General features: G+C 62.2%; 37 protein-coding genes and 1 pseudogene. 18 read left to right on the forward strand and 20 right to left on the reverse strand.

All coding sequences use genetic code 11. The annotated features are described in order from the left end of the window. A partial coding sequence (locus tag WS95_RS36065) for a hypothetical protein (RefSeq protein WP_059827651.1) occupies nt 1-1,034 on the forward strand: 1,034 nt, incomplete at its 5' end. Between the two features lie 5 nt (nt 1,035-1,039). Here WS95_RS36065 and WS95_RS36070 read toward each other — a convergent pair. The 3 genes and pseudogenes from WS95_RS36070 to WS95_RS36155 form a co-directional block, all read right to left on the reverse strand. Next, nucleotides 1,040-1,729, reverse strand: a pseudogene (locus WS95_RS36070) (ESPR-type extended signal peptide-containing protein); the annotation flags it as partial. Nucleotides 1,730-2,787: 1,058 nt separating this feature from the next. Next, nucleotides 2,788-3,468 carry a response regulator transcription factor gene (locus WS95_RS32455; RefSeq protein ID WP_063890187.1) on the reverse strand — a complete coding sequence of 227 codons (681 nt, stop codon included), beginning with the start codon at nt 3,466-3,468 and terminating at the stop codon, nt 2,788-2,790. A 525-nt stretch (nt 3,469-3,993) separates the two neighbouring features. Continuing rightward, nucleotides 3,994-4,293, reverse strand: coding sequence for an H-NS histone family protein (locus tag WS95_RS36155; protein WP_082747029.1), 300 nt, complete (start codon nt 4,291-4,293; stop codon nt 3,994-3,996). 530 nt (nt 4,294-4,823) lie between these two features. Between WS95_RS36155 and WS95_RS30075 the strand changes: the two genes are divergently transcribed. Beyond that, nucleotides 4,824-5,747, forward strand: a complete 924-nt coding sequence (locus WS95_RS30075) for a LysR family transcriptional regulator (protein ID WP_059827652.1) — start codon at nt 4,824-4,826, stop codon at nt 5,745-5,747. A gap of 365 nt (nt 5,748-6,112) precedes the next feature. Here WS95_RS30075 and WS95_RS30080 read toward each other — a convergent pair whose 3' ends face one another. The 5 genes from WS95_RS30080 to WS95_RS30100 all read right to left on the reverse strand — a co-directional run bounded on the left by WS95_RS30080 (nt 6,113) and on the right by WS95_RS30100 (nt 14,805). Then, nucleotides 6,113-7,537 carry a carboxylesterase family protein gene (locus tag WS95_RS30080; RefSeq protein ID WP_156444609.1) on the reverse strand — a complete coding sequence of 475 codons (1,425 nt, stop codon included), beginning with the start codon at nt 7,535-7,537 and terminating at the stop codon, nt 6,113-6,115. 363 nt (nt 7,538-7,900) lie between these two features. After that, nucleotides 7,901-12,709, reverse strand: a complete 4,809-nt coding sequence (locus tag WS95_RS30085) for an ATP-dependent helicase (protein ID WP_059827653.1) — start codon at nt 12,707-12,709, stop codon at nt 7,901-7,903. 7 nt (nt 12,710-12,716) lie between these two features. Beyond that, on the reverse strand, nt 12,717-13,067 hold the full coding sequence (locus WS95_RS30090) for a TfoX/Sxy family protein (protein ID WP_059827654.1): 351 nt from the start codon (nt 13,065-13,067) through the stop codon (nt 12,717-12,719). 57 nt (nt 13,068-13,124) lie between these two features. Then, nucleotides 13,125-13,871: an MmcQ/YjbR family DNA-binding protein gene (locus tag WS95_RS30095; protein WP_059827656.1), complete on the reverse strand. Its 747-nt coding sequence runs from the start codon at nt 13,869-13,871 to the stop codon at nt 13,125-13,127. A gap of 31 nt (nt 13,872-13,902) precedes the next feature. After that, complete coding sequence (locus WS95_RS30100) at nt 13,903-14,805, reverse strand: alpha/beta hydrolase (protein WP_059827657.1); 903 nt, start codon at nt 14,803-14,805, stop codon at nt 13,903-13,905. Nucleotides 14,806-15,115: 310 nt separating this feature from the next. On the opposite strand from WS95_RS30100, the gene WS95_RS30105 reads away from it, so the two are divergent. Both WS95_RS30105 and WS95_RS35215 read left to right on the forward strand, forming a co-directional pair. Then, nucleotides 15,116-15,991 carry an AraC family transcriptional regulator gene (locus WS95_RS30105; protein WP_082747030.1) on the forward strand — a complete coding sequence of 292 codons (876 nt, stop codon included), beginning with the start codon at nt 15,116-15,118 and terminating at the stop codon, nt 15,989-15,991. A 293-nt stretch (nt 15,992-16,284) separates the two neighbouring features. Continuing rightward, on the forward strand, nt 16,285-17,538 hold the full coding sequence (locus WS95_RS35215) for a hypothetical protein (RefSeq protein ID WP_156444611.1): 1,254 nt from the start codon (nt 16,285-16,287) through the stop codon (nt 17,536-17,538). A 316-nt stretch (nt 17,539-17,854) separates the two neighbouring features. Here the strand turns inward: WS95_RS35215 and WS95_RS30110 are convergent, their stop codons facing one another. Continuing rightward, complete coding sequence (locus WS95_RS30110) at nt 17,855-18,811, reverse strand: LysR family transcriptional regulator (RefSeq protein WP_059827661.1); 957 nt, start codon at nt 18,809-18,811, stop codon at nt 17,855-17,857. Nucleotides 18,812-18,970: 159 nt separating this feature from the next. On the opposite strand from WS95_RS30110, the gene WS95_RS30115 reads away from it, so the two are divergent. The 4 genes from WS95_RS30115 (at nt 18,971) to WS95_RS30130 (ending at nt 21,527) form a co-directional block, all read left to right on the forward strand. Next, nucleotides 18,971-19,531: a flavodoxin family protein gene (locus WS95_RS30115; protein ID WP_059827663.1), complete on the forward strand. Its 561-nt coding sequence runs from the start codon at nt 18,971-18,973 to the stop codon at nt 19,529-19,531. After that, nucleotides 19,528-19,827, forward strand: coding sequence for a hypothetical protein (locus tag WS95_RS30120; protein ID WP_059827664.1), 300 nt, complete (start codon nt 19,528-19,530; stop codon nt 19,825-19,827). The genes WS95_RS30115 and WS95_RS30120 overlap by 4 nt, the downstream gene beginning before the upstream one ends. Nucleotides 19,828-19,961: 134 nt before the next feature. Beyond that, entirely contained in the window at nt 19,962-20,987 is a 1,026-nt protein-coding gene (locus WS95_RS30125) for an aldo/keto reductase (protein ID WP_059827666.1), read from the forward strand. 207 nt (nt 20,988-21,194) lie between these two features. Then, a complete protein-coding gene (locus tag WS95_RS30130) occupies nt 21,195-21,527 on the forward strand; it encodes a putative quinol monooxygenase (protein WP_059827689.1) in 333 nt (110 codons plus the stop codon). Nucleotides 21,528-21,629: 102 nt separating this feature from the next. Here WS95_RS30130 and WS95_RS30135 read toward each other — a convergent pair whose 3' ends face one another. Continuing rightward, entirely contained in the window at nt 21,630-22,751 is a 1,122-nt protein-coding gene (locus WS95_RS30135; protein ID WP_059827668.1) for a sensor histidine kinase, read from the reverse strand. Between the two features lie 413 nt (nt 22,752-23,164). Between WS95_RS30135 and WS95_RS30140 the strand changes: the two genes are divergently transcribed. Then, entirely contained in the window at nt 23,165-24,280 is a 1,116-nt protein-coding gene (locus WS95_RS30140; RefSeq protein ID WP_059827691.1) for an extracellular catalytic domain type 1 short-chain-length polyhydroxyalkanoate depolymerase, read from the forward strand. A gap of 42 nt (nt 24,281-24,322) precedes the next feature. Here WS95_RS30140 and WS95_RS30145 read toward each other — a convergent pair whose 3' ends face one another. The 6 genes from WS95_RS30145 to WS95_RS30170 all read right to left on the reverse strand — a co-directional run bounded on the left by WS95_RS30145 (nt 24,323) and on the right by WS95_RS30170 (nt 31,015). Next, nucleotides 24,323-26,092 (reverse strand): histidine kinase, encoded by a 1,770-nt coding sequence (locus tag WS95_RS30145; protein ID WP_059827670.1) that lies wholly within the window; start codon nt 26,090-26,092, stop codon nt 24,323-24,325. Between the two features lie 84 nt (nt 26,093-26,176). Next, on the reverse strand, nt 26,177-27,589 hold the full coding sequence (locus tag WS95_RS30150) for an HD domain-containing phosphohydrolase (RefSeq protein ID WP_059827672.1): 1,413 nt from the start codon (nt 27,587-27,589) through the stop codon (nt 26,177-26,179). A 121-nt stretch (nt 27,590-27,710) separates the two neighbouring features. Beyond that, nucleotides 27,711-28,160 (reverse strand): GNAT family N-acetyltransferase, encoded by a 450-nt coding sequence (locus WS95_RS30155; protein WP_059827693.1) that lies wholly within the window; start codon nt 28,158-28,160, stop codon nt 27,711-27,713. Between the two features lie 395 nt (nt 28,161-28,555). Further along, nucleotides 28,556-28,960 carry a hypothetical protein gene (locus tag WS95_RS30160; protein WP_059827674.1) on the reverse strand — a complete coding sequence of 135 codons (405 nt, stop codon included), beginning with the start codon at nt 28,958-28,960 and terminating at the stop codon, nt 28,556-28,558. Nucleotides 28,961-29,130: 170 nt separating this feature from the next. Next, nucleotides 29,131-30,369 (reverse strand): dicarboxylate/amino acid:cation symporter, encoded by a 1,239-nt coding sequence (locus WS95_RS30165; protein WP_082725049.1) that lies wholly within the window; start codon nt 30,367-30,369, stop codon nt 29,131-29,133. After that, entirely contained in the window at nt 30,353-31,015 is a 663-nt protein-coding gene (locus WS95_RS30170; RefSeq protein ID WP_034208996.1) for a GntR family transcriptional regulator, read from the reverse strand. The genes WS95_RS30165 and WS95_RS30170 overlap by 17 nt, the downstream gene beginning before the upstream one ends. 148 nt (nt 31,016-31,163) lie before the next feature. On the opposite strand from WS95_RS30170, the gene WS95_RS30175 reads away from it, so the two are divergent. The 3 genes from WS95_RS30175 to WS95_RS30185 all read left to right on the forward strand — a co-directional run bounded on the left by WS95_RS30175 (nt 31,164) and on the right by WS95_RS30185 (nt 33,797). After that, a complete protein-coding gene (locus WS95_RS30175) occupies nt 31,164-31,628 on the forward strand; it encodes a GNAT family N-acetyltransferase (RefSeq protein ID WP_034208995.1) in 465 nt (154 codons plus the stop codon). 617 nt (nt 31,629-32,245) lie between these two features. Next, nucleotides 32,246-32,530 (forward strand): hypothetical protein, encoded by a 285-nt coding sequence (locus WS95_RS30180; protein ID WP_059827676.1) that lies wholly within the window; start codon nt 32,246-32,248, stop codon nt 32,528-32,530. Nucleotides 32,531-32,630: 100 nt separating this feature from the next. After that, the gene (locus WS95_RS30185; protein WP_059827695.1) at nt 32,631-33,797 is read left to right on the forward strand and encodes a porin; all 1,167 of its coding nucleotides are present in this window, start codon (nt 32,631-32,633) and stop codon (nt 33,795-33,797) included. Between the two features lie 141 nt (nt 33,798-33,938). On the opposite strand, the gene gcvA is transcribed toward WS95_RS30185, so the two are convergent. Then, the gene (gene gcvA / locus WS95_RS30190) at nt 33,939-34,895 is read right to left on the reverse strand and encodes a transcriptional regulator GcvA (protein WP_059780690.1); all 957 of its coding nucleotides are present in this window, start codon (nt 34,893-34,895) and stop codon (nt 33,939-33,941) included. Nucleotides 34,896-34,931: 36 nt separating this feature from the next. After that, nucleotides 34,932-35,114, reverse strand: a complete 183-nt coding sequence (locus tag WS95_RS35425; protein ID WP_162499612.1) for a hypothetical protein — start codon at nt 35,112-35,114, stop codon at nt 34,932-34,934. Here WS95_RS35425 and WS95_RS30195 point away from each other — a divergent pair. Both WS95_RS30195 and WS95_RS30200 read left to right on the forward strand, forming a co-directional pair. Next, nucleotides 35,035-36,246: an MFS transporter gene (locus WS95_RS30195; RefSeq protein ID WP_059827699.1), complete on the forward strand. Its 1,212-nt coding sequence runs from the start codon at nt 35,035-35,037 to the stop codon at nt 36,244-36,246. The genes WS95_RS35425 and WS95_RS30195 overlap by 80 nt on opposite strands. Before the next feature lie 5 nt (nt 36,247-36,251). Then, complete coding sequence (locus tag WS95_RS30200; RefSeq protein ID WP_059827697.1) at nt 36,252-37,148, forward strand: oxidoreductase; 897 nt, start codon at nt 36,252-36,254, stop codon at nt 37,146-37,148. Between the two features lie 126 nt (nt 37,149-37,274). Here WS95_RS30200 and WS95_RS30205 read toward each other — a convergent pair whose 3' ends face one another. Both WS95_RS30205 and WS95_RS30210 read right to left on the reverse strand, forming a co-directional pair. Further along, nucleotides 37,275-38,447 carry a chromate transporter gene (locus tag WS95_RS30205; RefSeq protein ID WP_059827678.1) on the reverse strand — a complete coding sequence of 391 codons (1,173 nt, stop codon included), beginning with the start codon at nt 38,445-38,447 and terminating at the stop codon, nt 37,275-37,277. Nucleotides 38,448-38,466: 19 nt separating this feature from the next. Next, on the reverse strand, nt 38,467-39,429 hold the full coding sequence (locus tag WS95_RS30210; RefSeq protein ID WP_059827701.1) for a chromate resistance protein ChrB domain-containing protein: 963 nt from the start codon (nt 39,427-39,429) through the stop codon (nt 38,467-38,469). Between the two features lie 299 nt (nt 39,430-39,728). Between WS95_RS30210 and WS95_RS30215 the strand changes: the two genes are divergently transcribed. The 4 genes from WS95_RS30215 to WS95_RS30230 all read left to right on the forward strand — a co-directional run. Further along, the gene (locus tag WS95_RS30215; RefSeq protein WP_059827679.1) at nt 39,729-40,463 is read left to right on the forward strand and encodes an ABC transporter substrate-binding protein; all 735 of its coding nucleotides are present in this window, start codon (nt 39,729-39,731) and stop codon (nt 40,461-40,463) included. Between the two features lie 905 nt (nt 40,464-41,368). Beyond that, nucleotides 41,369-42,151: a response regulator transcription factor gene (locus tag WS95_RS30220; protein ID WP_059827681.1), complete on the forward strand. Its 783-nt coding sequence runs from the start codon at nt 41,369-41,371 to the stop codon at nt 42,149-42,151. Between the two features lie 41 nt (nt 42,152-42,192). Continuing rightward, a complete protein-coding gene (locus WS95_RS30225) occupies nt 42,193-44,553 on the forward strand; it encodes a CHASE2 domain-containing protein (RefSeq protein ID WP_156444613.1) in 2,361 nt (786 codons plus the stop codon). 573 nt (nt 44,554-45,126) lie between these two features. Then, nucleotides 45,127-47,968 (forward strand): ESPR-type extended signal peptide-containing protein (locus WS95_RS30230; RefSeq protein ID WP_082747031.1); only part of this gene is annotated, 2,842 nt, incomplete at its 3' end.

The following is a 47,968-nucleotide window of genomic DNA, read 5'->3' on the forward strand; positions in this document are numbered from 1 at the left end:
AACTCACCGAGCTGTTCGTCGTGCTCAGGCCAGTCGACAGCGACGTCACCCCGCTTTGGGCCGTGCTGATCCCCGTCGAGGCCGACGTCGACAGCGAACTCACCGAACTGTTCGTCGTGCTCAGGCCGGTCGACAACGACGTCACCCCGCTTTGGGCCGTGCTGATCCCCGTCGACGCCGACGTCGACAGCGAACTCACCGAACTGTTCGTCGTGCTCAGGCCAGTCGACAACGACGTCACCCCGCTTTGGGCCGTGCTGATCCCCGTCGACGCCGACGTCGACAGCGAACTCACCGAACTGTTCGTCGTGCTCAGCCCGGTCGACAGCGACGTCACCCCGCTTTGGGCCGTGCTGATCCCCGTCGAGGCCGACGTCGACAGCGAACTCACCGAGCTGTTCGTCGTGCTCAGGCCAGTCGACAGCGACGTCACCCCGCTTTGGGCCGTGCTGATCCCCGTCGAGGCCGACGTCGACAGCGAACTCACCGAACTGTTCGTCGTGCTCAGGCCAGTCGACAACGACGTCACCCCGCTTTGGGCCGTGCTGATCCCCGTCGACGCCGACGTCGACAGCGAACTCACCGAACTGTTCGTCGTGCTCAGGCCGGTCGACAGCGACGTCACCCCGCTTTGGGCCGTGCTGATCCCCGTCGAGGCCGACGTCGACAGCGAACTCACCGAGCTGTTCGTCGTGCTCAGGCCAGTCGACAGCGACGTCACCCCGCTTTGGGCCGTGCTGATCCCCGTCGAGGCCGACGTCGACAGCGAACTCACCGAGCTATTCGTCGTGCTCAGCCCGGTCGACAGCGACGTCACCCCGCTTTGGGCCGTGCTGATCCCCGTCGACGCCGACGTCGACAGCGAACTCACCGAGCTATTCGACGTGCTCAGGCCAGTCGACAACGACGCAACCGAGCTATTTGTACTACTAAGCGATGTAGAAAGAGAAGTAATTGAACTGGTAGCAGCAGTGGCGGCACCCACGGCCGTAGAGAGGCTATTCACACTCGATCCGACTGCGGTCAACGCTTGATTCGTAGCGTAAAGCTGCGATCCATTGACCGCATCGGTGCTCGCAGCGCCAATCCGCCCTGCTGCAACGTTTGTAACTGTTCTTTCTGAGCCAGAAGCTCCTACACTAACAGTCGAATTGGGCGTCGTGCCGGCGAAATTGTAAGTCGCTCCATTGAGGGTAACGCCCGTGGTAGCCGCTGCAGCAGAAGTCACCGATCCAGACCCGAGAGCAACAGCATTGGTGTTCCCAGCACTTGCACCGAAGCCGATAGCGGTTCCCCCATCTGCGGTGGCGGTAGCGGTCGAGCCGATGGCCGTAGCATTCGTACCCGAAGCCCATGCCCTAGCTCCAAATGCGGCCCCAAAGACAGCCGCATAGCTCGCATATCCGACAGCAGTGGCCGGCTGGAAAATGCCGCCCGTCGCGGCTCGAGAGTCTGCGCCAGCCCCCCCACCAATCGCCACATCATAGTTTGACCACGCGTTGGTCGCAGCTCCGTTGCCGCCAATCGCAATGCTCCCGGGGCCCTGAGCATTAGACAAATATCCACCCGAATATTGAGCGAATGCGACCTGGGACGCCAACATCAGCGGCAACGCCACAATCGCGATTGCTGCCCGTTTACTAGGCTTTCCACGTGCCGAATCAATTTCCGAAGCAGCTACCCAGGATCCAAGTGCTTCATTCCAAATTGTTCTGTAATTCTTATTCATTAAAGTACTCCACCGTCATTTCATAAAAAAACGCCATAGCCCACCCGAATATTTGTTAGACAAATAATGCATAGGGAACCTGACGAACTAACGGTGAGTAAAGCGAGATCGGCAACCCACCAGTTAATAAACATTCTCCAGTCGATCGCCGCGGTCAGCGCTGAATTTTTGTCACGAAACTGCCCAATAATTGGGCAAAATTGTCACTTTTGGTTAAAGCCACATTGAAACAATCTCGACGGTAATGATTGCCACTTGCGACCTACAAATAGAATATCTCGTCATTGAGATAAACACGACAATGGCGGCACATTAACTTGCCGCACGCAATGCCTGCCCGAATACGTTCGAATCGAGGTAACTCTTCGCCACGACAAACTAATGGGAGCCATTAAGAATGACTTATCGGGCAGACCGCAATATTCATCCTTGATTTTTGAGTGTCCAGATGGTTTGGCGTAGGAAGCCGCTTCTTGGAATTGAGGTGACGCAATGCGGCGTGTTCGCTCTCTAGAATCGCATGCACAGAGAATTTTTCTGATAAAAATCAATTCAATTCGAGCCAATGCTCACCATCTCGTGCGGGCGCCCGAATGATATAAATCGACTAGCCCACGCGGTATCTGACAGGTTTACCGAGGTTCGAGAACTGACGCATGAAAACTAACCAACGCGCAGAAAATCAACAAAGCACGATGGATCCACGCCACTCCGCATGCGCCAATTCACAACAGCCCGGAACTCTGACCGGATCAAAAGCAAATTCACTTTTTCCGGATATCCCGAATAGCCAATAAATCTGCACCTAACGATAACCATATTATGCACATCCAGGAGCATGTGTGCCAGGCCCTCAACATCTGGCCGCCGCAGGAAGCTGAACGTTACAATACAGCATAATTCAGAATGACCACGATGATCAGATTTGCGACCAGGAAATTCCACTCATTTATGTTTATGAGCCATCAAAATTACACCCTTACCATAGCGCAGGGAATTTAAATTTAATGGTAATTTTTAATTATAATATCACTCCAACACCAACCCCACCCATAAATTCAGCAACCCTCGAGTTTATACCCCACCGAGAATACCGATCTCAATATCAATCCATTTTCACCATTCAATTTCAATTTATTTCGAACACGGTACATATGAGTATCCAACGATCGCGAGACCATATCCCCACCTTGCCCCCACACGGCCTCGATTAGATACTTTCGAGGCACGATTCTTCCAATATTTCGAAACAGCAGAACAATAATATCCATTTCCTTTCTTGTCGCGCGAACGGGATTTCCATTAATGTAAATGCAAGTCCCGGTATTGGGTATGAGATACCCGCCCGCGCGAATTGAGAGACCATCCCCACCGGCCATAAACGTCCGTCGCACAAGCGCATTCACCCGCGCAACCAATTCGACTCGCCCAACCGATTTCCTTATGACGTCGTCAGCCCCAGAATTTAGCGCTTCCGCAATCTTTTCTCCCGCATAATCATCTACCAAAACAGCGACCGGTATCTGCGGGCCAAGATTCGCGCGAATCCAATGGAGCATATTGGACGCCGATCCATTCGGGAAGATCCATGTCAGAATTACAAAATCGAACATCGTCTGCTGCAACAGGCGCACGGCATTTTCTCGGCTTTCCAGAGCCGTGACCTCACATCCGTGTTCTCGCAAAACGGTCGGTACAACACCGTTCGCGCCATCGCCATCAACCACCAGAATTCTCATAACTTCAAACCATTTACGAATAAAACAACCTGCCAAGAGGAAATATTCTCATGGCGATCACCATAGCCTCCACTGAATTTTTGTCACGGAAATGCCCTGCAATCGGGCATAAGCGTCACTTTTGTTTAGAGTGCTGTTGAGTGCACCCAATGGCAGTCCAAGCAAAACGTATAGATTGATACGATTGAACGGGAATTGCCGTACCAGACTAGACAATCCTGTTCAGATCCGATGGCAATCTGAAGCCTCTATCCAGAATTCATCTTGCGCTAACCTCGCCCAGCTCTGAACGCTCAGCAGTGACTTGATGTCAGAGACAGTTTCCAGATTCAAGACAATATTGAAGGAACGGTACGGCGCACTCTCTCTGTCCGCGCCACCGCTATCTCATATTCAGTCATTTCAAATCGGCTGATAAAGGCGAATCCATTTCCTAAACCATCAATCGGCGAAGACCTCGCACGCTGAAGCCAGCGTGAATCCCCGGGCTGACAAAAACTACGATCCCATCAGCTATCCTTCTTTCTATTCCGAGTCCGCTTTATCTATAGCAAAATCTCTCCGGTCTCGCCCCTTTATCCATTGCGGTTCACGCCCTACTCCGGACCATGTACTGCCCGTGACGGGATCGAAGTATTTTGCCTTTCTACGCTTTCGAGTTCCCGTCGATTCCGAACTGAATATATCACTCTCTGTTATTCCAAAAACCTTGACGCACTCCACGATCTCGGCAAGAACGGAATCAAACAGCCGCCTTCTTTCCATGTCCAACTGTAATTCCAGTCTTGCTTTCATCTCCTGGTAACTTTTCCAAGAATCCATCATAGTCACAAGTCGACCTCAATTCTCAGACATTCAGATTCACCACTAAATCCGTGATCGAATCGTGTCGATATCGATTCACGGCGACACGCGCACCTGCTAAGCGCCGCCCAATTCAAAACCATCAACCGGCAAAATATTGGCCCGCCTGCCGCGTTACTCTGGGCCCACTTTTCATCAAACCCGTATCGTAGAGATCTTTTAGTAAATAAAATCCTTACGTTTGACGACACGCCGGCCGACGTCGACTTCGTCCGCCGCCGCAAAACGTCGGCCTCAGTGGCAACGCCTTTCCGTCGTGGAATTTGATCGAGGACCGACACTTCCTGAAATTGATCAGGGATCTTGCACATCGAAAAAGCAGCATGGTGTCCCAACCCGTACCACTCGGATAAGACTTTTCCCATGATTGCGATATTGGTTTGCGATTCATTGTCGCTAGAATTTCGCGGCCCCTTAGTGTCAGTCAACGACGACTGAACAACAATCAGTCTTTTTTTTGTGATTCGTAAGCTGCCCTTTATAATATTTGGATGGCCCTTACACGCGTTACCGTCAGACAATTCGAGGCGTTTCTCGCCATTGTCGATTTGAACAGCATCGCCGGTGCGGCGACACGGCTGGGTCTAACATCTTCAGCCGTAAGCCAACTGTTGGCTGAACTAGAGCGCGAACTCGGCTTTCGGCTTTTTGATCGTACGACACGGCGCGTGGATCTTTCCTCTGCGGGCCGAGACTTCCTGCCGTCTGCCGAATCCGTACTCCGCCACTTGCATGCTGCCGAGCAAGCCGCAAGTGATATCCGCAACCGCGCGGCTGGCATCGTACGTGTTGGCGCACCGCTCGTTCTAGCGAGTACGGCATTGCCAGTTGCCATTGCCGACTACCGAAGCCAAGAGCCGAAGGTTGTCGTACGGCTGATCGATACCAGTGTCGACCAGTTGGTAGATCACGTCGCAAATGGCGACGTTGACTTGGCCGTGGGCCCCGACAAAGCTACCGGCGAGCGCGTTGAACGCGAACCGCTCTTCCCTAGTCCGTGGGTCCTGTGGTGTGCACCGAGCCATCCGCTTGCACGTCGTCGGCGGATACTTTGGCAAGATCTCCGTGGTCTACCAATAATCGCGACTAGTCGCGATCATGAGGCGAGTGTGGATCAAATGCTTGCTGAACGGCCCACTCACTCTCGGATTGCTCCAATGGAGGTGGTCGACAACGTCACAACTGCGTTCGGTCTTGCCGCACAAGGACTCGCTGTTACGCTGACACCCGACTATGTGAAACCACTAGCACGGACCTTCGGTCTGACGATGTGCCGAGTGGTCGAACCGGAGACGATCCGCGAGGTATGCATTTACCGGCCTGTGACGCGGGCGTTGTCGCCATCTGCGGCTGGTTTCGCACAATTTCTCGTTGAACATCTGAAAGTTTGGAACCGCGAGACGCAAGCGAAATAGCGCTTGCTTGGAAGCCTGTCGGACATCCTTTGCAGTCGCTGACTTACAGCGGATGTAAACCACGATCCGCCAGATGAAATCATTTGTGATGGACATATCGAATCAACGGTCACTGAACTCGAATGAACGGGACTCGAGCACTTTCCGACATTGGAGAGTTGGTTGCGGGCAACCGGTATTCCCTTCGATGCTCTCGAGCTTGTTGCTTCCCAGGGCCGGCAAGCGCCTCGTGTAGTCCGCGCTCGAATCTGCTCTAACGGATAAAGACTTCTGCTGACTTTGTGGCACTGGAAGACGCTCTGTATAGATTAAGCCGCTACGTTCCCGGCCTTACTGGTCGAACGCATTACAGCATGCATGCCAGCTCAGGTCCGTTCGATGCCCGAGAAGGTTCGCAGGACTTTGAGCGCGTGAGCCGTGGGGTCACACGTCGAATTTCCTATGCCGTGCGAAGTTGGTTCGGTGATCACGGTGTTCCAAAGCCGATTGTGGTTGCCTGCGGAGAAGTCGAGAAGGGTATCGCGAACAAAAGTGTCACGTGTGGCTTGCTCACTGCTTTGTCCGGAGCGCTGCTGGCCAACAATGCCATACAGCTCCGTACCGTGTACCGCGTGCGCCCCCTCCACAGAGCCAATATTAAGCAGCCAGGCATTTCCGCCTGCCGCGGCGTGGGCAAGTGCCGAACGAGCGGCTGGCAGGGTGTAAATGTAATCGGTAAGTAGCGCCCCACGAACCTCAACCGGGGAGCGTCCATTGACATCGTAGGCAGCGACGATGCGCCGGGCACGGCTGCGTGGGATGCGCGAATTCCTGACAAGCTCTTCGACAAGGTTATCGATGCTGCGGGGATCGAAGCTCTCAGTCGCATTGATGACCCACCAATCCGCCTCGTTCGTCGCCGTGCTGAAGAGGATATCGACATCGCGGTGACGCCCAGATTCGAGGACACGCAGCGGGATGTCGGCGAGAACGGCCCCGGGCTGCGACCGGTCATTCACGATACCGATCGTCGTGTTGTCGATGCCGTTTCGATCGCCAATGTCACGCGGGCCGACCCTGTTGAGGGTCTCGGCTAAGAGCTTTGCATCCAGAGTGAGCAGTTGCTCGGGAGCATTTGTGATGCCGAGTTCAGTAAGAAAGGTATTTGTGAGTTCTTCGGCCCACCAAGCCGGAACTATCCGGGATGCTCCCCCGGAAAACGCAGCGAGGCGCTGGTAAAGACCGTCGGCGGCCGGCGCGGCAAGGAGCCCGATTGCGGAGAACGCACCTGCGCTGTGGCCTGTGACTGTTACGTTTTTAGGGTCTCCGCCGAAGCGAGCGATGTTCTCCCTCACCCACTGAAGTGCAGTGATGATGTCCTGCAGGCCAAGGTTGGTGGCGTCCGCGAACACCCCTCCGTATTGGGAGAGCGAGAGCCACCCAAAAGGGCCGAGTCGATAATTTAACGATACCCCGATGGCGCGGCCGGTGGCGGCAAGGCCCGAAGCATTCGAGGTGGTCTGGGTATTAGCCCCCATCTCGAATCCACCACCATAGATGTAGACGATGACAGGGAGCGGGTTATCGCCAACGTCTTCGGGTGCCCAGACGTTGAGGTTCAGGCAGTCCTCACTCAATCCGTTGTCGGCTTCGAGCCAGCCGGTGTCGCCGGCTTGCACCGGGGCGGGTCCCTTCTTGTCGTAGGGCAAGTCCGGATTGAACGGCAGCAGATTTGGCCGACCAAAGCGCTCTGCGGTGGCGTAGGGGATACCCAGCCAAGATTGGGTTGTTTGAGTATGGGGATTCATCATGTTCTGGACTTTTCGTTGATTGATTACTCTGCGTAGGGTTCAGAGAAAGGATCGGCTTCGCAGCCGGGCCCAGTAGCGAAGCCTCTCAAGAACTTTTCTCTCGTAGCAGCAAGTTGTGGGGTCGTGAAAAATCTGACGGGGTATAGGCCGCCATGTCCTGCTTAGAGAACAATGGACTAAGGCTCTCCGCGTAGAGACCGAGCAAATCAACCGTGTGCTTCGCCTCCAAGCTAGTGCGAGCGCCGACGATGGCGCCCGGCAAGCTATGGGTCAACGATCTCACGGTGGGATGTGCTACTACAGCGTCCTGCATTGCTTGCTCCTTTTAGTGAACGCAACAACTGTTGGGTTTGGCGACAGCTCTCAGTTCCCCCAGTACAGGCCTTTCGACGCGCTGGAAAAACCAATGACCCTCAATGCCGGATCCAGTTTGCTCGTCCTCACTGGCACACCATCAACCAGTTCGAGCGTGAACCGGTTACGGTGATCGCGCGCAAGCGCCGCGGAGAGCGCCGTCAGCGCGGCGGCAATAACCTCCGTCTGTGCTTCATCGTCAGGATCGTTATAGGTAAACAACTGACGACCGCCCTGAGGCAGGTAAAGCACAAGATGGCCTCGATCGATGACAACGAAGGCCCCCGCTCTTCGGGCAGGCCGCACCTGGGAACCATGCGAGGGCCAGGGAAGAATGGTTCCAAAAGGATTGCCCGGATCTACGGCGCTGAGCGCGACAGGCATCGGCCCTTCAGGAACCGCCTCAGCCAGTTCACGGAGTCGGTCCACCGTTGCCCGCTCGGCGAACTGAGCCGCCCCAAGTCCGAGCACGAACCGACCTCGTACCGTGCTCCCAGTGTCCTCCATGCTTCGCAACACCGGCTGCAATGCCGCAAAACCTCCGGGAACGTTTTCCGTCACTGCGACATTACGCGTCACCATTGCGTAGCGATCCAGCAGACCTTCAGTCCACGCAAGCGCACGCACGGTACTGGAGAGTGGCTCCGCGCGCAGCAACGACCATCGGCCCGCCAAGGTGGGCGCATTGAACGTCGCGAGCTTAAAGTGGATTTCTTCGGAAACTGCAGATCGGGCAGTTAACGGGACGCCACGCTGGCTACGCCGCCTCCGCGACGATAGTGCGCGGGGCCGAGAGCGTTGTGAGCCCAAGGCGAACGCACGCAGCGGCGTCCACGTGTCATTCGTGACGCGGCCTAACCAGACGAGGTCCCATAGCGCTGCGTGGAAATCTTCCGGCAGCACTCCAGACGCGTCGTGATGATCGGAATGCTCCCCGGCCAGTTTCGTCTGCACCTGCGCAGCCAGCTGGCGTGCAAAATATGCTCCTCCATCGGCAAGCAGGTCGAGAATCGTATGGTGCAGAGGCGATAGATCCACGGGGCCGGAGACATCTGACGCCATGGGCAGAGTTTCGGAGGCGTACTCGTGGAGATGGAGAGCCACCAGGCCATCATCGTTACCCTGCCTGCCGTGGCCCGACCACAAAACCGCACCGCTGGAGAGGAGGCCATCGAGCATGCCGGGCACGTAATCACGTACCCGAGCGGGCAGGATCTGCCGTTCCCACACGGACGCGAGCAGCGGCACCCCGGCGAACTGCTCGATGACTTGCAGCACGCCCTCCTGACCTTCCAGCGCACCGCACGCGGGGCTCCAATTCTTCACGGCTGCACTTCCGGCCGAATTCGCAACCAGTCCTTGCCGTTCTAGCAGAAGGCGCGCGTAGGCATCGCGGGGTACCGGCTGGGCGGCCTCGCGGGCCGCCTGCAATGACCGGATACGCAAACGCTGGAACACCTCGTCGGCAACCCATTCGCACTGTGCGAGCGGTCCGGAATCTCCGCTTACCTCACCGGGGGCATTCGCGCTGCGCCCTACCCCGAAGCAACCGGAGAGAAGCTTGCCCTGTCCGACAATCTGCCGCAGCGTGGCCTCGGCAACCGACGCCCCGAGACCGAAGGCCGAGGCCACATCGCCTGTCGTGAACGGAGCGCGAGTGCGCGCGAATCGCGCGACCAGATCGCGCAGCGGCTCGACTGTGGGCTCCAGGAACGCCGCCGGCACCCCGCCGGGGAGATGCACGCCCAGCGCATCGCGCAGCCGACCGGCATCCTCGATGCTGGCCCAACGCTCCCGCGTGCCGATCCGGACACGAATTACACGCCGCTCCGCCTCGAGGCTGGTGAGGAAGGAGACTGATTCGTCAGTTTCACTGTCCAGGCGCGCGGCAACGTCAACCGCACATAGTGGCCCAAGTTCGCGCAGCAGGTCGGCCACCCCCTCTTTGCCCCTCGCTCTATGGCCGGGAGCCAGCCGCTGCAGTTCTTGATCTACCTGGTCTGTCACCAAGGGATCAAGCAGTTCGCTCAGATCGACCTGACCCAGAAGGTCACTCAGTAAGGCACTATCGAGCGCAAGCACCGATGCACGGCGCTCAGCTATCGGCACGTCCGTCTCATACATGAACTGTGCGACATAGCCAAACAGCAGGTCAGCCGCGAAAGGAGACGGCCTCTCGGTGGTGACCTCGACTAGCCGCACTGCACCCGTGTCCAGGCGACGCACGAGCGTATCGAGCGCGTCAAGGTCGTACACGTCCTGCAAGCACTCACGTGCAGTCTCGATCAAGATCGGGAACTCTGGATAGCCCCGGGCGATCTCCAGCAATTGGCCGGCGCGAAGCCGCTGCTGCCACAGCGGAGAGCGCCGGCCGGGCGTTCTCCGCGCAAGCAGCAGCGCGCGCGCAGCACACTCGCGAAACCGCGCGGCAAACAGCGCAGAGTCCCCCACGGCTTCGGCAACGGTGCGCCGCAGCTCGTCCGGATCGAAGAGGAACAACTCCGCGCCCGGCACCCGGCCCATCTCCGGGATGCGCACCACGATGCCGTCGTCACTGGACACCACGGCCGGATCGACATCCCAACGCTCGCGGACGCGCTTGGTGATCGCCAGTGCCCAAGGCTCATGGACCCGACGCCCATAGGGCGAATGCAGGATCAGGCGCCAGTCACCGAGTTCATCGCGGCATCGTTCGATGACCAGCCTGCGATCGGTGGGTAGCACCCCCGTCGCGGCGCGCTGCTCGTCCAGCAGCGCTGTCATGTTGGAAATCGCGTTCCTGTCCAGACCGATAGCATCCAGACGCTTGCGCATATCCGGGCCGAGGAAGGGCGCGGCGCCAGCCCCGGCAACGTTTGACTCGAGCTGGCCGAGGAATGCACCAATGGCCTCGCCCAGCTCAGCCGGGCGGCCGATGCTGTCACCGCGCCAGAACGGCAGGCGAGCGGAGCGGCCCGGAGCCGGGCTCACAATCACTTGGTCGCGGGTGATCTGCTGGATGCGCCAGGACGTCGCTCCCAAGGTGATGACATCATTGACACGCGACTCATAGACCATTTCTTCGTCGAGCTCACCCACGCGACGCGAGCCGGCACGCTCTTCGCCTTCGGGCAGAACGACGCTGAACATGCCACGATCGGGAATGGTGCCACCGCTGGTGACGGCTAATTGCTGTGCACCAGGGCGCGCCGACAGTTGACCAGTCTGCCGGTCCCAGACCAGTCGTGGGCGGAACCCGGCAAAATCATCAGAGGGATAGCGCCCTGCCAGCATGTCAAGCGTGGCATCAAACGCAGTGCGCGGAAGGGTACGATACGGCGCCGAGCGACGCACAGTGGCATACCAGGCGTCGACATCAAGGGCCTGCATCGCGACGGCGGCGACGGTCTGCTGGGCAAGCACATCCAGCGCATTGCGCGGCAGGTCAATGGCCTCAATTCGGCCAGCCAGCATTGCGTCGACGATCACGGCGGACTCGATCACATCGCGTCGTGTGCGCGGATATACGAGCCCGGCGGACATGCCTCCAACCTGGTGCCCGGCGCGCCCGACACGTTGCAGAGCACTCGCGACCGACGGTGGTGCGGATACCTGAATCACCAAGTCGACCAGCCCCATGTCGATACCCAGTTCGAGGCTGGAGGTGGCGACCACGCAGCGCAATTCACCGGATTTGAGCGCATGCTCGATCTCGGCGCGATGCTCTTTGGAAACCGACCCGTGGTGAGCTCGGGCGATCGTAGCGGTAACACCGGCAGCTCGCGCCTGGGTGCTGCCCGCCGACGATGCGTACTGCATCGACGGATGGCCATCCACTGTGGCTGCAGGTGGTTCGGCGCCTGCAAGTCCTGCAATATGTGCTTCATTGAGGCGCGCCGTGAGACGCTCTGCAACGCTGCGGGAGTTGACAAAGACGATAGTGGCGCGGTGCGCGAGCACCTGGTCCAGAATGCTGGCCTCCACGTGCGACCAGATAGAGCCTGGTCGGCCATCGCGCGCGTCTTCACCCGATTCACGCTCAGGGACGTTCGACATGTCTTCGACCGGCACCACGATGCGCACGTCAAGGTGACGGCTCGATGGCGGCGCCACGATGGTGACAGGACGATCGCCCCCCAGGAACTCAGCCATCCGCTCCATGGGGCGGACGGTGGCCGACAAGCCGATGCGCTGCGCTGGAGCGACGAGCAGCGCGTCCAGCCGCTCCAGGCTCAACGCGAGATGCGAGCCGCGCTTGGTACCCGCCACCGCATGAATCTCATCGATGATGATGGTACTGACGTCGCGCAGCACTTCGCTCGCCCGGGAGGTCAGCATCAGGAAAAGCGACTCCGGCGTCGTGATGAGAATATCGGGAGGGCGCCGCACGAGACTGACGCGATCAGTGGCAGCGGTGTCGCCAGTGCGCATGCCAACTGTCAGTATCACATCGACGTCGCCGCGGCGGCGACGCTCCTGCATAACGCCCTCCAGGGGCAAGGCTAGGTTGCGCTGAACGTCCGCGCCTAAGGCCTTGATAGGCGAGATATAGAGCACACGTGTTTTAGTAGGTCGTCGCCGGGAGTCGTCCGGGCCGGCGGAAGCGACCAATGCAGCCTGCTCGCTAAACAGCCGATCGATGGCATGCATAAAGGCGGCCAGTGTCTTGCCCGAGCCGGTAGGTGCAACGACCAGCGTGTGGTGCCCCCCACCGATTGCCGTCCACGCGGCATCCTGCGCGGCCGTCGGCGTACCGAACGTGGACAGGAACCAGTTGCGGGTGGCTGAAGTGAACTGGCCGCACGATAGAAATCCTTTGGATTGAGTCCTGGATGCCACGAGAGCGTCAGTCCTTCGCAACTTTGAGGGCGGCGCTCCACGCCCGCTGTGCCCACTCGCGCAGCTTCTCGCGATCCTCGATCACGTCGACAGGCACTTCCCGGTAGGATTTGAGCGCATGATCATGGCCATCGACGACATAACCGAGCGCGTGGGAGCCTGCAGCCTCATATTCGGCACGGCTTGAATCGTCCACCTTGAAATACAGAGAACCCATCCAGACCATTGCAAACACAAGCTCGTCCCGATATAGCGCGACGGCACCAAACAGCGGCTTTGTCGTCACTGGCACCCAACCGGAGAGCTCCTCCGCGTAGTGAGCGGCCAATCCTCTGCTTTGCTTTGTGAGTTTAGTCATTTGTCGCTCCTTATTTGCCGGTCCGTGCCATATTGCGAAGCGGCGGTGTGAACAACTTCAGTTCGCGGGCCTTAAGCGCTTAGGCACCCCTTTGAGCGCTAGGTAGTAGGACTGTTCTACCAGTTCCCTTACCACTTCCCGGGGCAGCCCCCTGCCCCCTTCGATGGACACCCAGTGATGTCTGTCGAGATATCGCCCGGGCGTCACGTTCTGATACTGCTCGCACAGAGCCTCGGTCTGGCTTGGCTCCGTCTTGACCGTGATAATCGGCTCATCGGAATCGTCTGTGACGATGAGAAAGACTTTGTCGACGACCTTGTAGACATCGAGCTTTTCGACAAACGGGCGGCCATGGCTGACCCCTGGCAGCGCATTCGCAAGACGGCGTGCCAGAGGCTGCAATTCGCGCCTAGAGACGCTTTCGTGTGACAAGTGGCTCTGACGTCCTACATTACGGATACGTTTTTGCGGCAGACTCGCCTGAACCAGTGAGTACGACTCCTTGATCTCCCGCCGCAGCAGATCCTTCGTGATGGCCTTGCCCCCGACAATGGACAGCCAGTGCCGCTTGTTCATGCGACGACCTGCGCAGATTTCCGCGTATTGCCCGCGCAAGATCGCCCCCCGGATGGGATCCGCCTTCACGATGACAGTGGCCGTGCCGTCCACCTCGGTGATTAACATGAATACCTTACCGTGCAGCTTGTATGTCTCCCACCCCACCCCCATGGACTGATCGGCCGTGACACCCACAAGTGATCGCGCAAACGTATCGGCGACGCGAGAGAGGGTCTGTGCATCCATGGCAGGATCTTGAAGATGTGCGTCCGCGACCTCAGCGGATGCTGGCCCGGATGTAGGCGCCAATCTGCCGGACCGCCTGCTCCGCTTCGGGGAAGCTGGCGACGAAGAATGGCCAGGTGTGGACCATCCCCTCACCCTCAATCAACTCGGCGCTAACACCCGCTTCACGCGCCTTGTGCACCAAGGCTGTGGAATCGTCCAGAAGCACCTCCGCAGTACCCACCAACACGAGCAGCGGCGGTATCCCTCTCAGGTCCGCCCGCAGCGGCGACACCAGCGCGTCCATGTCACTCGCTTTGGTACCGATATAGCGCTGACGGCACTGATCGAGGAATTTGCGGGTAATGACCGGATCGTCGTCGGCCTTGGTGACATGGGAGTTGCCTTGCAGCGTCAAGTCGGTCCAAGGGGAGAGAAGGACTGCCGCAGCCGGCAATGGTTGGTTACCATCGCGCAGCGACACGAGCGTAGACAGCGCCAGACCACCACCGGCGGAATCGCCGATAACCACAATCCGGTCGGCAGCGATGCCTTGGGCGAGAAGCCAAGCATAGCTACGTTGGGCGTCCTCGAGCGCTGCCGGGAAGGGATGCTCGGGCGCGAGACGATAATCCACCGTCAGCGCGCGATAGCCGCAGGCCCGGCAGAGCTCAGTGACCAAGTTACGGTACATGGCAGGATTGCCAGCCACGTAGCCGCCGCCGTGCAGGTAGAAGATGGCCCGTGATGAGTCGCACCCTTCCGGCTCAACCCATTCGGCGGGCACGCCCGCTGCATCAACCGGCCGGATCGCGACGTCGGACACGAGGGACGGGTCGCCGGCCAATGCATCGAAAGCGCCCCGCAGTTCTCCGATGTCGGCCAACTGATCGAACTGTGCGGGGCTAGCACGAAGCTGCTTGAGGAAACTCTGAAATTGCTGACTCAATGGCATTCAACTTTTCCGAATCGTCCAATTAGGATACCTGACAACGAATGCGGTGAGCACTTGGAAAGCCCTGCGACGTCGATGCCCCTTTTGGGGACGCCGGCCGTGCTCACAGAATTCATCTATTGACTTACGAAATTGCAATTATGTGCCGTAAGAGGCATCTTTTTTTGCGATATGATGATCACTTTATTGCACATACCGGACATTCCATTGGATGCAAGCACAAAAGAGGTACCCGAGGAGTACGACGGCCCGACCAACGGTAGAGCGCCTAGCCTATAACGCAGCTAGACCCTACCCGTATGATCTTGAGGTGTTCCGTTTGTCGGATCTCAAGCGTCGCTCGACGGTACAGGCCATGCGCAAGACGTACTGCTACGAGTTCTACATGCTGATCTGCGTGACCGAAGGGCAATGCACGCAATTTGTAGATTTCGAACCGGCGGCGTGCAGTGTGGGGACATTGCTCACGCTGCGTCCGGGCCAAGCCCACAACTTCGGAAGCGACGAGGACTGGGATGGCTGGATGGTGCTGCTCCGTCCGGAGTTTCTGCTATCGGAGCAGGCCGCGCGGGATAAGGCCGAAAGAGTGCCAGTCCTGGATCGCCTACCTGGCCGTATTCGCCTTGATCCGTCAGACTTGAAGTGGGCCGTGCAGGATATCCAGCGTATCCAGGACGATGCTCTCCTAAGGACGGCGAAAATGCCTGATGGCCAACTGAGCGTCGAGGGGGGCGACATGTCGGCAAATTGCCTGAACGCCGACGTGCACGCGTTACTGCGTTACCGCTTCTACGCCCTACTTACGTGGCTGGCTGTCCTGCACGGACGAAACCACGCACCTGCGTTGCAGCATGCAGGCATGTCGCTGCGGTTCCGGCAGTTCCAGGAATTGGTGGAACAGCGATTCACACAGTGGAGCCAGGTGCGCGACTATGCCAACCACCTTGGATGCACCGAGAAGAGCTTGACGCGGGCTACTCTGGCAGCGCAAGGCATCAGCGCCAAGGCATACATCTCGAGGCGAATCGTGCTGGAGGCCAAACGGTTACTCACACACACCGACCTCCCCATCGGGCTACTGTCCGACCGGTTGGGATTCGAGGGAGCGGATCGATTCTGCAAGTTCTTCAAGCGGGAAACCAATTCCACGCCGAAGGATTTCCGAAAGCGCGCCGGCACTACCTAACTCCTTGAACTACCTACCATTGAGCAGAAGCGACGGATTCTCGTATCTCTGCGGCTATCGCCTCGATCGCGGGGAACTGGAACAAAATTTGAGCGCTACCGCGAGATGATCATTTTGTATGACAAAACTTTAGCCGAATCAAGTACACCTCGATTTCCAAAAAATATTATTGAACCGACCCTGACCCATAACTGGTTCTTAGCTCAAACGGCTACTTCCTAGCAAGTAGCAGCCGTTCGGGCTACACGAAAAGATGTGGCATTCTATTTTCCTCCTGACCAATGAAGCCGATCGTGAAGGAAGCAACTCTTCAAATTCTCATAACAGCACGCGCACTCCTCGAGCAGGCAGAACGACAATGCGGGCTTGGCGATCGTTATCTAGCGACTGCAGGATTGATCGTGCTTCAGGATGCCGTTGAACTTGTTTTTCTGGCTGTCTTGATTGAGAAACAGTTGGACGAAGAACGCGCAATCGAGAAGTTTACTTTCGATGAGATGATTTCGGCGCTTGGGCAGCTAGGAATGAAGATACCAAAGTCCGGGACGCTCAAAGCGATGAACAAGTTGAGGGTGACTGCGAAGCATTACGGTCAAGTGATGGAACCGTTGACTGTTCAAGGACATCTGAGTGCAGCCAAAATGGCGATCGACGCAGTTTTGAATTCGGCGGTGGGTAAGCCTCTTAGAGAAATATTTCTCGTTGAGGTTGTTGGCAACACGATCTCTCGGCCTTTTCTGGATGACGCCGTGTCTGCTCTCGCAAAGAGCGACTATGCTAAAACCTTGATCTCCACGCGCAAGGCTTTCTTTTTAGAGTTCGAAAACGACTACTGTATTTATCCATATCGCAACACGACCGCAAACTCGCCTTTTCCTGGTGGCCTTCTGGGGCTCGGGCTTCTCGGCACTGGCTGGAAAGCCCATTACTGGACCCGTAACGCAGAGTGGATACGAGACAATGTAAAAACTCCTTTCGATTACGTCCAAATCAACTATGAAACTTGGCGGATAGACGCGATGGAGTGGGGAATCAACACGCAAATCCTTAATAATATTCGGCGCCTTACTCCCGAGGCGATTCGGCTGGAAATAAATGGGGAATGGTACATTCGGCTTCCCGCCGCATATGCGGCCAACAGTTCGAATCATGAGAACGCGTCCAGATGCCTTGACCTGACAATCGAAGCTATCCGTAGAAAACATGAACACATCCGGGCTGCACGTACAGCCAGTGAAGACAAGCCTTATGAAACGCCCGATGCTTACGTGGGACAGCCCTTGTTTGAACGGCCAGCGCGGGACAGCAAAGTCATACGTACTCTTGAAGCGGGCGATACGTATGTTGTCAAGGAAATGCTCAGCGGCTTTAATCCCAGCGAGTTATTTTATCGAATTAAATGTACCCCTGTTTCTAGTGAACCTGCCTGGGGCTATGTGGAACGGATTAATGCGCAACCCCTGGATGAATCCAATCCCGATGTACAAATGCCAGAGGCCGAAAACCATGGCACGTCACTGGATGACCCTAGTCACGATTCGAAGTGAAGCCATTATGCCTTTCCGCGTCTGCTTTCGGCTCGATCGGGGCCATCCGACTCCGAGTTCCGGACGACTGCACCGGGCCGAACCCCACCCAACGCAGAATGGACAGCTGGTCCCGCGAGTCCGTCGCTGTCCGGCTCAGATCGCGCCGAAGCCACCTATCATCGCATCGAATGCGCACATCGGTTTGAACCTTCATCGATCCCTCGATGAATACTTGCGACACTCGCGACGCCGCCCGCGCTTTGCCCACGCAGCACCACATGGTTAGACCGACGAGGACAACGCAAGCCCCGGTAATACTGGACGATGGCTACCGCTACGCGGCGTAGGCATCCAACGCATCCAGAGACACATGCAGTTTGCGATCAGCCGTGAGCGCCTTCAGCAGATGTTTCACGGTAACTTGCACGCGTGGCGCCACGAGTGCTCGGTGAGGGTACTGCATCACCATCTCGTAGGTTCCGGGATGGTGAAACTTATGCAAGACCACCTTCAACGAGTTGGAACGCAGCCACGCCCACGCAAGATGAACGCCGACCTCCGCAATTCCAACGCCGTCGCATGCGGCCTGGACTAGAGATTCCGGCGCGGAGAGCGTCAGCATTGCCTTGCTGGACGGGTCCAGCGTCGTGATGCTTTTGTCGTCGCCCTTGAAGCTCCACGGTGCGACCTGACCGCTCAGGAATCGACGTGCAATGAGTCGGTGCGCGTGCAACGCGTCGGGCGTTTGGGGCACTCCATGGTTCGCCAGATAGTCGGGAGACGCAACCAGCACCGTATTCAAGCGACAAATCGGGCGGGTCACGAGCGCGGAGTCCGGAATGTTGCCGCCTCTGACCGCAATATCGTAGCCGTCCCGGACAATATCGACGACCCGATCGTCAAAGTCGACCTCGACCGACAGGCCCGGATAACGCGCGAGCAACGCGGGCAGCGCCGGAAGGACGTGGTTTTGCCCGAACGCCGAGCTCGTCGAAATCCGCACGCGCCCGGCCGGCACCGCGCGCTGCGCCGACACGGTATCGATTGCGGCATCCAGCGTTTCGAGCGCAATGCGCGCGTGGCGCAGAAACGCCTCCCCTTCGTCGGTCAACTTCAGCGTGCGGGTCGTGCGATTCATCAGTCTCACGCCCAAGGCCTTTTCGAGGCCCGCCACGTTCTTGCTCACGGCGGCGGACGTGACGCCCAGTTGTCGTGCCGCCGCCGCGAAGCTTCCCGCGTCCACGGCCTGGACGAGCGAAATGATGGCGCGAACGCGCTGCGAAGAATCCACGTTTCCTCCATGACGGACATCGCGCTTCCGTATTGCCGCGCACGGGGATTCTAAACTTCCAGTTGATGGTGGTTCAACCCTGCCATAACTTCTCGTAACGAATGCCGCTGGCGACAATGTTGGCCATCGCCCCACCCCTCCGAAGCTTGCGAGACTTCAATGCTCATTACGATTATCTACGACAGTGGCTATGGCCACACCGCGAAGCAGGCACACGCCGTGGCAGAAGGCGTGCGTCGCGTGCCGGGTGCCGAAGCGCGGTTGATCGCCGTGGCAGACGGCGACATGCCTTGGGACGAACTCGCCGCGAGCGACGCGATCATCTTCGGTTCGCCTACCTACAACGGCACCGTCAGCGCCCGGCTCAAGCGGGTGATGGAGGATTCGACGCGCCCCGCGTGGATCCCCCAGTCGTGGCGAAACAAGATTGCCGCGGGCTTCACGAATTCGGGCGCGATGCATGGCGACAAGCTGAATTCCCTCGTCACGATGGCGTTGTTCGCCGCCCAGCACGGGATGATCTGGGTCGGACTGGATATCTTTCCGGGCAAATCGCCGCAGGAGAAGAATCGCGTCGGCGGCTGGCTCGGCGCGATGGCGCAATCGGACGACGCGTCCCCGGAAGTCACTCCCATCCAAAGCGATATCGATACGGCTGCCTATCTTGGCGAGCGCGTCGCGCAAGTGGCCAGCCAGTTCAAATCAGGAGCCGCACGATGAAATTGCTTTGCCTCGACGTCCCGCTGCCGGGCGCCAGCCCGCAAGCCTACCAACCGCACTTGCTCGACGAAGTGCGCCATGCGTGGCATCTGTATAAAAACGGCTTCGTGCGCGAAATCTCCTTCCGTCAGGATCGCCCGGGCGTTGCCATCATTGCCGAAAGCGATTCGGTCGATGCCGCGCGGCAGGCGCTCGCCGAGTTTCCGCTGGCCAAGGTCGGCCTGATCGACTGGGAGATCATTCCGCTCGGCCCGTTCGTCGGCTGGGAGTCGCTGTTCGCGTCGCGCGACGCCTGAGCGCGTCGGCTGCGTCCAGCCAGAAGCAGGTCCGTGGTTTTAGGCGAACGATCGCGCAACGGCGATCGTCGACCACGGACGTCGCGCAGGACGTCTGTCGGCGTCCGTATCGCCAGAGACTTTTGAAGGTGAATATGGAATATGTCAATCTGGGCCGAACGGGCCTGAAAGTATCGCGACTTTGCCTGGGATGCATGAGCTACGGGGAGCCCGCCCGGCTGCCGCAACCGTGGTCGCTGGATGAAGCGGCCTCCCGTCCGTTTTTTCGGCAGGCCCTCGAAGCGGGCATCAACTTCTTCGACACCGCCAATATCTATTCGGGCGGAAGCTCCGAAGAAATCACGGGCCGGGCGCTGAAAGACATGGCACGGCGCGAAGAGATCGTCGTCGCCACCAAGGCGTTCTTTCCGTGGCGCAACTCGCCCAATACCGGGTTTCTCTCGCGCAAGGCGCTGCTTCAGTCGATCGATGACAGCCTGAGCCGGCTCGGGATGGATTACGTCGACCTCTACCAGATCCACCGTTTCGACCACGGCACGCCCGTGGAGGAAACGATGGAAGCGCTGCACGACATCGTGAAGTCGGGCAAAGCCCGCTACATCGGCGCATCGTCGATGGAGGCATGGCGCTTCGCGAAGATGCAGCACGTCGCGGAACGCAACGGCTGGACCCGCTTCGTCTCCATGCAGCCGCAGTACAACCTTCTCTACCGGGAAGAGGAACGCGAAATGCTGCCCCTTTGCGCGGACCAAGGCGTCGGGGTCATTCCGTGGAGTCCGATGGCGCGCGGCAGGCTGACGCGCGACTGGAGCGAAACCACGCGCCGCACGCAGAACGATGCCTTTGCGCTGCAAATGTATCGAAACGCTGAGATCCAGGATCGGAAGGTGGTCGACGTCGTCGCGCGCATCGCCGAAGCACACGGCGTCCCGCGTGCGCACGTCGCACTGGCGTGGCTACTGACGAAGCCTGCGATCACCGCGCCGATCATCGGGGCAACGAAGCCCGAGCATCTCGCCACCGCGATCGGCGCGCTCGACTTCGCATTGACCTCGGACGAAATCGCCGCGCTCGAAGCACCGTATGTCCCGCATCCGGTGGACGGTATCATGCCGCCGCTGCCGGCGGACCCGCCGACGATTTCGCCGCCTCGGCACTGAAGGTCATGAGCGGTGAAACAACGGATGGCGGTAGCGTGCGCACTCGCGGCCGCCGTTGAACGTGCCGCTGCCGGCTGAACATCGAAACAGAACGAGATATGAAGAATCCATTCACCGTGCCGCCGCCATATCGTCTTCGCGCGCGTGGCGGCGTGTGCGGTGCTGGCGTTGGGGCAGCAACGTAACGTCCATGCTCAGGAGCCGACGATGTTGGTCCGCATCTCCGAAATCGAGGTATTCAGTCAGCACCTCGAAGAATATCGGCGCATTCTGAACGAGGAGGCTCGTACTTCGGTGCGCGTCGAGCCGGGAGTATTGTGCATTTTCCCGATGGCTCGGAAGGACAGCCCGACGCACATCAGAATCCTGGAAGTTTATGCCGACCGCGATGCCTACGATACGCATATCGACTCGCCGCATTTCCTGAAGTACAAGCGTTCCACGCTGGCGATGGTGAAGTCGCTGCAACTTGTGGACATGGCAGCGATGGATGCGGACGCCATGCCGCTGATCTTCGGGAAAATGACCGATCGGCCTTGACGCGCGCCGGCCGGATCGAAAGCAAGGATTGCCGTGAAAGAGGTCGAGCGCCACATGGTCGGGGCTTTGCTGGGCACGGCCCTGTTCCGCGACTGCCCCGCCTCACGCGCCTCTTGGCAGCCGCACCGCGAATACGGTTTCCGTCTGATCGGACCGCGCGTCGATCCGGCCGCGATGCGCCTTGGCAATTTCGTTGGCGATGAACAAGCCGAGTCCGAGGCCGGCATCGTCACCGGTTCTATCCGAACCATCCGCTCCGCGCTGGAGCGGATCGAAGATGCGGTCCAGCGTGAGCCGATCGATGGCCGGGCCGTTATTGCCGACCTCGATGAGCACTTCCGCGCCGCTCGCCTCGGCCATCACCCGCACCGGTGTCCCGGCCGCGCCGTACTTGACGGCATTGCTCACCAGATTACTCAACAGTTGCTGCATTCGCTGATCGTCCCATTCACCTCGAAGATCGCCGCTCATATCGAGCGTAATTTCGCGATCGGGATGACCTGCCCGCAATTCGTCCACCACATTGACGAGCACGTGCGCGAGATCGATCTTGCGGGGAACGACGTTGATGCCCAGTCCGAGCTGGGTTCGATTGAAATCGCAGAGATCGTCGAGAAGGCCGTGCATGCGGGCACCGCTTCTGATCAGCCGCGCGGCTGCTTCCGATACCTCCTCGCCCGCATTGAGCGCGGCGAGATACGACGCCGTGACCAGGATCGTCTGCAGCGGCGTGCGCATGTCGTGGCCCAGCATGCCGAGGAGCAAGTTGCGAGCCTGCTCGACCTCTTCGGTAAAAAAGGCGACGGATTCCGCCAGCGCTTGATCGATCGCCTCGTTGAAGCGAATCACGTCGTCCAGATGGGGCACGCCCGGCCGACACTCGTCGATCCACAGGCGCAGCACGCTGGCGCGCAGCGCCCGATACTCGGCTGCCAGCTGGTTGATGTTGAAGCCCCGCCGGGCACGCAGGGTGGCATGAGTCTCGGCGGCCGTCTCTCCGGCATTCACCGGCTCGGGCGCGTGCCCCAGCGATTTTAGGCGTTGCGCTTCTCTCGTTTGGGGTGTCGCGATGTCCCTCGCGACGGCGGTCAGAATCTCACGCGCGTGATCGCGTAGCCCGATCGAGTTCATGTTCCTCGCGGCCGGTAACAGGGTGGCGGCGAACGCTTCCCACTGCACCAGGATCGGTTCCATGTTCCGTACGATGAAATCAGCAAGCCGCATGGCGCTCCTCACAACGGAATGAACGATGGGCACTTCGGTCGAACCGCACGATATTACGTGAATATCGGTGTCAGCCGGCGATTCGATCGCCGTGGTCGTTTTCGGCGGCGTGGGCGAAGCGCGTCGAGCGGCCGCTTCGATCGACCGCGCGCCCGCCTGCCGCTGTCGAGCGCCGATATCCGGCGCCTTTGGACGATATGCTACTGAATGGGGATCGCGACAGGGCCGAAGCGACCTTCGATTCGCACACACGTCACGCCGGGCAGCTAGCATGGCCGACGATCGGTGCGACGCCGTTCGATTGCCGCGGCACCGGCAGTACGAACCTTGCGCCGCGCTCGCTCTACCTTCATCCCGACGCCGGATTCGGCCATATTTTCCTGCCACGGCCGGCCGCCGGCACGAAACTGCATATGCCCAGGAAAAAATCCAGCCTCTGGTTGCGGCCTCTCGACCTGTTTGCCATCGCGACCGGCGCGCGCCCGAAGAAGCCGGTCGGCAGGTCGCGGCCGGCCGTCAAGAAGGCGACCAAAAAGGCCACCCCGCGGACCGCCAAGCCCGCCGCCACCGTCCGTACCGCCGGACGGACCGGCTCCACGCACGGCGCGCGCCCCCCGTCGGCCAAGCCGCCCGGCACCTGGCTCCGCTCGTTTCATTCCGCCGGCCCGAGCGCCGGCCGGCTCGTGAACCATCTTGCGTACGCGCTGTATCTCCCCGTCGCCCCTTCGGCAACGGCGGGCATGCCGGCTATCGTGATGCTGCACGGCTGCAAGCAGACTGCCGAATCGTTCGCCGCGGGCACGCGTATGTGCCGTCTCGCGGAGCGGTCCGGGTTCGCCGTGCTGTTTCCCGAGCAGGCCAAGACGGCCCATGCGCATCGCTGCTGGCACTGGCATGGCGACGCGACCCAGTCCGAAGCCGCGGCCGTCGCATCGCTGGTCGACGCCATCGTGCGGCGCCACGGCTTCGATCGCGACCGGATCTACGTGGCCGGCATGTCCGCAGGCGCCGGACTCGCCGCGGCGCTGGCGATACGGTATCCCGACCGCTTCGCGGCGGTCGGCCTGCACTCGGGCCCGGCCCTCGCGCCGCCGTCGTCGACGATGGCCGCGATGAGCCTGATGCGTCGCGGCATCCGCGACGATCCGATCCAAGTGCTCGACGCGTGCGCCGACGTCGCGTCCTATCCCGGCATGCCGGCGCTCGTCGTGCACGGCGCGCTCGACACGGTCGTGACCGACCGCAATGCGACGCAGCTCGGCATCGCGTTCGCGCGACTCAACCGGCTCGTCGACGAACACGGCGCGATCCGCGTCGGCGAGCAACGCCGCTACGCGCAGGACGAGGCGGACTACATCGATTATCTGAAGCGTGGACGGCTGGTCGTCAGGGTGTGTGTCGTTCGCGGGCTGCGGCATGCATGGAGCGGCGGAGATCCGGACGAGCCGTTCCATTCCGCCACGGGGCCGGACGCGACCGCGATGTTCTGGCATTTCTTTCGCCGTCAGCGCCGCAAGCGATCGGCGTGACACACGGCGCCCGCGACCGCTCGCCGTCATGGCGTCGTGTCGTCACGCCCGTTGCGCCAGCGCGACCGCGTTCGTGCGGTCGGCCGCACGTCGAACCGGCAACCGTATCCGGAACGTCGTGCCGCGCCCCGGCTCGCTGGTCACGTCGATGGTGCCGCGATGACGCTCGACGATGCCGTGCGATACCGACAGTCCGAGCCCCGTGCCCTGCCCGACCGGCTTCGTGGTGAAGAACGGATCGAAGATCCGCCGCGCGACGTCGAGCGTCATGCCGGCGCCGGTATCGCTGATCGCGATCGACACGTGATCGCCGTCGCTCGACGTGCGGATCGTGATCACGCCGCGCTCCGGAATCGCCTGCGCCGCGTTGACCAGCAGGTTCATGAAAACCTGATTCAGCTGCGACGGCAGGCATTCGACGTGCGGGACATCGCCGTAATCGCGCACGATATCGGCCTTGTACTTGAGTTCGTTGTGGACGACGTTGAGCGTGCTCTCGAGGCCCGCATGGAGATCGACCACGCTCCATTCGTCGCTGGCCGGGCGCGAGAAATCGCGCAGGTCCTGCACGATGCGCCGCACGCGTAGCGCGCCGTCGATCGATTCGTCGATCAACATCGCGATCTCGTCCCGGACATAGTCGAGATCCGCCGCGCGGCGCACGGCCGTCAACGCGTCGCGGGTGGCGGAGTCGAGCTGCGGCAGCACGGCTTCATGTGCGGTGATCACGTCGAGCAGGCTGCGCACCCACGTCTTCAACGTATTGAGGTTCGCGCTGACGAAGCCGATCGGATTGTTGATCTCGTGCGCGACGCCGGCCGCGAGCTGGCCGATCGACGCGAGCTTTTCAGACTGCAGCAACTGGTCGTGCGTTTCCTCGAGCGCCTGCAGCAAACGCCGCTGTTCGTCCTTCTCCTGTTCGAGCAGCGCGTGCGCGGCCTTGCGTTCGTCGATCTCGGCCGCCATGTTCTCGCGCGTGCGTTGCAGCATCCGTGTCGTTTGCTCATAGCTATGCAGCGCGCGTTCGAGTTCGCTCGTTCTCACCCGCACGAGCCGTTCGAGCGTGTCGGTCATCCCGCGCAGGAAAGTTGTACGCGCATCGAAACGGCACACCAGCAGCGTGACGACCAACGTCGCCATCGTAAACAGCGCGACCGTCGTTGCGAGCCACGGCGCGTCGACCCCGTTCGCGGCGCCGCACCGCGCATCCGGCGCGAAATGCGCGGCCGCCATCGCCGTGTAATGCATGCCGGTAATCGCGATGCCCATGACGACGGCCGCGCCGATGCGTTGCGCGGTCGCATGGCGCGCCTGCTGCATGCGCAGCGCCTGCGCGATCCACAGTGCGGCCGTCGACGCGATCACCGCGATGCCGATCGACGCGGCGAACAGCGCGGCATCGTAGCGAATGCCGGGCTGCATGTGCATCGCGGCCATCCCCGTGTAATGCATGCCCGCGATCCCGCCGCCCATCAGCGCGCCGCCCGCGCACAGCCGCCACCAGGCGAGCCGTGCGCGCGTGACGACGTTCAGCGCGAAATACGATACGAGCACCGCGATCGCCAGCGATGCGCCGGTTTCCTGCCATGCATAGCCGAGCGGCACCGGCAACGAAAACGCGAGCATGCCGACGAAATGCATCGACCAGATTCCGGTGCCCATCGCCGCCGCGCCGCCGCCCAGCCATGCGCGCTTGAGCTTCGGATCGTCGAGCAGCGAGATGAACGCGGCGAGGTCGAGCGTCGTATAGGACGCAAGCGTCGCGATCGCGAGCGACAGCAGGACGAGCGGAACGTTGTAGATGCCATGCATGATCGGACGCCCCGAACGGGTTGAATGCATCGCCGCGGCGCGGGCGGTCGCGCGCCCCGCGGCGATCGGGCCGGCGTTTCGACGTCAGGCCGGCGGCGCGCCTGCGTGGGGTGCGTGCGGCTGCCCGGCCGGACGGGCCAGCACGAGAATGTCGAACGGCGTGCCCTCGCGCGTCTCGAAGCGGCGCACGAGCTCGATCTGGTGCGCGGACATCACGCTGCCTTTCGTCATCAACAACACGCCGCGATGCGTGCGCAGATCGTCGGCGAGCTGCATCCCCTCGCGCAGTTGAGCCGACCGGATTTCCGCGACGGACGCCGCGATGCCGAGACTCGCCGGATCCCGCATCAACTCGACGAAGCGCGCGACCAGTTGCGGGTCGTAGCGCACGCTCGCCTGCGAGCGCAACACGTCGATCGCCTGTTCGATCGAATGCGGCGCACCGATTTCGCCGTTGCGCAGCCCTTCGAAATCGCGCGCGATCGCGACGATCCGCGACCCGACCGGGATCGCGTCGCCGACCAGGCCGTCCGGTGTGCCGCGGCCGTTGAAGCGCTCGTACTGGTGCAACACGATCGACGCGACCTTGTGCAGCTGCGCGACCGGCGTGAGCACCATCTGCGCACGCAACGGATGCTCCTGAAACATGCGGTGCTCGTCCGTCGTCATCCGCGCGAGCGGCTTGTGCAGCAATTCGTCCGGCAGCGACAGCTTGCCGATGCCGTGCAGCAGCCCGGCGAAATAGACGTCCTGCGCATGCAGCTCGCTCATCCCGGCCGCCAGCGCGAGCCGTCGCGCGATTTCGCCGACCCGCATCGCATGCCCGCTCGCGGCCCCGCAGCGCAGCTCGATCATGCTCGCGCACACCTGGACCATCGCCGTGAAACTGCTTTTCAGGTCGCTTTGCGCCGCCTCGAGAAACATCACCGTCTGGCCAAGCTCTTCGGTGCGCGCGCGCACCTGCGTTTCGAGGTCCGTATTGAAACGGCGCAGCGCTTCGTTCTGCGCCTCCGTCAGCGCCGCCAGCCGGGCCGCTTCGCGACGCAGACGGCGCTGCTCCAGCGCCTGCTCGATGGTCAACAGCAGGTCGTGATCGTCCCACGGCTTGTTCAGGTAGCGATACACGCCGCCTTCGTTGACGGCCTGCATGACCGACGCGATCTCCGCGTAGCCGGTCAGCAAAATGCGCATCGTGTCCGGGTACAGCCCCCGCGCGCGCGCCAGGAATTCCGCGCCGCTCATGTGCGGCATCCGCATGTCGGACACGATCAGGTCGATGTCGGTCGACGCCAGGATCTCGAGCGCGGCCTCGCCGCTGTCGGCGGTCACGATGTCGTAGCCGGTGGGCCGAAACACACGCCTGAGCGCCGACAGCACGTTCGGTTCGTCGTCGACCAGCAGGATCGACGGGGCACGGTCTGCGTCGCCGGATGCCGCCGCGCTGTCGGACGTTTCTAACGGCACGGCATTCGCGTCGTTTGTTGCAGATGTCGTCATAATCGGCCTCGGATCAATTATTTACGCTCTCTCTGCAACATCGGCCGGCTCCGCATTTTCCGCATTGGTGGAAACGCTAATGCGCGCGTGTCGAGTTCAACCGGCCTGCATCGCACGCACGCTATGTCGTCGACGCACCGGGTTCGCGCCGGTAGTAGATGTCCCACTCCGCTTCGTCGGTTCGCACGAAGCCGTGCCGTTCGTAGAAGCGGTTCGAGTCGCTGCCGCGCAATGCGCCGACGCGAACGGGCATCCGGTGTGCGTCGGCTTCGGCAAGAAGCTCGCGCAGCACGGCGGCGCCGATGCCTCTCCCCTGATGCGCGGGCACGATGTACAGGTGGTCGAGCAACCAGTGATCCGCCATCGGGCGGAGCGTGTAGAAGCCCGCACGCGAATGGTCGACTTCGATGAAACGGCAGAGCGCCGGATCGAACGACGCGAGAAACCGGTCGCGCGCACGCTGCGGATCGAAACGGCCGATGCGTTCGAGGCTGTCGCGCATCGCGGCGATGCGGATCGCGACGAGGGTTTCGGCGTCGGCGTGCGCGACGGGGACGAAGGTCGGGGTCATGGTAATCAGGTTGGCGAAATGCACGGGAATGCGAGCGCTCGGCTTGGCGGTGCGGCGCCACCCGGGCATCGAGGATGATGCGCTCTCCTTCGGGCGGCTCGATGCGTCGCGCTCGCGTGCCGACTCGCGGCGTCCTCGCTCGAAGGAGATCTCAGCGCCGCGCGCCCTCCTGATCGGAGGGCGCGCAGCAAGTGAACCGATTCAATCGGCTCAATGAATAAAAAGCGCTGACCGATGAACTGGCCAGCAAATCGGTCCTGGCGATCCGAGGTTGAGTGTGCCAGGACCACATGCATTAGACGACGTACGCGTGCAGACAGACGGACATGTCGAACGATCGGTCACGCCGATCGTGGCTTTCCGGCTCGAGCCCGCGCACAAACTGTGATCGCAGTTCAGGCCGGGCTAACCGAAGCGATCATGTCTGCATCGACGTCCGTCAACCTGAACGCATCGACTGCCTTCGGCACGTCCCATGTTGCGATCATCGCGTCGGTCGGCAGATAGTCGGGATCGGCCGACGCGACCCCGGCCCACACGCCCTGAGACACCCGTCTGCCATGGAGATAAAAGTGCAGCTCCCGGCCGGCGCGCTCGCAGGTACACTTGATTCTCTCCACCGATCGGCCCAATCCTCGAATCCGTGCGACCTGGTTGCGATCCAGCTCGAACGTGGCGCTCATCACCCCATCGCAATCGACAATGCCGATCATGTTGCTGTCATCGGTGAATGTCCACGACGGATGCGGCGTGCCTAAACGCAGCATGAAAAAATCTGCGGATTCCGAACCAACCATCATGTTTCTCCTGCAATGATACGTTGCTCTACCCACTACCACTTGATCCATACGCTCGTTCATCCAACCCGGTCCGCGCCGCCCCCGGATGCCCGAGCGGCCGCACGCCGGCGCCTCGCACCGGGCGCGCGCAACGCCGAGACGCGTGCGGGCGCCCGGCGGTTTCGACGCACCTACGCGCTTGCCTGACGCGTCACGGTCTCCGCGGCCATACTGTCCGAACCGGAAAGCCTCACCGCAACGGCCGCTGCCGCCGTGCTTCCGTAGACGTTGAGGGCGGTTCTCCCCATGTCGAAAAAGGCGTCGACGCCCAACAGCAGCAGCACCGCATCGGCCGGCAAGCCGATCGACGTGAGGACGATGGTGATGGCCACGATCGCCCCGGAGGGCACATTGGCCGCTCCGTCGATGGTGACGATCGTCAGGATCAGAATCGTGATCACCAGCGGCCAGGACCAGGCAAGGTGATAGGCGTCGGCCAGGTAGCCGACCGCGAGGGCCGTATAGAGCACCGCGCCGTCGCGATTGAAAATATAGGCCAGAGGCAAGATCGTGGACGCCACGCCGTAAGGCACGCCCAGTTCGACCAGCTTCTTCAGGTGCAGCGGATAGGTAATTTCGGACGAACGCGTCGTGAAACCGAGGATCAGCGGCTCCCTCACCTTCCTGAGCACGGCAAGCGGCGACTGACCGGCGACGCGAATGACGATGGTGAGTACCACCGCCAGCACCGCCATGCCGAGATAGGCCACGCCCAGCAGCTCGACGAGCGAATGCGCGCCCGCGAAGCCCTTGGCCGACAACAACTGCGCGATCGCGGCGAAGATCGCGAGCGGCGACCATGCGATCACCCACTGGATCATCTTGAACAAGCCCGACAGCAGCGCCTCGAAAACGGCGATCGCGGGCTCGGCACGCTCCGGGGCAGCCGACAATGCCGCGCCGAAAATGACGCCGAACACGAGCACCGGGAGAGAATTCCCTGCGGAAAGCGCGGCGACGATGTTGGCGGGGATCAAATCGACGAGAAATTTCGTCCAGTCGATGCTGGACGCGAGCGCCGCGGGCATCGATCCGGAGTGCGTCATGCTCGCCCCGAGACCCGGTCGAAACACGAAGTTGAGCAGCAGCCCGAACGATGCGGCCAAGCCCGTCATGCAGACGAAGAAGCCGATGCTGAACAGTGCGACCTTGCCAAGCCGCTCGCGAAGCCTGCCCGCACGAAAGACCCCGACCGTGACCGACAGGAAGATCAACGGCATGACGACCATCTTGATCGCGTGGCCGAACATCGTGCTCAGAAATCCCAGCTTCGCGGCAAAGCCCGGCGCAAACACGCCGCAGGCGGCGCCCAGCACGAGGCCGCCAAGCATTTGCATCGGAAGAGAAAGCCCTTTATTTTTCGTGTTCATGCCGCGCCTTTAGCAGTTTTATCCGTGCCGGCGTACCGTCAACGATGTGATTCCACATATGCTGACGCGCAAGCTCGCCGTCGTTCGCTTCGATTGCTTGAAAGATGTGCAAGTGCTCGATCGTGCCGCGCCGGACGGTTTCGGCGTCGCCACGCGGGAGTTCGTTCAGGGCCAAGGTCTGAGCCCGCAATAGACCATACGCCGATGAGATTCGCGCGTTCCGTGCGGCAGCAAACAACTCTTGATGAAACACCCAACCGATACGCTGTTCGAGCATGATGTCCGAAACGTCCTGGTCGACCAGTTTCCGCATTTTTTCCGCCGCCTCGCGAAGACCTGCCGTGACACCCGATCTCGCGGCAAGAAACGCTGCGGTACTCTCCAGGGCCAGCCGCATTTCAAAAATTTCGCGCAGATCGCTGGTCGTCGGCGACGCGACATAAGTGCCGCTCTTTTCGATCACGACGACCAGCCCTTCGGATTCGAGCAAATGCAATGCGCTGCGCACCGGCATTTGGCCGAAACCCAGTTCGTCCGACAGGCCTCGGTGGGATACTTTCTGCCCAGGCGCAAGACGACCGTCGAAGATCCTCGATCGAATCTCGTCGTAGGCCAGTTCTGCATCTGTCGAGACTTTCGACGTCATCTGTGATCGCAGTTAGCGTATGATTCAAAAAAGAAACTGATAGGAAATTACCCTTACTGGGCGTGCCCGGCAACTGCTAATTTTGCGAGTGGGTATGCCGAAAGAGAATTGGAAGAAAATCTGCGTCACGAAGAGAGCCGATAATTATATGACTTCACAAGATGTGCGCTTTACCATCTGTGCCGTCCGTGCAGAAGAAACCTATCCCCTGAGGGCCGCAGTCTTGATGGCCGGAGATGAAGAGGGCAGCGCGCTGGACGGAGACCACGCCCCAACGACCCTGCATTTTGCCGTTCGTGACAACGACAATATCGTTGCCGTGGCATCGGTGTGTAAAGAAGCGCAATCCGGCGTTTCGAACGCTGACGCGTGGCGCCTTCGCGGCATGGCCGTCCATCCGTCGGTACGCGGCCTGGGATTCGGACGCCTGCTGGTCAATCTGTCCATTCGCCATGTTCGCGAACAGCGCGGCACCCTGCTCTGGTGTACCGCGCGCGAATCGGCATACCCGTTCTACGAAATGCTCGGCTTTGAACGCGATCCGATACCGATTTCAATGCATGGCCGCGACGACATGAAATTCTATCTAATGCAACGCCAAATCGCGGGCTGATTTCGTCTGCGATCGAAGTTCGATCGCCGCCACCGGCGGTCGATACCGGGCGCTGACTGCCGGCCCGGAAATACCGGTTCGCCCAGCGTTCTCATTAGCCCGTTCGCCCGCGCGAAGATCGAGTTCGCGTGCGACGACGGCTGTCGCCACGCTCACCTCCTTCAGCGCACCGCCGCACGGTAGCGTCATTCGCTCGTTTCGCGAGTTTCTGGCCCATACGGACAGGTACTCGACGATCGCCTTTTCCGCTTCGATTATTGCAATCCGGGAGAAAATGGAACGGTTACCAAGGACTAACCTTGGCGACCGATTTTCGGCGGCGGCTATCCGCTGGTCGATCGATCGAATTTGACTGGTATTGCGCAGTCGCCACCACGCACTGCCGACCGGTACTTTCCTTTCCGAGATCGTTGCTCTTCGTAGCGGTTCTTGCAGCCCGCTATCGCCCCCTCACCCGCATTCGCTTGCCGTCGCCGACATCATCAGCGTGATGGCGCGCACCTCGATAACACTTCGTTCTCGGCCGACCCTTATAAGGGAAACTCCGTAAGGCGCCAGGTCATCAAACGAGATTAACTTATATCAAACAAATTTTGACGTGAATTTATGTTCCTGATATGGTTTTTCCACTTGCAAAGCGCGACCACGCCTTATTGACGCTCGGCGAAACGATTGGCGCACGTCGCCAGTGGCTGAGCCGGACGCTCGGTCCGTCCGCAAGGATCGCCGATATTTCCAGCTCGTCTTTCGTCGCAGGTGGAGCAACCTCCGGTTTCGCCGCCGCCGGCCTGGCGCGCAAGTATGGCGCGGGCATGGCGTTCGACGGTCGAGCAGTTCGGCGGTTCTCCACGCATATTTTTAAGGATCACGAAATGATCGAACTCGATATGCCGCTTTGGTGAACATGACGCCAGCCGTCACGACCGAGACGACGCGCAAGCCGTGAATACGACAAAAGCCGTTTCAATCCATCCCGAAACCACCCCTGACCGTGAAATGCAGATGAAAAACAAGAAAATCAACATCAGCGTCATCGCCGTTGCCGCCTTCGCAGCATCTTCGGCAGCCATGGCCCAGTCGTCGATCACGCTGTATGGCATGCTCGATGCCGGTATCGGCTATACGTCGAACATCAATGGCCACAGCCGGTTCGGCCTCGACGGCGGCGCCTCGGGTTCGAACAAGTGGGGCCTCAGGGGGCAAGAAGACCTTGGGGGCGGCCTCCAGGCGGTATTCAAGATCGAGAATGGTTTCAACATCGCGACAGGCGGCATAGGCGGCCAAGGGCCCATCGGTTCCACGCGTTCGCTGTTCAACCGCCAGGCCTACGTGGGTCTCGCGTCCGATCAGTATGGCGCGCTGCGCATGGGGCGCCAGCTCGATGCCGTGACGGAAATGGTTCAGGTCCTGACGGGCGACGCCATTTCCGCGTCGACGTTCTCGACGCCGGGCGACGTCGACAACAACGACAACACGACGAACCAGAACAATGCGGTGAAGTACATTTCGCCGATCATCCACGGCTTCCAGGCCGAAGGTGCGTACTCGTTCGGCGGCGTTGCCGGTTCAATGGGCTCGGGTCAATCGTGGTCGGCGGCCGCGACCTACGCTCAAGGTGGCCTGACGGTCGCCGGCGGCTACTTTCACGCGGCCAACCAGGGCGAGAACGGATGGTTGAACGCAACCGCTCAACCGAGTTTCGGCGGCGCGCTCGGCTATCCGAGTTCGGGCTACAACGGCGGCAATGCGTTCAAGAGCGCAGGCATCGCGCAAATCGCCGCCCAATACCAGGTCGGTCCGTACACGGCGGGCTTGCGCTACTCGAACGCTCAGTACCAGGGCAACGACGGCCAGCCGTCGATCCACTTCAACGTGCTGGGTGCGCTCCTGCAGTACCGGGTCACGCCGGCGCTGTCGCTGGCGACGGGTTACACGTATGTATACGGTTCCGCGGCCACGCCCAAGCAAGCTGCCGAAGGTCGCACGATGGCCTCGATCAACCAGGTGTCACTGGGTGCGACGTACTCGCTGTCGAAGAGCACCGCGCTGTACGCGATGGGCGCCTACGTCCATGCCAAGGGCGCGCAGGCTTCGGCTGCCGACTTTGGCAACACCTCGTCGGGCGGCAACCAGGTTCAGGTCAACATCGGCATGTTCCACGGCTTCTGATCGCCGATCCGCCAGTCCGGGGTAGTGACCGCACTACTCCGGCGAAGCACGCTGCCGTTGGTAAAACCGTCGCCGGTTTTTCAATCTCGTCATCAGGAATCCAAAGAAACCCCTGGACTGCGTTCGCTCGCGGGCGCAGCATCACCGCCCGCTCTGATCCGCGAGCCTGGCCCCCTCCTGATTCGCCATGCCTTCCATCCATGCGTCGAACGCGGACACGGCCGCATCGTCGGCGCGATCGGCGTTCGTCACCAGCATGTAGTCGTCGGCGCGCCATACAGGCGATGCGATAGGACACACGAGGCGCCCCTCGGCAAGATCGCGCGCGATCAGCGGCAGCGACGCCAGCGCCACGCCGAGCCCTTCGACGGCCGCGCCAAGCTGAAGATTCACGTGATCGAATTCGACATGGCGCGCGGCTCGCAGATCGGAAGCCCCCGCTTCCTTCAACCAGTGCGACCAGGCGGAGCGCGTCGTGGCCGAATGCAGCAGCGTGTGATGGCGCAGGTCGGTCGCACTCTGGATGGGATGCTGGCGCAACAACGCGGGATTGCAGGCCGGTACGCGCAGGTCGGGCATCAACGGGCGCGACACGACGCCCGCGCCTTGCTCCGGCCCGGAGCGAACGCCGATATCGAAGGCGTCCGCGACATAGCGCAGCTTGCGCGAGGTCGTCGACACCCTGACGTCGATGTCGGGATACCGCGAATGGAAATCGGCGAGCCGCGGCAACAGCCAGCAAAGCGCAAAGCTCATCGGCACATTCACCCGCACGACGCCCGATATCCGGTGCGCGAACGGGTTGTGGCGCAACCGCACCACCGCGGTGCCCAGGCGCTCGAACGCGTGGCTGACGTCGTTCAGCAACGCGGCCCCTTCGTCGGTCAGCACGACGCCACGCGGGCGACGATCGAACAACGGCAGGCCGAACCAGTCCTCCAGCAACCTGATCTGTTTTCCGACGGCCCAATGGGTCACGTGCAGCTCCGCTGCGGCACCCGCGAAGCTGCCGTGCCGCGCAACCGCGTCGAAAGCGCGCAGCGCATTGAGCGGGGGCAACTCGTCCCGGTGCTTCGCGGCGCCTCGGTTTTCGTTCATGACGTGACTTTTTCTCTCTGTTGACGGGATTTTAGCTCAATTGAAACGGCTGGCATCCCGGTCATAGAATTTACCCGTCGCGCCTGAAAACCAGACCACGAGCGGCCTTTCATCCACCGCTCGTCCGGAGAGAATGACGATGCGCTTGCCGGTTTTTTCCCCTCCCGTCGTGCGGGAGACGTCACCATCGCGGCCGCGCGTGCTGTGGCTATCCTGCATTGCCCATGCCATGCATGACGGCTATACCGACATGATTTACGCGTTGCTACCCGTGTGGCAGTCGGAATTCGGGCTCGACTTTGCGGCGCTGGCTATCCTGCGCGGCGTCTATGCCGGCACGATGGCGACGCTGCAGTTGTCCGCCGGGCGTCTCGCACAACGTCTGGGCAGCCGCGCGACGCTCGCAGTCGGTACGCTGCTCGCCGCGCTCGGCTATGCGATCGCGGGCCTGTCGGGCGGCCTGCTCGGCCTCGGCGTCGCACTGGCGATTTCGGGCGGCGGCTCCAGCACGCAGCATCCGATCGCATCGGGCGCCGTCTCCCGTATCTACGGGCGCAACGCGAGAGGCCCACTGAGCATCTACAACTTTTCCGGCGATCTGGGGAAATCGGCACTGCCGGCCGTCATTTCGCTGCTCGTCACGATGATGTCGTGGCGTCGCGCGCTCTGGATCGTCGCCGGACTGGGCTGCGTCGTGGCCGCCGTCATCGCGCTCTGGTTTCCCGCCGTGCCGCGCGGCGCCGCAACGGCGCAGGCAAAAGAGCCCGCGTCCGCTCGACGCGGCGGCACGGGGAGAAGCGGATTCGCCGCGCTGTTTTCCATCGGCGTGCTCGATACGGCCGTACGCATGGGACTGCTTACCTTTCTGCCTTTTCTGCTCCAGGCAAAGGGCGTCTCGCCTCACCTGCTGGGAACGGCCCTTGCACTCGTTTTCATCGGGGGTGCGGCCGGCAAATTCATGTGCGGCTGGCTCGGTGCGCGCATGGGTATGGTGAGGACGGTGCTGCTCACGGAGGGCGGTACGGCTGTGTGCATCGTCGCGACGATGTATCTTCCGTTGACGCTGACCATGGTGCTGCTGCCGATCCTGGGCATGATGCTCAACGGCACGTCGTCGGTGCTGTACGGAACCGTCCCCGAAATGTCTGCGCCCGAGCGCACCGAGCGCGCATTCGCGATTTTCTATACTGGGACGATCGCGTCGGGCGCGATATCTCCGGTTCTCTACGGTTTCCTGGGCGACAGGATCGGTGTGCACGGCGCCACGTATGCGACCGCGTTGACCGCGCTGGCGATTTTTCCGCTCGCCCTTGCACTGCGCCCCTATCTGGCAGATCACTCGACAGGATGAACACCATGACGAAGTCTGACTACCCGAGCGTCGCCCTCGTCGGTCCCGGTGCAATCGGCACGACCGTCGCCGCGGCCCTTCATGAAGCCGGCCGCACGCCGGTGATCTGCGGCCGCTCGGCGCACGCGCACCTGACGTTGCGCTTCGACGGCGGCGAGATCGTCGTGCCCGGGCCCGTACTGACCGATCCGCAAGCGGTCGAGAAAAGGGTCGACGTCGTGTTCGTCGCGGTCAAGTCGACGCAGGTGGCGAGCGCGGCGCCCTGGCTCGCCGCGCTATGCGATGCGCATACCGTCGTCTGCGCGCTGCAGAACGGCGTCGAGCAAAAAACCGCGCTCGCACCGCATGCGGCCGGCGCCGAGGTCGTGCCGTCGGTCGTCTGGTTTCCGGCACAGCGCGAACCGGATGCGTCGGTGTGGCTGCGGGGCAAGCCTCGACTCACCCTGCCCGATACGCCGGCGAGCGACGTGGTGGTTTCGGCTTTGCGCGGCACGCGATGCTCGCCCGAGGTCGCGGCGGATTTCATCTCGCTCGCGTGGCGAAAGCTTTTGCAGAACGCAGTGGCGGGACTCATGGTGTTGACCGGTCGCCGCGCCGGCATGTTCTCGCGAAGCGACATCACCGAACTGTCGCTCGCGTACTTGCGGGAATGTCTCGAGGTCGCGCGGGCGGAGGGCGCGAAGCTGGGCGATGACGTGCCGCAGGAGATCGTCGACGGCTTCCATGGTTTTCCGCCCGATTTGGGTACGTCGATTCTCGCCGACCGGCAGGGCAACCGCCCGCTCGAATGGGACTGCCGAAATGGCGTCGTGCAGCGATACGGACGAACTCATGGCATTCCGACGCCGATCAGCGATCTGGTCGTGCCGCTGCTCGCGGCCGCCAGCGACGGGCCGGGCTGACAGCGAAGAACGCTCTATCCGGCCCGACCGGCGCGATTTCGATAAAACGGGCGATGAGCCAGGGACGAGCGACCCCGTCGATGTTCGAACGCCGTCGCGTGGTCCATCGCATGGCGACCTTCACGGTCAGTGATGCAACAGCGGGTACGCGATCAGGCCGATCACGGCGGCCCCGCCGATGACTACCGGCTCCGGCAGCTTCTTGAACCTGATCAGCAGCACGATCGTCGCGAGCGCCATCAAGGCGGTCGGCACATCGACGATCGAACGTCGGGCCAGCACGATCACCGACCCCGTGATCGCGCCGACGGCCGCGGCGGTTACGCCGTCGACGAAGGCCAGAATCGCCGGCAGCCGGCCGTACTTCTTGAAGTACGGAGCGGGCAACACCGTGAACAGATAGCACGGCAGGAACGTGCCGGCTGCCGCCACGCACGCGCCGGGCAACCCCGCCACCAGATAGCCGATGAAGCCGACCGTGATGACGACCGGGCCCGGTGTGATCATCGCGACCGCCACGGCGTCGACGAACTGCTTCTCGTCGAGCCAATGATGCTCGGTGACCACGCCGCCATAGAGGAACGGCACGATCGCGAGCCCCGAGCCGAACACGAAGGCACCGGCCTTCGCGAAGAAGACGGCGAGTTGCGCGAGCTGCGGCCAATCGACGATACCAAGCCACGCGCCGGTGGCGGAGAGGGGTAACGCCACGACCGCATCGACGCGTGGCCGGCGTAACCAACTCGGCGGCGAGCGCGCGAACCAGACAAGCAGGCCCGCCGCGAGAAACAGCCACGCGGCTTCCGATTCGGTGATCGCCGTGACGGCAACCAGCGCGAGATAGATCGCCCACAGCAGCTTGTCGCGACCGATGCTTTTTGCGGTCAGCTTGCGCGCGCTGATCGCGATGATGCCGATCACCGCCGCGCCGACGCCGTAGAACACCGACTGCATCCACGTCAGCCCGCCAAATCGCGTGTATGCGTAGCCGAGCAGCACCACCATCAGAAACGACGGCAGCACGAACGCGATCCCGACCACCGTGGCGCCGACGATACGGTAGTGCACGTATCCGAGATAGATCGCCAGTTGCGCGGCAAGCGGGCCCGGGGCGAGTTGCGCGAGCGCCAGGCCTTCCTTGTAGTCCGCGTCCGCGATCCATTGGCGCTTGTCGACGAGATCCCGATGCATGTAGCCGGCGAGCGCGACGGGCCCGCCGAAGCCCGTCGCGCCGAGCCACGCGAAGTACAGGATCAGTTGCCACAACGTATAGGCCGGGCGGTCGCGATGTGTATCCATGTTGGGGCAGGCAGCGAGGTCAGGGTTTTCGATTGGCACGGAAATGTACGTACAACGAATCGAGTACGGCGCCGATTTCGATCAGCAACGCATCGTCGTCGGCAAGACGCTTCCGGGCACCCGCGAGAATCGCTTCGAATCCGCTGGCCTCTGGCACGGCGGCGCCGCCCACATCCAGCGCATGCACCATGGCCCCCAAGCGGACGAGTCCGTCGTCGTCGCCGAGCCCGAAGCTCTCGACCAGTACCTCGAACGACACACGATTGCCCGCATGCGTGAACGGGGCGCCGTCGAAATCGAATCCGAGCGCATCGGCCGGACAATCGGCGACGTTTTCCAGCCAAGCGAAGCGCGCATGCGGATCGATGAAACGCCGAATCAGCCACGCGCTGGCGACGCGATCCACCCACAGGTGACGGCGCGTCGCCCACAGCCTGCCCTGATACTGCGCGGGGTCGCGACGCGGGATGCCGCGCTGAGCGGCATGCGGCTCGCCGGGAGAGCGCAACGCTTCGACCGCGGCGGTGAAATCCCGCCAATGCGCATGCGCACGCAGCGAGGTTTCGCCGGGAAAGAAATCGACGCTTCGAATGGCCTCGTACGTGCGAGCGTGGCGGCGCTGCAGGCGATTGAGATCGGCTACCGCCAGATCGGGCAGCGTCTTGCGAGCCTCAGAAAGCTCGGCGAGCCAGTCTGCGTAATCCCCCGCGCGATCGAACGGCGACTTGTACGCGCTTTCGTCCGCCGGATCGTCCGCACGGACATCCAGCAGCCACGCGTGCCCTTCGCCGTTACGCGCGTCGTCGGCCAGGTCACGCAACTGCGCCGCCTGCCCGGCATGCGCCGGCAACAGGTATGCACCGTCCCGCAGCGCGCCGCAACCGAGCGCCTTGACGGTACGCCAGATGCGCATGCGGGCCGTCGCGCCGGAGGTCGGCAGACTGACGATCAACAGGAGCCAGGAAGTCGGGGCGGCATTCATGACGGCAGCATAATTGGCCGTCACGAACACTGCAATTCGGTAGATGTCGCTACGAAGTTTCGGCTGCGGGCAGCGCCACTCGCCCCGTGGTGAACGCGGGGCGCCAGTCGCGTAATCTGCAGCTGATATCTGCCGCCTGCATCAATCGATACGGGTGCGTGTCACGCGGCCGGCCCGACGTTTCGACGCACGCAAGCCCGCGACACGCGCCACCCGGCGTCCGGGTGATAAGCTCGACATCGGCGCGCTGTCGCGCAGCCCGTCACCCTATCGACCCTACGCCTCCCGCGAGTCCGCTCATGCCCATCGCTCCTGCTGTCGCCGCCGCCTTCACCCCCACCGGCAAGCTCCGCGCATCGATCAACCTCGGCAACCCGATTCTCGCGAACCGCGACCCGGCAACGGGCGAACCGTTCGGCGTATCGATCGACCTCGCCCGTGCATTCGCCGAGCGCCTGTCGGCCGACCTGGAACTTGTGGTGTTCGACGGCGCCGCCAAATCGGTGCAGGCGCTGACCGACGAGCGCGCCGATTTCGGCTTCTTCGCGGTCGATCCGCTGCGCGGCGAAACCGTCGCGTTCACCGCGCCGTACGTGCTGATCGAAGGCTTCTATCTCGTGCCGAGCGCGTCGCCGATCCGCACCAACGCGGACGTCGATCAACCGCACAACCGCGTGGCCGTCGGCAAGGGCAGCGCGTACGACCTGTTCCTCACTCGCGAACTGAAAGCGGCACAGATCGTGCGCGCCCCGACGTCGCAAGCCGTCGTGTCGACGTTCGTCGAGCAGCAACTGGAAGTGGCGGCCGGCGTGAAGCAACAGCTCGAGGCCGACGCCGCGAAAACGCCCGGCCTGCGCCTGCTCGACGAGCGCTTCATGGTGATCCGGCAGGCGATGGGTGTGCCGAAGAGTCGCGGCGACGCGGCCGCCGCGGCACTGGCCGCGTTCGTCGAGGAGATGAAGGCGTCGGGCTTCGTCGCGGATTCGTTGCGCCGGCACGGCATCACGGGCGCGTCGGTCGCGCCGGCCGCCTGATCGGAAACTGCGGGCTCCGCGGCATGCGCCCCCGACCCGACGACAACGCGGGCGTACACCATCGCCCGATACGCGAACAGCGTCGAGTCACGCACCCGGCGAATCGTCGTCTCGTTGACCGGCCGGCAGCGTTCGTCGACCAGGCCGTCGTACCGACTAATTGATCGACGCGGCGCGCCGTCGCGCGTCGACGATTGGCCCGAACAAACGGATCGGTTCACTTCCATCGATCACAAGCCTGCGATCGTCGAGCGCCTTGCCGCAGCGACGATTAAACGTCTGTCGTCGCATGACAAACCCTTACCCTTGTGCGAAAATCCGCCGACATTTGAGGCCGCTCGTTGTCACAACGGCAGCGGACCCTATCACCGAATCGGAAAAATTTGCTCGCCACATTGTCGGTGAGCGCATCCGGATTCGCTACGTGAAACGCGCCGCGCCCCGCGGCCGACCCAAGCACAATCGAAACACCTGCAGCCTGACGAGGGCATGGCAACCATGAGCACCCCGATGCTGAGAGCCCGGCAGAACGCCCTTAAACATGCACGACGATTGCCTCAATTAGTCCCTCCGCGCGCACCGTGCTCCGGCATGGTTCGACATCGGATCCCGAACGCGAAGGCTCGCCGCAAATGGCCGTGACTGCATAACGCGGTCGCCGCACGCGCTTGCTGCAGCAGTGCGTGCGTCGGGTGCCGCGGTTCGATGTTTTCTGCCGGGGTCACAGCACGCGTGACGCCCCCCGTTCCTCGGCCGTGCCGGAGCGTTGTGTCGGTCCGCCTGGCGGCGGCACGCGCGCCCCAGGTTCCGTCCGCGCTTCGCCCGTGCGCCGCGCGGCCGCGCTGACGACGAAGTGAAGACGTGTGCGGTATCGCTCACGTGCTGATGACAAGGATGACGCCCCGATGCGTGTGCTGATAGTCGAAGATGATCCCGTTCATGCGAAAGCCGCGGCGCGCGTCGTGGCCCCGCTCGGACACGAGGTGGTTGAAGTGCACGACGGCGAGTCGGCGCAACGACTGTTGCGCGCGCAGCCGTTCGACCTCGTGATCCTGGACTGGCTGCTGCCGGCAATGAGCGGCTTCGAAGTGCTGTACTGGATTCGCCGCACGCTCGGCACGTCACCGGCCGTACTGTTCGTGACGAGCAAGACGCTCGAAGACGACATCGTGCTGGCGATGGATGCCGGTGCCGACGACTACGTCACAAAGCCGTTTCGCGTCGCCGAACTCGCGAGCCGGGTGAACGCGCTGTTGAAACGCTCGACGCGCGATATCGACCGCTTCGGCCTCATCGGCGCGGGCGACTACGTGCTGAACCCGCGCGAACGCACGATCCTGCTGCGCGGCGTGCCGATCAAGCTGACGCCGAAGGAATTCGACCTCGCCGAACTCTTTTTCACCAATATCGGCAAGCTGCTGTCGCGCAAGCTCGTCTGCATGAGCACGTGGGGACGCGAGCTCGATCCGGATTCGCGCACGCTCGATACCCATATCTATCGGATACGGCAAAAGCTCGAACTCGGTCCCGAGAACGGGTTGCGCCTGAGTTCCGTCTACACACACGGTTATCGCCTCGAAGCCGTGCCGTCGGCCCGCGATCACGCCGGCGCGTCGCCGCACCGCGTTCCGCTCGCGCAGCCGGCGTCGCCGCCTCCGCTGACGCCCGCCGGGTTCGAGTGCGAGTGAGGCCGCCGTCAACGCACACGCTTTGCGATGAATCACCTGTGATGCTTGCCGACGATGCGCGTATGCCAGGCGGTTTCATGCGCGAGTGCATCGTGACGGGTGCATTCGTGCTGCTGCTGTGCGCGGCGCTGACGACGTCCGGCGCGCTGCGTCGCGCCGACCTGTTCTTCTTCGACGTCGTGCAGCCGCTGCTGCAGCGGCCGTCGCCGCAGAAGATCGTGCTGATCGCGATCGACGGTGCGAGCGCGAAGGCGCTCGGCGGATGGCCGGTCAAGCGTGCCGATTACGCGACGTTGATCGACCGGCTGACCGCGGCGGGTGCGGCCGCCATCGGGCTCGACGTCGCGTTCACGCATCCGGGCAGAATCCTGCCTGCCGGCGACGCGTGGCTGGCGAGCGCGATCAAGCGCAATGGCCGCGTGGTGCTGCCGGCCGTGGTGGCCGACGACGATGGGGACGGCTTGCCGAACGTGGTGCCGCCGCTCGAGCCGATCGCGCGCGGCGCATTCGCGATCGCGCAGGTCAACGCCGCGCCGAACGCGGACGGCGTGTCGCGCAGCTTCTATCTGCGCGAAGGGCCCCCGACCATCGACTACGAGCACATGAGCGCCTCCCTGCTCCGCGCGAGCGGCGTGCCGTTCGAGGAATGCGACGAACCGCCGGCACGTCGCGACATTCACTGGACCAGCGCATGCCGCCGCTACGTGCCGCTCGGTTCCGCTCCGTCGTATCGCACGGTCTCCTTCGTCGACGCCCTCGAAGGCCGCGTCGATCCCGGCTTGCTCAAGGACGCGATCGTGCTCGTCGGCCCGACCTCGGGCACCGCGGACACGCACTTCGTCACGCCGGGCCGGGAGCCGCCGCCGCGCGCCGGCGTCGAGTTCGTCGCGCAAGCCACTTACGCACTCGCGAGCGGCTCGCTCGTGCGCACCGCATCGTGGGCCAACCAGGTGCTGTTCAGCCTGTCCGTGTTGCCGTGGCTTTGCGCGGCATTATTCGCGCTCGGCCCGCGCGCCGCGCTGCTCGCTTGCGCGGCCATCGCACTGGCTACATGCGCCGCGTCGCTGGTCGTTCTGCAGACCGCGCATCTGTTCTGCTTTCCCGCCACCGCGGTCGTCGCGTGCTTGCTTGCGTACGCGCTGAGCGCATGGCGGCGGCAGGAAACGTTGCTGCGCTACTTGACCCGCGAAGCGGAACGCGCGATCGCCGACCCGTGTCTGCCGGGCGACGCGCCCGCCCCCACGAACGCGATCGATCCGTTCCGCCGGCGGGTCATCGTGATGACCGCGATGATCGCGCGCCTGCGGCGCTCCGCACACCTGATTTCCGAATGGATGAACAGCCTGCCCGAAGCCACGCTCGTCGCGTCCGGTTCGGGCGCGGTGCTGCTCGCGAACCGCCGGGCGCTCAGGTTGTACGAGACGGAGGCAGCGCAGCACGGTTCGCCGCCGCCCGCCACCGGCCGCCACGCGGCGCACGTGCTGCACGAGATGACCGCCTCGGACGACGCGGCGCACTACGTCGAGCGCGCGCTGCAAACGCTGGCCGAACGCAACGGCATCACGCCGTCGAACGAACCTGCCGCACCGATGGACGGCATCGAAATCGTCGACGCGAAGCAGCGCTCGCTGCTGGTGAAATGCGCGATCGTGCCCGCGCGCGAAGCAGGCGACGCGATGCTGATCTTTCACGTGGCGGACGTCACGCCGATGCGCGCGGCCGAACGTCAGCGCGATACCGCGTTGCGCTTTCTGTCGCACGACATGCGTTCGCCGCAGGCCGCGATCCTCGCGCTGATCGAGCAGCGTCTCGACGCGCCGGCTTCGTTGCCCGAAGCACGGTTCACCGATCTCGTCGGCCACTACGCGCGCACGACGCTCACGCTCGCCGACCAGTTCCTGCTGCTCGCTCGCGCGCAGGCGCGCTCGGCGAAAGCGACGGAAGTCGATCTCGCGCCGCTGCTCGGCGACGCGACCGACGATATGTGGGCGCATGCGAGCGCGAAGCGGATCAGGATCCGGTTGATCGCGGAACCGGGGATGCTCGTCGTCGCCGATGCGCTGCTGCTGCGCCGCGCATTCGCGAATCTGATCGACAACGCAATCCGGTTCAGCCCGGAGGGTTCGACCGTGACCGTCGCGGCCGGCGAAAGCGACGAACGCTGGCGCGTGACGGTCGCCGATACGGGCGTCGGCATCCCGGAACATCAACTGCCGAACCTCTTCACCGAGTTTTTTCGCGTCGACGCGAGCGGCGCGACCGCCGGGCATGGCCTCGGGCTCGCGTTCGTCAAGCAGGTGATCGACGCGCTCGGCGGAGAAATTCGTGTCGAAAGCGCGGTCGGACGCGGGTCCGTCTTCACGCTGCTGCTCCGTCGAAACACCGCGCGCCGCGACGGTTGAAAATCGGACCCGCGGCACCGCGCGCAACGCATTCCGTAACTTTTTCAATTTCCCATTGATCGGAAAGCGCCCCGCGCACGGTTACCGCGCCGTGCGGCGATATCGTCATTTCGTCGATTTAAAAATTTTACGGTTTTTCGTGCATATCGCCGCTTATCCGCACTGGCCCGAATTGCATTGTTTTTGTTGTTAAAAACCATCGCAAACGACCGGAATCAGTCCATTCCCCAGTCGGCCGACACGCCGGCAATCCGCGCAATACGGTCGCTCGCGGCCGCTCGTTTTCTTTGTTCACATTTAATTCACAATTATTCAGATTTTCGCGCTCTCTTGCCCGAATACCTTTCCCTTATTCTACGGATCAGCGGATTCTTGCCCGTTTCGATTAATCGAATTTGCCCTTGAAAAGGCATAGAAAATTCGATTTGTTTAATCGTGCTCTTTCACTTTTCCAGGGAAATCGATTGATCGAAATCGCCTTTTCGCAAGACCGCGCTTCCCGATAAATACAGTTTTCACACGGCTCGACAGACATTCCACGCGTCCGGCATTCCTGGCTGGCCCGGTACGTGGATGGCGCGCGCCGCTTACCGGCAGAAATCCATGAATAGAACTTACCGCACTGTGTGGAATGCGGCACGCGGCGCAATCGTCGCGGTATCCGAACTCGATCGGGCCCACGGCAAGGGCAAAGCCGGCACCGGAGCCCGAGCCGTCGCGCGCGGCACCGGCGCGGCGGCCGCGCTCAAGTCCGTGACGCTTGCCGTGCTCGGCAGCATGGCGATGTGGTCGGGCGGTGCGGCCGCGCAGGTCGCGATTTCCGGCACGAATTGCCCGGGCTCGGCGACCGCGACGACGAACAACGGCATTGCGATCGGCTGCGGCACGAACGCTGCGCTCGCGAGCGGTGAGATCGCGATCGGCGGGAACGTCACGGCGAGCGGCGTCAACAGCACGGCAGTCGGCATCTTTTCGCAGGCGTCCGCCCAGGCTGCATCGGCGTTCGGTACGTCGGCGAACGCGAGCGGTAGCAATTCCGCCGCGCTCGGGCCGGGCGCGAAGTCGTCGGGCGCATCCAGCGCCGCGGTCGGCCCCTTCGCGAACGCGTCCAATGCAGCCGCATTCGCGGGCGGCAACGCCGCGGCCGCCTCCGGCTCGGCCTCGGTGGCCATCGGATCGGCATCTGCGGCATCCGGCGACAATTCGATCTCGGTCGGCCAGAGCGCAGTGGCGGACAGTCTGAACGCAGCCGCGGTCGGCAATGCCGCGCAGGCCACTGCTACGGGCGCCGTCGCGCTCGGCAGCACCTCGACGGCGTCGAGCGCCAATGCACTCGCAGTCGGTTACCAGTCGACTGCCACCGGCACGAATTCGATGGGGCTGATGACGAACGCCGTCGCCAGCGGCACGCAATCGATTGCGGTCGGCACCAACAGCAAGTCGTCCGGTACGTCGTCCATTGCGCTCGGCCCGACCGCGCAGGCCACGAATGCAGCCGCAACCGCTGTCGGCAATGCCGCGAAGGCAACCGGCAACACGTCGCTCGCGATCGGCGGCCAGGCGCTCGCGAGCGGCGATGGCACCGTGGCGGCCGGCGCGGGCGCAGGCGCCGGCTCGACGACCGCCAATACCGGTTCGATCGCAGTCGGTCTCGCCACGGGCACGCTCGTGAGCGGCGCGCAGAACACCGCGATCGGCGGCGGCATCGCGAGCGCGATGCGCGGTGCGGGTTCGGGCGTCACCGGCACGCGCAACGTCGCGCTGGGCAGCGGCGATGGAACCGTCACGTATGACGGCACGCTCGCGGCTTCCGCCGGCAGCCTCGTGTCGGGCAACGACAACGTCGCGATCGGCACCAATGCGGGCATCGGCGTCACCGCGAGCGGAACCACGTCGGTCGGTCTGAATGCGAACGCGTCGGGTACGAACGCGATCGCGATGGGCGTAGGCGCTCAGGCGAGCGGCGTGAACAGCCTGAGCATCGGCACGGGCAACGTCGTCAGCGGCGCGAACTCCGCCGCGATCGGCGATCCGAGCACCGTCACCGGCTCGGGTTCGTATTCGCTCGGCAACAACAACACGATCAACGCGAACAACGCGTTCGTCGTCGGCAGCGGCGTGGCCGTGCCGGCCGGCCTCAACGGCGCGGTCGTGCTCGGCAACGCGTCGACGGTGTCGGCCGCCGTGCAGACGCCCAGCGCCGTCATCGGCGGGACCACGTACAACTTTGCCGGCGGCACGCCGGCGGGCGGCGACGTGGTGAGCGTCGGCTCGGCCGCCGCGCCGCGGCAGATCCAGAACGTCGCCGCCGGCCAGGTCAGCGCGACCTCCACCGATGCGATCAACGGTAGCCAGCTCAATGCGTCGAATCTGGCGATCGACTCGCTGTCGACGTCGACGGCGTCCAGCATCACGTCGTTGTCCACGTCGACTTCGACCGGCATCGGCTCGTTGTCCACGGGCCTGAGTTCGGCCGACAGCTCGATCGTGTCGTTGTCGACGTCGACATCGACGGTCGTCGGGTCGTTGTCCACCGGCATCGGTTCGTTGTCGACCGGCTTGAGTTCGACGACCAGCTCGATCACGTCGCTGTCCACGTCGACGTCCACGGGCATCGGTTCGCTGTCCACCGGCCTGAGCTCGACCAACAGCTCGATCACCTCGCTGTCCACATCGACGTCTACGGGCATCGGTTCGCTGTCCACCGGCCTGAGCTCGACCAACAGCTCGATCACCTCGCTGTCCACATCGACCTCGACGATCGTCGGTTCGCTGTCCACCGGCCTGAGCTCGACCAACAGCTCGATCACCTCGCTGTCCACATCGACCTCGACGATCGTCGGCTCGCTGTCCACCGGCCTGAGTTCGACGAACAGCAACCTGACGTCGCTGTCCACGTCGACGTCAACGGTCGTCGGCTCGCTGTCCACCGGCTTGAGCTCGACCAACAGCTCGATTACGTCGCTGTCGACAGCGACGTCGACCAGCATCGGTTCGTTGTCGACCGGCTTGAGTACGACCAACAGCTCGATCACGTCGCTGTCTACCGGACTGTCGAGCACGGACAGCAACCTCACGTCGCTGTCGACCGCCACGTCGACCGGCATGAGCTCGCTGTCCACTGGCCTGAGCTCGATCGCGAACAACAACACGAACCTCGGCAACAGCACCGCCGGCGCGATCGGCGGCGGCGCCACCTACGATCCGACCACCGGCGCGATCTCGGCGCCGTCGTACGTGACGTACAACAGCGACGGCTCCACGACGATCAACAACAACGTCGGCTCGGCGATCGACAACATCAACGCGCACGGCATCAAGTATTTCCATGCGAATTCGACCGCGCCGGACAGCCAGGCGGTAGGCGTCGACAGCGTCGCGATCGGCCCGAACGCGATCTCGAAGGTGGACGGCA

Source organism: Burkholderia sp. MSMB1826, from assembly GCF_001526325.1.
In the GTDB taxonomy this organism is placed as follows: domain Bacteria; phylum Pseudomonadota; class Gammaproteobacteria; order Burkholderiales; family Burkholderiaceae; genus Burkholderia.

Bases quoted from the DNA above. Each gene is read 5' to 3' on its own strand.
- WS95_RS32455 (WP_063890187.1), bottom strand. From the start codon at position 3,468: ATGAGAATTCTGGTGGTTGATGGCGATGGCGCGAACGGTGTTGTACCG.
- WS95_RS36155 (WP_082747029.1), bottom strand. From the start codon at position 4,293: ATGATGGATTCTTGGAAAAGTTACCAGGAGATGAAAGCAAGACTGGAA.
- WS95_RS30075 (WP_059827652.1), top strand. From the start codon at position 4,824: ATGGCCCTTACACGCGTTACCGTCAGACAATTCGAGGCGTTTCTCGCC.
- WS95_RS30080 (WP_156444609.1), bottom strand. From the start codon at position 7,537: ATGATGAATCCCCATACTCAAACAACCCAATCTTGGCTGGGTATCCCC.
- WS95_RS30090 (WP_059827654.1), bottom strand. From the start codon at position 13,067: ATGACTAAACTCACAAAGCAAAGCAGAGGATTGGCCGCTCACTACGCG.
- WS95_RS30095 (WP_059827656.1), bottom strand. From the start codon at position 13,871: ATGGATGCACAGACCCTCTCTCGCGTCGCCGATACGTTTGCGCGATCA.
- WS95_RS30100 (WP_059827657.1), bottom strand. From the start codon at position 14,805: ATGCCATTGAGTCAGCAATTTCAGAGTTTCCTCAAGCAGCTTCGTGCT.
- WS95_RS30115 (WP_059827663.1), top strand. From the start codon at position 18,971: ATGCTCATTACGATTATCTACGACAGTGGCTATGGCCACACCGCGAAG.
- WS95_RS30120 (WP_059827664.1), top strand. From the start codon at position 19,528: ATGAAATTGCTTTGCCTCGACGTCCCGCTGCCGGGCGCCAGCCCGCAA.
- WS95_RS30125 (WP_059827666.1), top strand. From the start codon at position 19,962: ATGGAATATGTCAATCTGGGCCGAACGGGCCTGAAAGTATCGCGACTT.
- WS95_RS30130 (WP_059827689.1), top strand. From the start codon at position 21,195: ATGTTGGTCCGCATCTCCGAAATCGAGGTATTCAGTCAGCACCTCGAA.
- WS95_RS30135 (WP_059827668.1), bottom strand. From the start codon at position 22,751: ATGCGGCTTGCTGATTTCATCGTACGGAACATGGAACCGATCCTGGTG.
- WS95_RS30140 (WP_059827691.1), top strand. From the start codon at position 23,165: ATGCCCAGGAAAAAATCCAGCCTCTGGTTGCGGCCTCTCGACCTGTTT.
- WS95_RS30145 (WP_059827670.1), bottom strand. From the start codon at position 26,092: ATGCATGGCATCTACAACGTTCCGCTCGTCCTGCTGTCGCTCGCGATC.
- WS95_RS30150 (WP_059827672.1), bottom strand. From the start codon at position 27,589: ATGACGACATCTGCAACAAACGACGCGAATGCCGTGCCGTTAGAAACG.
- WS95_RS30155 (WP_059827693.1), bottom strand. From the start codon at position 28,160: ATGACCCCGACCTTCGTCCCCGTCGCGCACGCCGACGCCGAAACCCTC.
- WS95_RS30160 (WP_059827674.1), bottom strand. From the start codon at position 28,960: ATGATGGTTGGTTCGGAATCCGCAGATTTTTTCATGCTGCGTTTAGGC.
- WS95_RS30165 (WP_082725049.1), bottom strand. From the start codon at position 30,369: ATGAACACGAAAAATAAAGGGCTTTCTCTTCCGATGCAAATGCTTGGC.
- WS95_RS30170 (WP_034208996.1), bottom strand. From the start codon at position 31,015: ATGACGTCGAAAGTCTCGACAGATGCAGAACTGGCCTACGACGAGATT.
- WS95_RS30175 (WP_034208995.1), top strand. From the start codon at position 31,164: ATGACTTCACAAGATGTGCGCTTTACCATCTGTGCCGTCCGTGCAGAA.
- WS95_RS30180 (WP_059827676.1), top strand. From the start codon at position 32,246: ATGGTTTTTCCACTTGCAAAGCGCGACCACGCCTTATTGACGCTCGGC.
- WS95_RS30185 (WP_059827695.1), top strand. From the start codon at position 32,631: ATGAAAAACAAGAAAATCAACATCAGCGTCATCGCCGTTGCCGCCTTC.
- gcvA (WP_059780690.1), bottom strand. From the start codon at position 34,895: ATGAACGAAAACCGAGGCGCCGCGAAGCACCGGGACGAGTTGCCCCCG.
- WS95_RS30195 (WP_059827699.1), top strand. From the start codon at position 35,035: ATGCGCTTGCCGGTTTTTTCCCCTCCCGTCGTGCGGGAGACGTCACCA.
- WS95_RS35425 (WP_162499612.1), bottom strand. From the start codon at position 35,114: ATGCAGGATAGCCACAGCACGCGCGGCCGCGATGGTGACGTCTCCCGC.
- WS95_RS30200 (WP_059827697.1), top strand. From the start codon at position 36,252: ATGACGAAGTCTGACTACCCGAGCGTCGCCCTCGTCGGTCCCGGTGCA.
- WS95_RS30205 (WP_059827678.1), bottom strand. From the start codon at position 38,447: ATGGATACACATCGCGACCGCCCGGCCTATACGTTGTGGCAACTGATC.
- WS95_RS30210 (WP_059827701.1), bottom strand. From the start codon at position 39,429: ATGAATGCCGCCCCGACTTCCTGGCTCCTGTTGATCGTCAGTCTGCCG.
- WS95_RS30215 (WP_059827679.1), top strand. From the start codon at position 39,729: ATGCCCATCGCTCCTGCTGTCGCCGCCGCCTTCACCCCCACCGGCAAG.
- WS95_RS30220 (WP_059827681.1), top strand. From the start codon at position 41,369: ATGCGTGTGCTGATAGTCGAAGATGATCCCGTTCATGCGAAAGCCGCG.
- WS95_RS30225 (WP_156444613.1), top strand. From the start codon at position 42,193: ATGCTTGCCGACGATGCGCGTATGCCAGGCGGTTTCATGCGCGAGTGC.